General features: G+C 37.2%; 53 protein-coding genes and 1 pseudogene. 13 read left to right on the top strand and 41 right to left on the bottom strand.

Annotation, left to right across the window (positions count from 1 at the left end):
- Positions 1-485 precede the first annotated feature (485 nt).
- Positions 486-641, bottom strand: coding sequence for a YvrJ family protein (locus GLV97_RS18785; protein WP_160890330.1), 156 nt, complete (start codon positions 639-641; stop codon positions 486-488).
- A gap of 249 nt (positions 642-890) precedes the next feature.
- Between GLV97_RS18785 and GLV97_RS18780 the strand changes: the two genes are divergently transcribed.
- From GLV97_RS18780 to GLV97_RS18750, 4 genes are all read left to right on the top strand, one after another.
- The gene (locus tag GLV97_RS18780; protein ID WP_160890324.1) at positions 891-1,508 is read left to right on the top strand and encodes a sigma-70 family RNA polymerase sigma factor; all 618 of its coding nucleotides are present in this window, start codon (positions 891-893) and stop codon (positions 1,506-1,508) included.
- Entirely contained in the window at positions 1,505-1,735 is a 231-nt protein-coding gene (locus GLV97_RS18775; protein ID WP_160890323.1) for a helix-turn-helix domain-containing protein, read from the top strand. Before GLV97_RS18780 ends, GLV97_RS18775 begins: the two co-directional genes overlap by 4 nt.
- Before the next feature lie 149 nt (positions 1,736-1,884).
- Positions 1,885-4,464: a peptidoglycan recognition protein family protein gene (locus GLV97_RS20085; RefSeq protein ID WP_423784980.1), complete on the top strand. Its 2,580-nt coding sequence runs from the start codon at positions 1,885-1,887 to the stop codon at positions 4,462-4,464.
- 95 nt (positions 4,465-4,559) lie between these two features.
- Positions 4,560-5,168, top strand: coding sequence for a hypothetical protein (locus GLV97_RS18750; RefSeq protein WP_160890322.1), 609 nt, complete (start codon positions 4,560-4,562; stop codon positions 5,166-5,168).
- A 1,006-nt stretch (positions 5,169-6,174) separates the two neighbouring features.
- On the opposite strand, the gene GLV97_RS18745 is transcribed toward GLV97_RS18750, so the two are convergent.
- From GLV97_RS18745 to GLV97_RS18630, 24 genes are all read right to left on the bottom strand, one after another.
- A complete protein-coding gene (locus GLV97_RS18745) occupies positions 6,175-7,119 on the bottom strand; it encodes a DUF3991 domain-containing protein (RefSeq protein WP_160890321.1) in 945 nt (314 codons plus the stop codon).
- 12 nt (positions 7,120-7,131) lie between these two features.
- Positions 7,132-9,228, bottom strand: a complete 2,097-nt coding sequence (locus GLV97_RS18740) for an LPD25 domain-containing protein (RefSeq protein WP_160890320.1) — start codon at positions 9,226-9,228, stop codon at positions 7,132-7,134.
- A 13-nt stretch (positions 9,229-9,241) separates the two neighbouring features.
- Positions 9,242-9,526 (bottom strand): hypothetical protein, encoded by a 285-nt coding sequence (locus tag GLV97_RS18735; RefSeq protein ID WP_160890319.1) that lies wholly within the window; start codon positions 9,524-9,526, stop codon positions 9,242-9,244.
- Between the two features lie 5 nt (positions 9,527-9,531).
- On the bottom strand, positions 9,532-9,957 hold the full coding sequence (locus tag GLV97_RS18730) for a hypothetical protein (protein WP_160839938.1): 426 nt from the start codon (positions 9,955-9,957) through the stop codon (positions 9,532-9,534).
- Positions 9,954-11,117 (bottom strand): MobP2 family relaxase, encoded by a 1,164-nt coding sequence (mobP2, locus tag GLV97_RS18725; protein ID WP_160890318.1) that lies wholly within the window; start codon positions 11,115-11,117, stop codon positions 9,954-9,956. Before mobP2 ends, GLV97_RS18730 begins: the two co-directional genes overlap by 4 nt.
- The gene (locus GLV97_RS18720) at positions 11,117-11,374 is read right to left on the bottom strand and encodes a hypothetical protein (protein WP_160839936.1); all 258 of its coding nucleotides are present in this window, start codon (positions 11,372-11,374) and stop codon (positions 11,117-11,119) included. Before GLV97_RS18720 ends, mobP2 begins: the two co-directional genes overlap by 1 nt.
- A 253-nt stretch (positions 11,375-11,627) precedes the next feature.
- Positions 11,628-12,458, bottom strand: a complete 831-nt coding sequence (locus GLV97_RS18715) for a hypothetical protein (RefSeq protein WP_160890317.1) — start codon at positions 12,456-12,458, stop codon at positions 11,628-11,630.
- A gap of 14 nt (positions 12,459-12,472) precedes the next feature.
- The gene (locus tag GLV97_RS18710; RefSeq protein WP_160890316.1) at positions 12,473-13,078 is read right to left on the bottom strand and encodes a hypothetical protein; all 606 of its coding nucleotides are present in this window, start codon (positions 13,076-13,078) and stop codon (positions 12,473-12,475) included.
- Between the two features lie 18 nt (positions 13,079-13,096).
- Positions 13,097-14,212, bottom strand: a complete 1,116-nt coding sequence (locus GLV97_RS18705) for a lysozyme family protein (protein ID WP_237418655.1) — start codon at positions 14,210-14,212, stop codon at positions 13,097-13,099.
- Between the two features lie 4 nt (positions 14,213-14,216).
- Positions 14,217-16,175, bottom strand: coding sequence for a VirB4 family type IV secretion system protein (locus tag GLV97_RS18700; protein WP_202410680.1), 1,959 nt, complete (start codon positions 16,173-16,175; stop codon positions 14,217-14,219).
- Between the two features lies 1 nt (position 16,176).
- Positions 16,177-16,833 (bottom strand): hypothetical protein, encoded by a 657-nt coding sequence (locus GLV97_RS18695; RefSeq protein WP_160890315.1) that lies wholly within the window; start codon positions 16,831-16,833, stop codon positions 16,177-16,179.
- Positions 16,833-17,159 (bottom strand): DUF5592 family protein, encoded by a 327-nt coding sequence (locus GLV97_RS18690; RefSeq protein WP_160839932.1) that lies wholly within the window; start codon positions 17,157-17,159, stop codon positions 16,833-16,835. Before GLV97_RS18690 ends, GLV97_RS18695 begins: the two co-directional genes overlap by 1 nt.
- 12 nt (positions 17,160-17,171) lie before the next feature.
- On the bottom strand, positions 17,172-19,979 hold the full coding sequence (locus GLV97_RS18685; RefSeq protein ID WP_160890314.1) for a pLS20_p028 family conjugation system transmembrane protein: 2,808 nt from the start codon (positions 19,977-19,979) through the stop codon (positions 17,172-17,174).
- Between the two features lie 207 nt (positions 19,980-20,186).
- The gene (locus GLV97_RS18680; RefSeq protein WP_160890313.1) at positions 20,187-22,427 is read right to left on the bottom strand and encodes a VirD4-like conjugal transfer protein, CD1115 family; all 2,241 of its coding nucleotides are present in this window, start codon (positions 22,425-22,427) and stop codon (positions 20,187-20,189) included.
- A gap of 297 nt (positions 22,428-22,724) precedes the next feature.
- On the bottom strand, positions 22,725-23,828 hold the full coding sequence (locus GLV97_RS18675; protein WP_160890312.1) for a hypothetical protein: 1,104 nt from the start codon (positions 23,826-23,828) through the stop codon (positions 22,725-22,727).
- A 66-nt stretch (positions 23,829-23,894) separates the two neighbouring features.
- On the bottom strand, positions 23,895-24,164 hold the full coding sequence (locus GLV97_RS18670; RefSeq protein ID WP_160890311.1) for a hypothetical protein: 270 nt from the start codon (positions 24,162-24,164) through the stop codon (positions 23,895-23,897).
- A gap of 20 nt (positions 24,165-24,184) precedes the next feature.
- Positions 24,185-24,406, bottom strand: a complete 222-nt coding sequence (locus GLV97_RS18665; RefSeq protein ID WP_160890310.1) for a hypothetical protein — start codon at positions 24,404-24,406, stop codon at positions 24,185-24,187.
- Positions 24,407-24,420: 14 nt separating this feature from the next.
- A complete protein-coding gene (locus GLV97_RS18660; protein ID WP_160890309.1) occupies positions 24,421-24,846 on the bottom strand; it encodes a hypothetical protein in 426 nt (141 codons plus the stop codon).
- A gap of 294 nt (positions 24,847-25,140) precedes the next feature.
- Positions 25,141-25,386 carry a hypothetical protein gene (locus GLV97_RS18655; RefSeq protein ID WP_337194118.1) on the bottom strand — a complete coding sequence of 82 codons (246 nt, stop codon included), beginning with the start codon at positions 25,384-25,386 and terminating at the stop codon, positions 25,141-25,143.
- A 26-nt stretch (positions 25,387-25,412) separates the two neighbouring features.
- Positions 25,413-25,664: a hypothetical protein gene (locus GLV97_RS18650; protein WP_160890308.1), complete on the bottom strand. Its 252-nt coding sequence runs from the start codon at positions 25,662-25,664 to the stop codon at positions 25,413-25,415.
- Positions 25,665-25,797: 133 nt separating this feature from the next.
- Entirely contained in the window at positions 25,798-26,739 is a 942-nt protein-coding gene (locus GLV97_RS18645; protein ID WP_160890307.1) for a helix-turn-helix domain-containing protein, read from the bottom strand.
- A gap of 346 nt (positions 26,740-27,085) precedes the next feature.
- Positions 27,086-27,355 (bottom strand): hypothetical protein, encoded by a 270-nt coding sequence (locus GLV97_RS18640; protein WP_160890306.1) that lies wholly within the window; start codon positions 27,353-27,355, stop codon positions 27,086-27,088.
- An 11-nt stretch (positions 27,356-27,366) separates the two neighbouring features.
- Positions 27,367-27,612, bottom strand: a complete 246-nt coding sequence (locus GLV97_RS18635) for a hypothetical protein (protein WP_160890305.1) — start codon at positions 27,610-27,612, stop codon at positions 27,367-27,369.
- The gene (locus tag GLV97_RS18630; protein ID WP_160890304.1) at positions 27,609-28,409 is read right to left on the bottom strand and encodes a ParA family protein; all 801 of its coding nucleotides are present in this window, start codon (positions 28,407-28,409) and stop codon (positions 27,609-27,611) included. Before GLV97_RS18630 ends, GLV97_RS18635 begins: the two co-directional genes overlap by 4 nt.
- A gap of 501 nt (positions 28,410-28,910) precedes the next feature.
- Here GLV97_RS18630 and GLV97_RS20225 point away from each other — a divergent pair.
- The 3 genes from GLV97_RS20225 to GLV97_RS18620 are packed head-to-tail and all read left to right on the top strand — an operon-like array spanning position 28,911 to position 30,231.
- Positions 28,911-29,036: a hypothetical protein gene (locus GLV97_RS20225; protein ID WP_272917365.1), complete on the top strand. Its 126-nt coding sequence runs from the start codon at positions 28,911-28,913 to the stop codon at positions 29,034-29,036.
- Entirely contained in the window at positions 29,033-29,614 is a 582-nt protein-coding gene (locus GLV97_RS18625) for a hypothetical protein (protein WP_160890303.1), read from the top strand. Before GLV97_RS20225 ends, GLV97_RS18625 begins: the two co-directional genes overlap by 4 nt.
- Positions 29,615-29,655: 41 nt before the next feature.
- Positions 29,656-30,231 (top strand): Crp/Fnr family transcriptional regulator, encoded by a 576-nt coding sequence (locus GLV97_RS18620; protein ID WP_160890302.1) that lies wholly within the window; start codon positions 29,656-29,658, stop codon positions 30,229-30,231.
- A 60-nt stretch (positions 30,232-30,291) separates the two neighbouring features.
- Here the strand turns inward: GLV97_RS18620 and GLV97_RS18615 are convergent, their stop codons facing one another.
- The 10 genes from GLV97_RS18615 to GLV97_RS18595 all read right to left on the bottom strand — a co-directional run bounded on the left by GLV97_RS18615 (position 30,292) and on the right by GLV97_RS18595 (position 39,535).
- Positions 30,292-31,578 (bottom strand): helix-turn-helix transcriptional regulator, encoded by a 1,287-nt coding sequence (locus GLV97_RS18615; RefSeq protein WP_160890301.1) that lies wholly within the window; start codon positions 31,576-31,578, stop codon positions 30,292-30,294.
- A 641-nt stretch (positions 31,579-32,219) separates the two neighbouring features.
- Entirely contained in the window at positions 32,220-33,191 is a 972-nt protein-coding gene (locus tag GLV97_RS18610; RefSeq protein WP_160890300.1) for a hypothetical protein, read from the bottom strand.
- Positions 33,192-33,196: 5 nt separating this feature from the next.
- Complete coding sequence (locus tag GLV97_RS18605; RefSeq protein ID WP_160890299.1) at positions 33,197-36,058, bottom strand: thiopeptide-type bacteriocin biosynthesis protein; 2,862 nt, start codon at positions 36,056-36,058, stop codon at positions 33,197-33,199.
- Between the two features lie 391 nt (positions 36,059-36,449).
- Positions 36,450-36,581 carry a hypothetical protein gene (locus GLV97_RS20220; protein ID WP_272917364.1) on the bottom strand — a complete coding sequence of 44 codons (132 nt, stop codon included), beginning with the start codon at positions 36,579-36,581 and terminating at the stop codon, positions 36,450-36,452.
- A 24-nt stretch (positions 36,582-36,605) separates the two neighbouring features.
- On the bottom strand, positions 36,606-36,737 hold the full coding sequence (locus GLV97_RS20215) for a hypothetical protein (RefSeq protein WP_272917363.1): 132 nt from the start codon (positions 36,735-36,737) through the stop codon (positions 36,606-36,608).
- A 66-nt stretch (positions 36,738-36,803) separates the two neighbouring features.
- Positions 36,804-36,935: a hypothetical protein gene (locus tag GLV97_RS20210; protein WP_272917362.1), complete on the bottom strand. Its 132-nt coding sequence runs from the start codon at positions 36,933-36,935 to the stop codon at positions 36,804-36,806.
- Positions 36,936-37,001: 66 nt separating this feature from the next.
- Complete coding sequence (locus tag GLV97_RS20205) at positions 37,002-37,133, bottom strand: hypothetical protein (protein WP_272917362.1); 132 nt, start codon at positions 37,131-37,133, stop codon at positions 37,002-37,004.
- Positions 37,134-37,199: 66 nt separating this feature from the next.
- Positions 37,200-37,331, bottom strand: a complete 132-nt coding sequence (locus GLV97_RS20200) for a hypothetical protein (protein ID WP_272917362.1) — start codon at positions 37,329-37,331, stop codon at positions 37,200-37,202.
- A gap of 453 nt (positions 37,332-37,784) precedes the next feature.
- Positions 37,785-39,047, bottom strand: coding sequence for an MFS transporter (locus GLV97_RS18600; protein WP_160890298.1), 1,263 nt, complete (start codon positions 39,045-39,047; stop codon positions 37,785-37,787).
- A complete protein-coding gene (locus tag GLV97_RS18595; protein WP_160890297.1) occupies positions 39,044-39,535 on the bottom strand; it encodes an ArsR/SmtB family transcription factor in 492 nt (163 codons plus the stop codon). The genes GLV97_RS18600 and GLV97_RS18595 overlap by 4 nt, the downstream gene beginning before the upstream one ends.
- 861 nt (positions 39,536-40,396) lie before the next feature.
- Here GLV97_RS18595 and GLV97_RS18590 point away from each other — a divergent pair.
- Together GLV97_RS18590 and GLV97_RS18585 are read left to right on the top strand one after the other, a co-directional pair.
- A complete protein-coding gene (locus GLV97_RS18590) occupies positions 40,397-40,597 on the top strand; it encodes a hypothetical protein (RefSeq protein WP_160890296.1) in 201 nt (66 codons plus the stop codon).
- A gap of 36 nt (positions 40,598-40,633) precedes the next feature.
- Entirely contained in the window at positions 40,634-41,008 is a 375-nt protein-coding gene (locus GLV97_RS18585; RefSeq protein WP_160890295.1) for a type II toxin-antitoxin system PemK/MazF family toxin, read from the top strand.
- A 33-nt stretch (positions 41,009-41,041) separates the two neighbouring features.
- On the opposite strand, the gene GLV97_RS18580 is transcribed toward GLV97_RS18585, so the two are convergent.
- The 6 genes and pseudogenes from GLV97_RS18580 to GLV97_RS18555 all read right to left on the bottom strand — a co-directional run.
- Positions 41,042-41,515 (bottom strand): hypothetical protein, encoded by a 474-nt coding sequence (locus GLV97_RS18580; protein WP_160890294.1) that lies wholly within the window; start codon positions 41,513-41,515, stop codon positions 41,042-41,044.
- Between the two features lie 644 nt (positions 41,516-42,159).
- Positions 42,160-43,608, bottom strand: coding sequence for a toll/interleukin-1 receptor domain-containing protein (locus tag GLV97_RS18575; RefSeq protein WP_160890293.1), 1,449 nt, complete (start codon positions 43,606-43,608; stop codon positions 42,160-42,162).
- A gap of 458 nt (positions 43,609-44,066) precedes the next feature.
- Positions 44,067-44,642, bottom strand: a complete 576-nt coding sequence (locus GLV97_RS18570; RefSeq protein ID WP_160890292.1) for a recombinase family protein — start codon at positions 44,640-44,642, stop codon at positions 44,067-44,069.
- A gap of 356 nt (positions 44,643-44,998) precedes the next feature.
- Positions 44,999-45,982, bottom strand: a complete 984-nt coding sequence (locus GLV97_RS18565) for a DNA/RNA non-specific endonuclease (RefSeq protein ID WP_202410679.1) — start codon at positions 45,980-45,982, stop codon at positions 44,999-45,001.
- Between the two features lie 255 nt (positions 45,983-46,237).
- Positions 46,238-46,753 carry a hypothetical protein gene (locus GLV97_RS18560; protein WP_160890291.1) on the bottom strand — a complete coding sequence of 172 codons (516 nt, stop codon included), beginning with the start codon at positions 46,751-46,753 and terminating at the stop codon, positions 46,238-46,240.
- A gap of 73 nt (positions 46,754-46,826) precedes the next feature.
- Positions 46,827-47,111, bottom strand: a pseudogene (locus GLV97_RS18555) (transposase); the annotation flags it as partial.
- Between the two features lie 420 nt (positions 47,112-47,531).
- On the opposite strand from GLV97_RS18555, the gene GLV97_RS18550 reads away from it, so the two are divergent.
- From GLV97_RS18550 to GLV97_RS18535, 4 genes are all read left to right on the top strand, one after another.
- Positions 47,532-48,170, top strand: a complete 639-nt coding sequence (locus GLV97_RS18550) for a hypothetical protein (protein ID WP_160890290.1) — start codon at positions 47,532-47,534, stop codon at positions 48,168-48,170.
- 411 nt (positions 48,171-48,581) lie between these two features.
- On the top strand, positions 48,582-49,190 hold the full coding sequence (locus GLV97_RS18545; RefSeq protein WP_160890289.1) for a transglutaminase-like domain-containing protein: 609 nt from the start codon (positions 48,582-48,584) through the stop codon (positions 49,188-49,190).
- Between the two features lie 81 nt (positions 49,191-49,271).
- Positions 49,272-49,724, top strand: coding sequence for a GNAT family N-acetyltransferase (locus GLV97_RS18540; protein ID WP_160890288.1), 453 nt, complete (start codon positions 49,272-49,274; stop codon positions 49,722-49,724).
- 130 nt (positions 49,725-49,854) lie between these two features.
- Complete coding sequence (locus GLV97_RS18535) at positions 49,855-50,187, top strand: hypothetical protein (protein ID WP_160890287.1); 333 nt, start codon at positions 49,855-49,857, stop codon at positions 50,185-50,187.
- Positions 50,188-50,394 lie beyond the last annotated feature (207 nt).

Here is a 50,394-nt window from a genome sequence, read left to right as displayed (position 1 = left end):
TAACGAGTAACTTATCATCACAGTACATATCGTTAGATGGAGCGCCGGATGCTGGGAAACTAGCACGTCCTTGGTGTGGAGCAGGGGAAAAGCTGGAGATAACGTCAAAGGCTTACCTATTGCTAACTTTAGGTTAATAAACTAAATCAGAAAATCGGTTCCTGAACGTTGTAAAGGAACCGATTTTTCATGCTCTAATTTGCTTAACGTTGTATATCTGCATTTTCCTGACGCTACCCAATTATTGATTAGACCTTATGATTGGAACAATTATTTGCCAGACAGGAAATAGTCTCTTTCTAAGGGTTCCGTTTCAGATTCATCATACGTACCATCTGAAATAAGCCAAAAGCTAATATATTCTAACAGGAGGTTTTTCGTCGGATCCATAAGACATATCCTTTATGTTAGTACTCTCCTTTTAAATATGCTCAGTTTAAACAATAACACCAAAAAAACCCTCATATGAGATATGAGGGTTTCGTTCATTTTTTGTTAAACTCATTCTCTGAATCTAACTCGTTTATCGCTTTTGTTAAAGTATCTAATTTCTTCTCAAACCTAGTTAGAAGATAAATAGCTAAGACTATCGGGAATCCCAAGTTTCCCGTAATCATTGCCCACTCAGGAAATTCTGTCATCACAATCACTCCTCCGTATACTTTTCTTCGATGCCCTGAAACATCTGTAATTTTCTCAAGTAAAAAGTTTGACTACATAGTACACCTCTCTTTGCACATATCCCAAAGATATTTCACGGGAATTTCCACAACCACGCTTGTATATTTTGTCGAAAAAAAATAAAATAAGAACATATGTTCCTATTTTGGTTGTTGTTTTTATCCTATAGGTACCTTTTATCTATAAATAATATTTCTAGGAGGTACTTTATGTTTAAGGAGTACACAGACAAATTATCTAAATTCGAGAAACTCCTTTTCCTCCAATTCCAAAAGGACCACGAAAAACTAATCAAAAATCCATTGGTAAAAAAATTCCTTGAACAAGAAGAGCATTTTAACTTATTAATACAAAATCTCAAAGATCCCAGTGACGAGAATAGGAATATGTTGGATTCGTCTTTTCGTGAATATTATACAGGGGTAAAAGTGATTAATTATCTATCTAAAACAATCCATTGGGGGGCGGTTAACTTTGATAAGAAACAACGAAGAGAAAAAAATCGTTTCCCCTTAGTTATGGATGGAACTGTCGATGACGATGAAAGTAGCTTAGTTGAAGGGATTCCGAGCTCCGAGCCCCTTGTTGATATCCAAGTCATTGAAAATGTGCATAATTCGTTGGAAAACAAGATAGAAAATGAAAGATTAAAAATTGCTTTTTCAAAATTGACTGAACGTCAGAAGAAAGTCCTTGAGTTTGTTTATGGAAATAACCTTACATTAACAAAAACAGCTCATGAGCTAGGTATTACACAACAAGGTGCTTCAAAAATACAAAAGAAAGCCTTGGAACGATTGAGGAGAGAAATGGAGGGTGCGCAATGAAAGAATGGAAGACCTTAATTGAGAAATCCCAAAACGGTGATGAGTATAGTACGGTGAAGATTATAAAGAGAATTGAACCGAAAATAAAAAAGTCACTCAAACAAACAACTTATCAAGATAGAGAAAACCTGGAACAGGAATTGATATCAAAAACCTTAAAAGTAACACATTCTTTTGATACTAATAATGTTCCAGGGTTTTGGGAGTTTCTATCAACAAATAATTAGAGATTTTTTCGATTGATTTTAAAAGAGGTTGTGATTTTTCATTTTTAAACGCTTTACCTAATATACGAAACAGATATCTGGTTTGTGGGGTGTACAAACCGATGTCTTACACCCTTTCGTAATCAATAATATATGGAAGGATGAGAATATTGAGTATTTCAGTTGGAATAGCGTTAAGTCGAGGCGATTCAGGAGAAGACGTGAGAGAACTGCAACAAGCATTAGTAGATAACAACTTTTACCCGGATAAAGATGCTTCTAATTATGGGATCGATGGAAGCTATGGCCCGGCTACTGAAGATGCGGTACGAAGATTTCAAATTGTGCGAGGTCTTACTGTTGATGGGAAGGCTGGTCCAGAAACAATCAGCGCCCTTAAGTTGTATGAAGATGATCTTGTTAAAAATAGCATCACCGCATTAGTACCTGGAAATAACGGAGAATCAGTTCGTTTCTTACAAGAGACTCTCAAAAGTGAAGGGTTTTATACAGATGTATTAGATGGAAATTACGGTCCTAATACTGAATATGCAGTTAGACGGTACCAAACCATGCATGGTTTGACAGTAGACGGTATGGCAGGCCCAGAAACGCTCTCTTCCCTTGGAATTTATTCTGGAATTTCGGTGGGGGTACAGACTACTGGAGCTTTGCAACCTGGCGACTCAGGTGATGAAGTGAGATTCTTACAACAAATTTTATCCAATCGAGGTTATTATGATAATTCTATTGATGGTAGTTACGGACCAGCTACTGAGAATTCAGTACGTACCTATCAAACAGATAATGGTTTGACCATTGACGGTATGGCAGGCCCAGGGACCCTAACATCTCTCGGAATCTATGAGGGTAAATCCGGTGCGATCGGGGCTATGCAACCAGGTGACACCGGAGAAGAAGTGAAAATCCTCCAACGACATCTGGCCAATAATGGTTTTTACTCTGGAAGTATTGATGGTAGTTATGGCCCGGGTACCAAAAGTGCTGTACGCAATTTCCAGTCTGCTAATGGTTTGACCATTGATGGTATGGCAGGTCCGGAAACACTTTCTTCCCTTGGAATTTATAACGGTAGCTTCAGTTCTGAATTGATTAATGCTGTGCAACGAGGCGATTCAGGAGGAGATGTAAGGATTCTTCAGCAAGCGCTCGTAGATAATAACTTTTATCCAGATGTAAATGCTGCTAACTTTGGTGTTGATGGCTATTTTGGATCAAAAACGGAAGATGCCGTACGGCGTTATCAGCTCATGAAGGGATTAAGTGTTGATGGTTCGGCAGGACCAGAAACGCTCTCATCTCTTGGAATTTATGGATCCGGTTCAGGTTCTTCCCGCGGTTCAGGTTTTTATGGTGATGCTTTGTTACCTGGTGATGTAGGAGATGCTGTAAGGATTCTTCAGGAAACACTGGCTGATTTAGGGTATTATTCTGACAGTATAGATGGAAGTTATGGTCCGGCTACTGAAAGAGCCGTTCGCAGCTATCAATCTTCTAATGGATTAACTGTTGATGGTAATTCTGGGCCTAAGACACTTAGTTCCCTAGGGTTAAAAGGAAGTAATGCTGATGATATCGATATAAGCGATACTATTACAGGTGGCAACTTCGCAGATGTTTCTATAGTTGAAAAAATTATTCCCTTTTACAATTCGAACCGACCAGGAACCAAAATGAATCCCACTTATATTACTATTCATGAAACAGCTAATACGAATTCTGCAGCTACTGCAGCTATGCACGCTGAATATGTAAAACGGCACGATACACCAACATCATGGCATTATACAGTAGACTCATGGCCTGTTATTTACCAGCATTTACCTCTGGACGAGATTGGATACCACGCTGGAGATACTTATGGTAATTATAATAGTATCGGCATTGAGCTTTGTGTAAATGATATGGACAATTTTCATATAACTAGAAAGAATGCGGCTGCGTTAGTAAGTTATCTTATGAATGAATTTGATATTCCACTTTCCAATGTTGTTCCACACAATTATTGGAGTGGGAAGAACTGTCCTACTAACTTATTACCAGTATTCGAAAATTTTAAAATGCAGGTAATGGAATCATTGTCTTACATTTATGAACCTGATCCAAACCTCCGTGTCATAAAATCACCTTTTTCAGATAATATCAAAGAATATTATGACTCTGATCAAATTGGAACCATCAGCTACTCAAAAGGATATACTGTTGAACTTGGACGTATCAGTGGGGAATTAACCGGGACTATATTGCTAGGCGACCCTGATAAAGCTGAATGGGATTTAGAAGCTAACAAGGCTATAGAAGGCGCTGTAATCAGCGGGGTTATTAACCAAGCTCTAAACAAAATGTTGCAAGAGGGTTTCTTGCCTGGATTTAGGGAAGTCGCTGAAGCACGAGCAGAACTTGATAGCATTGTAGGAGATAACCTTAAAGAAATTGTGGAGCTTCGAGTAAGTGAAATGGATCTAAAAACATTAGACGAAGCTCCTTTTTTCAAAATGGATTATCTCACTATTGAAGCAATGTTCGAACAGTCTACAAATGTACATTACAAAGAAAAGCTTGTATTAGATGATGTCGACTGGGACAGGAAACAACTTCAAAAAGATGCTACAGTACTTGTCTTAGTGTGCTTGTTAGCTTTCTTCTTCTCTGTTGGGTTATCAGGAGCAGCCCTGTTTAATTTATTTAGAACAGTATCTCAGACTGTATTTCGCCAAGTATTAACGTAAAGAAAACTAAATAACTAAAAACAAAGACTCTTGTACCTCCCTAATATAATTGATATTGTGTTCTGTGAATATATTCGGGGAGGTACAAGACTATCATGAATAAAATATTGTCATTTTTCTTTACAATATCCATTATCACCTTAGTTGCTTGTAGTGAAGAGGGAAAGCAAGTAGAAGAGGAACAATCTCAACAGGAGAAGACCTCTGAGGAAGGGGAAAAAACTGAGGAACAAGATACGGGGACGCCCGGAGGGGAGTTTCAGTCTGTAGCCCATAAAGAAGATATAGATACAGTAGAAGTAGGACCTTTAACTTTAACTATTGTATCTTCAAACCTAGTAACTGGTACAGTAACAGATCCTTTCATCCTCGATAAAATTGGTGAAGAGAACATTGATTATATCAATATAGGAATGGAAATCAGTACTACAGATGAAGATATCAATTTCTCTAGTGATCATTTGAAGTTAACAACCGATACAGGGGAAAGCTTTGAATCTCCTCATGATTTTATGAGTGATAAAGTGGAAATGCAATACATTAAAGAAGATTTCACAAGATCACGTATGATTGTTTATTTATTTGATAATTCAAAAGTAGAGGATATTAAATCCGCAAATCTCCTTATAAAAGCACCTACAGACCAAGACGGACAGCCATTAGGCGAAGACGCAAATGTTGAAATCGATTTTGAGGAGAAATAAATCTTCCTAGATGGGTTGTATTACATTTTACTTATTATTGTTCTAGTTGTAGGAATAGGGTACGCTAGAAAACTAGCCGTAAAACAAACCTCTTCTGTAGTGGAGACGAACAATAAACACAATGAAATTTTTGATGAACGAATTAAAGATATGAAAATTCAACAAGAGACACTTATAGAGTAGTTAAAGGAAATAAAAGAAATAATAGAAAAATAATACAAATAACAGAAGATTATAAAGCATTTTAAATCCAATTCCAATAAAACTGGTGCCTAAACAACTAAAGGTACCAGTTTTTTGGTTTGTTTAGACACAGGTGTGTTTTTTAAATGTAAAGTAATATAGCCGACTTCTCATTGTGGTATTAATCTAGGTCTAAATTAGGAAGTAGTTTCATACCTTTTGTTAAGGTCTGCACTTTACGATCTTATCAGACCTTAACATTGCAGTATGAACAAATACTTTCTTTTTCCTTTTGATCAGCAATTCGCAACATTGATTATTAGTAAAGAATTGACGCAATTCCACTATGAAGTGAAGCATTTCAATCGAAAGCATAAAAAATCGGTCCCTTCATAACGTTTAGGAACCGATAGAAACATTCAATTATACAATAATTCATTAACACAATTACTCAGTAATACATAATAGCAATCCCCTGCTAATAGAAAGATCTAATTTCACCTGATATTCAATGCTTTGACTGACTCTCACTTCCTATTCTATAGAACAGCAATTCTTTAATTACAAGACTCCATTCATGTATCTCAAAAATCTCTAGCCTTCTTAATTACATAACCGTTTTTAAATTGATTATTTACACTATAACTAATTGTCTAAAAAAATAAAATAGTGTTAATGTTTTTTTCGATTCCAAAGCTCCTATATCTTCAAACTGTAAAATCCGGATAGAGCGTTTATATAACACCCCTTTGTATTATTGTGTTTTTGATGTATTGCGTTATTGAGCAAGCGTTCTGAATTACATATCCAAAGGGGGATTGAATTACCTTCCGTAGGATTGTTTCTTAGATGAAACCTGGACTTTATTTATAATGTTGTTCAATTCGTCATTCCAATCCTTTGTGTGAGAAGGTCTGTGGTCTTCAAAAATGTTCTTATTCAGAACCCCCTTTAGTTTATTATGAAACCTTGATGCAGCATCATCCCTGTCTACGCATGACATAATCTTATTTATTGGTTGACCACCTTGCTTCATATCCTTCATCGTTTGTACCAATGTTTTTAGTTTTAAACCACTCATACTAATCATGCGAGTTCCTTGAACTTTCTCTTTCTTAATCGACCAGTACGAAAGCATATCTATAGGGGATTCAAATAAGGCAATCTTATCCGGATTCCTCCCCACATCAATCGTAAATCCTTTGTCTTCTGCAGAGTTAGGCATGATTTGCTTAAACGTCCCGCGTTTACTATCAATATGTTTGGTTCCCTGCCGATCGCCACCGATGACCTTTCCTGATCGATCTTTCCACTTAAACACGGCATTCTCTTTCTTGTCTTGAACTAACAAATCCTTTTTGATGCACCAATCAACTACGCGACCGTCGATTCCACGTTCGTTCGTTAAATAATCCTTAATGACAGCTGTTTCATTGACCTCATAATAGTCAGGATATTGAAAGGGCTTCTTCTCTACACTCTGAGTGTTCGTTAATGAACCATATTCATGACCATTAACCCGATTCACAGCTTCCGGAAAGGACAACTCATAATACGTCATGGCGAAACTAATGGATCCAAAACCACCTTCTGAACGGCTGTTCCAATAGAACTTGTTTCCCTTAATGACTAAACTATCGTGTTCCATCACACGATAGTAAGGCTCACTGCTGTTTCCTTCCTGCTGCACGTCTATGCCATTCGCATTTATGAAGTCAATTAAAGGGATCTCTTTGGCTTGGTTGATTTCATCAGAAGTTACTCTCACACCTTCTCCCCCTTACATCGTTAACCCGGAGCTTTTATGGCTGGTTTTTCTCCCTTCTTTGCTGAACGGATTATCATGGTCTACGGCTTTTCCTTGCTGCTTTTGTGCCTCCCTCGTTATATCCTTTTCCATCTTTAAAACGCTCTCCTCTGACACGTATCCTTCCTGTATGGCTTGCTTTTTCGATTCAGCGTATTGATTTTCAGCTGCCATACGGCCTACGATCTTTTCTTCTGTGAGTTCACCTGTATTCTCTTTCTGAACTAAAGATTGAAACCTTTCATATTGGCCTTTTAGATTTAACATTTGGTTTTTCAATGTCGTGTGTTGGTGTTCTTCTTGGAAAGAATCGGCTGCCTTAGATCGGATTTCGTTCAAATCATCTTCAGACAGGAGATTATGGGTTACAGCGAAGTTTTCTGCATCGTGTACTTTGTGGTTAGAAACGGACAATTGGTGATCATCAAGGTTATGCCGATGTTGGAGGTGTAGGTTTTCCTTATAAATGTGTGCAAAGGCTTGTGATACTTCTTCTTTAGAGTAAACATCATCTAAGTAGCCCTTATCTGCAGGGAAGTACTCACAAAGATGCGCCTGCGATTGTCTTAAGTGATCATACATGTTCCCATAGGTTCCATCTCCTAAATCAATTCGATTTAAGGCGTGAACCGAAACACCATGATTTTTGGGAATGAGAACGTTGATTTTTGTCTTATCGTAGCCATCCTCTTTTAAGGATTCCAGGTTAGCTGCAGCCAATTGTTTGTCCATGTCTTCTACAGTCATTAAGCTTTGATCCAGGGTGGATTCACTCCATACGACATAAACAGCCGGATCATTCAATTTAGGATCGATCATCTTCACATTTGGCTTATCTCCATGCCAATTCTCTTTAAGGTTGTTGAATGATTGAATCATCGATGGTACATCCAATCCCTTTAAATCAGGCTGGTTCAAAATGTTCCTATCGTGTTCATCATGGAAGACCTCCTGGAACTCACTTAAGGAAAGGCCCTCCACCTTTTTGATTTGGCCATCTGTTACCACTCGAATGGATCCATATGCTTTATGCAGGTCCATATCGGCTTTCTCAGGCGTTTTATTGGTTTGATGACCTAAATCCCTTTCTTTCAACAAATCCTTCTCCAGATGGGTTATAAACTCATATGACGTGCTTTTCACCTCTTCCATTAAAGTCAGTTTGTCATTTATGGATTGATGGTTTCTGGTGTAATGATGGAGATAGTTCAAGCTTGTATCACTGGTATCTAAATGGAAGTAGGAACAAACGGTAAAGGCCGTCAATTCTGCTTGGAATTCCTTCTCATTTTTGTTTAGCGTTTTGGAGTTATCTGTACTGGTATTGTGAAGTTTGGCATGAGCCAGCTCATGAATAAGAGTCTTAACGTTATTCAATTCACTGTTTCTTGGATTTAATTCGATGGCTTTCCTCAGGTCATAGCTTCCATCCCTATTCGGCTGTTGGTACTCGACATACACGCCTTTCGCAGCACCAAGCTCTCCCCTGGGATGATCCATCACTTTGACGTCCATTTGCTCGGCAATCCCTTTAAGAGAATGAACCATTTCCTTATAGTTCTCGACGTCACCTTCAAGCCATTTGTTTGGAAATATCTCAGGTAAATCCTCTGCAGTAGCGCTGGTCTGTGACACATCAAAGACATGACCGGTGGTATACGCAAGCTTTTCTTTAACGGGAATGTTGCCTTGGGTCATTCCTTCCTTCTCTTTCTTGGTTGCGTATTTCACGGGTGTTTTCACTGTCCCGGATCCGTTCGTCCTTTCCCGTTCAAAGACCTTGTATTTATAAGGAACAAGAACCTTGATTCCCTTTTCTCCTTTTTGAACAGGAAAGCCTTTATCTTTCCAGAACTTAAAGCTCCCTACAGCTTCAGCTCCAAGAAACTGCTTTTGAATTAAAATCGTGTTCCTGGCTGAGTAATTATAGAACTTGCTCATGAAAGTAAGGTAAGCTTTCATCTGTTCATCTGATTCAAAGAACTTTTCAACTTCTTTGTTCCGATCTTCAGTGAGCTTTTCAATTTCCTGCTTTTTATCTTTGGTTGACTTGGTTCGTTTCTTAACCATCATTTCACTCCTTTCATTCAGCTACGCCATCATCATTAACCCCTTCATGAATATCAGCCAGAGCTTCCTCATCTAATTCGGTCATGTTAAACACATCTTCGAAGACGACCTTCTCTGCTTCTGTATCAAACGCTACATATTCAAAGTTTTCTTCCAGAAGGAGAGTCTCTACTGTTTCTGCTTCTTCTTCCGAAAGCAAAACGTGGTATTCCATCCCATTGACCAGGACGATAACCTCTTGATCTCCGTACTCCTTAATTACGCCGAATTCGTATCGAGCTGTTTCTTTTTCCTTCATGTCGTTCACCCCCTTTGTTGGTAATAATCAGCCCTTTTCTGCTGCTGATGTTTGATTCTTTCCTGTACAAAGGTTTTCGCTGTATGGACCGGTTTTGATTCCATATCATCCGTTGTCAGGATATCGCTGACGTTATTTTCAATGAACAGTCCATTAAGTAATTCGATAATGACCTGTGTATTTCGATCTGTATTGTTTGTTCCAAGCAGCACACGCTTAACTTCCTTCTTCACTTCTTTCGACACATTTTCACTGATCGACTGAATCATCTCTTGCTGCATCTGTGTTTGATCCTTAATCTGTTTGTGTTCCTCAATGATTAAGTTTATCGTTCGGTTATCGTAAGGAATGTTGTTCTTTTCTGCATAATCCTCAAGGTAATCACAGGATTCTTTCGTCAGCCTTAATCTTCTTACTACATCATCACTCATAACGATCCCTCTCTTTCTATATCTTTTTGCAAACGCTCATAAGCAGCTTGGTTCTTATTGTTATTAAGTTCACTGTATATCAAGCGACCAACGCCATATTTCATCTGATGAAAAGCGTAATTCTTCTTCACTTGCTTCATTTTTGGTGTGTACTTTTGATTGCCCTTACCAAATTCCGTAACCTTCTTATCGTAGTCGATCATTTCTTTCAAGAATGCGTTGCCCATTCTCTTATAAAGATCATCGATTTTATTCTGCTTATAGTCCTTATAACGATGATGATCACCTTCCCCATAAGCTTTCCTTATTACCTCGACTTCTTTATCAAGCCTGTCTTCAAAGTTCTGGTATTCCACCTTATAATTCTTCTCCATATAGTCCTTGATGAGTTGGTTCAACTTAGGCTTGATATGATTGATTTTTTCGTATCCATAGTTCCAGTACCTTCGGTTTTCCGGGAGAGCACGATAAATCTCCAAAAAGTCCTTTTTGAACGTACGATTAAAAGTCCCGAAGGTCTTGTGCTGCTTTTTGTCATTCACGATTTTATTTCTAATAATATCGTTGATTTGCTCATGCTCCTTTGATCTATCCATGATCTTATTCACAAACACAGATTTCATATTTTCTAATGTTTTAAGCTTACGTTTTCCCCTCGCATTTCCATCTGGTGATAATTCCACAGTGGCTAAATGAATGTGGACGTTGTCCGTATTGTAATGAATAGCACCAGACCATACAGGGTTATTATTGATGTTTCCCTTATGGAGCATATCCTTCATTGCGAGCCTAGTTATATCTTTCAATCGGTTTTCATCTAATGAGCCTGTTCTTCGATCCAACATCCCGTGATCTTCCAGCCATTGATTATCAAAAGATACAACGTCCTGCCATAAAATACTTCCTCGTTCTTGAGATAACTTAAAAGCCTCCTTCAGCCTGTCCTTTTTATCCTCACTAAGTTCGCTGTTTTCAGAAGTAAATAACGAGGTGGCCTTTCGCTCATCACTCATATAATTGTTGTACATGGAAAAGTCCGTAGGGTCCTTGGCCTCATCACGATCCATGTAATTCACGTAGTCATTAAAACGCTTTTGGTTCCCCTTAATGAATCTGGACTTAATAATCACGGAGGCTTTTTCATAAGTGGACAGAGACATTACTCTTCCTCCTCTTCCAACAACGTGTTTAACACGACAGTACTCTTATCTAATTGCTGACCGACCATACGAAGGATTTCTGTGTTTTTTTCTAACGTATTTTTTAACTCCATTTCCCTGCTGTTCAGTTCACGTATGAGAACATGATTTTCTAAAAGATCTTTCAAATATTGCTGCCTGGAAAGTTTACTTCTCTTCGCTTTTTCATCGATTTCTTTAACCAGAGATGGGTTTAGATCTCTTATCTTCACTTCCATAAGACTCCTCCTCTCACAAAACGCAACACAAAATATGGAAAATACCCACTAAACCTAGAAAGAGCATAAGGAAAACATGACCCCACTTGGCGTGTGGTGTTAGGCAGAGCCTAACGTTTGGATGGGTACATAAAATCTGAAGTATTGCACAGTTTGTGCATAGTGTATTTTCTAAGATTGCATAGTTTGTGCATGCCTTAAATCAAAGAAAGCAGCTAATTTTGAATAAAAATTAGCTGCTTTCCTCTTTATTTTAGTTGGTCATTTCCAGTATTTTCTCTCGTTCTTTTTGCTTGGCTTTCTCGATTTTTTCTTGATACATATCCAGGTCCATTTCCAGATTACTGTTCTCTTTTTCCAGCTCTCCAATGTTGATTTCAAGTGAATTTATATCGTTATCTGTATCAAGTTTTTCTTCATCCGTTTGGTACACTTTTTCCTCTTTTAGGGTGCGTATTCTTTGATTTAACTCATTAATTTTAGTTTCATTTTCTTCGATGATTTCTTTAGTTTCAGATACGCTTTTCTCAATATTATCGATGATCAAATGGGTGGTATAAGTGATGTATTCACTGTCTTCTTTTTCAACAATATCCTCTTTATTGATTTCCCTATGATCAGCATAAAGAGTCTTAAGAAGCTCTTCCTCACCTTTATCACCTTCACTATATCCTGTCCCGATTAAATCCAAAGCCACTTGCGTATATTCTTTAGATAATCCATTGATCCGTACGACATAATGATCTTCAAATTGGAAAATGGTCTCGGTTTTCAGTTCGCTTTCATCACTTCGTTGAAAGGAGGTAAACTTCAGATTTTCATAATCAGAATCTAGGTTTTTTGTATCAATGACAATTTCCATTCTGTTCTTGTCTTTATCGTAAATCCACTTGATGATTTCAATATTTTGAGTGGATGATACTTCGATGTTTTCATTTACGGGGGAAGATAAGACCTCCACTTTCTCCTTCATGATAAAACCTGACGTTAGGAAGAAAGCCAAACCGGCGAAGACAAAGGTAATGACTGTCACATAGATCCGGCTGGATTTTCTCCTCAAGTTCACTTTATCTTTATTGAACATCTTTTCACCTCCCTTTACACACTATTGTCTTCTTCTTCCTGAAGAGCTTCTGTATCTGCGAACAAATCCTCAATATTGGTTGCGATCCATTGCTCATCCTGACGCTCGAAAGTCACGCGGAGAAACATGTGGGACTCATCTTTTTTACCACTTTCTACGTAGTTGATTTCATGCTTAATTTCCATAAGGACATCAACTTCCTGTTGATTCATATCCATATTTTCGATGTAATATTTATCGCTGAGAATCCGAGATTCCATACTGGTTTGGTTGTATTCATCTGATGGAAAGTATCGTTCCTGCAGCTCTTCATCCATTACATTCTTAGCTTCGTCTTTTCTCTCCTGATATCCGTCTACTTTTTGAACATAAACCAAATCTACAAACAAGTTCGCTTGATTCAGAAGATCTTCAAAAGTCTGTTCCCTTGCCGTATTAGATATGTTTTTCTCGTTTTCCTTCAGGATCTCGTTCTCTTCAACGAGCCTTTCATTTTCATCTACGATGGCTTCATACTTCTCTTCGTTCTGTCCATTTGCATAAAAAAAGTACCCGTTCATGGCTAGTAAAAAGACCAGCACGACAATGGATACATTCTTAAACAATTTTGAGCTGTTCATAGCCATTTCCCCTTGTGATCAGAATCCTAATACGTCCTTAGGGTTTTGATGTCCTCCCCATGTTTCCGTCTTCGTTTCCAAGTGCAGATGAGGACCTGTAGAACGTCCTGTTGTGCCACAAACTCCTACTCTTTCCCCGGCCTGGATCCTCGCGCCTTCAGAAACATCGATACTGGATAGATGGGCATAATGAGAGTACAAATTCTCTTCATGTTTCACGATTACCACATTTCCGTACGTGCCTGCACTTTGGTTATAAACCACCAACCCGTCACCCACTGTATGTATAGGTGTCACACCACCTATACAGTCAAAATCAATCCCATTGTGCATGGAATATTCGCCGGTCGTTGGATGATATCTCATGCCGTAATCACTGGTTATTTCAGCACTCCCTTGAATGGGTTTAACGAATTCCCCATTAAAGGATGGTGATATGTCGGCAATCGCATCACTGGACACTGGATGATAATACTTCAAGACAGCGTCCACGTATTGAACATCCCCATAACAGGCCCCCGAAGGAACGGAATCTCCACGAATACAACTGTAGTTCCCGGTATGCTTTAACTCTTCATACATCATTTGTGAAAATGACACGGCTAGCTTCTTCGTATATTCACCACCACGGTCCATCACATAACCGATAAACCCTCCTCCAAAGTTGTAAGATTGGAGGGTTAATTTGATGTCCCCATCAGCTTGATTCAACACGCTTTTGTAATACTTAACGCCTTGTTTTATTGACTCATTCGGGTTCGTTATGCATCCAATATAGCCACATTTACTTTCGCTCGCCTGGAAAGGATCATCCCCTTTCCCTCCGGATTCCTGCATCATCATAGCGAGCAGTATATCGACGTGGCTTTCTATTCCATAGTCTTCTGCGTACATTTCAACTTCATCACGGTAGCCCTCTACGGTATCATTCAAAGGATAAGTGCCTGGAGGGAGAGAAACATATTGTCCGGAATCATCCGTTTCTCCACCACCTCCGATGATACTTTGGAAAACTCCGGCCACAAATATGAACAAGACGAAGCCTCCGACAACCACCAACAGAATGATTAATCTTGTTTTGAGTGTTGCTAGATTGGCCCCCATTCTTACAGCATTTTTTGCAAAGTTCCCCAAGGTGTCACGCACCCCCTCCAAACAAATTCAGCTCTTCTTGTGAGACATCAACGTTCATTTTGATGTTCTTCACAGACGATATGGAGAGTAAGACTTGTCCTGTCTGCAGGAAAGGGATTTGATTCAGTTCACTTTCGTTCAGCTGGCCTACAAAAACCTCTTTCAGCTTGTTTAAAGACTCACTGTCCTGTTCTCCGATGAATTTGTACTGCGTTAAGCTGAACAGCTTCTTCACTTCTTCAGCACTGCTCTGATCTGCATTTTCAGGTACGAAGTCCGTAATCAGATGACTTGCAAAGAAGATTCCACCGAAATACTTCCTGGCTTCACGCATGAAGCGCTGAAGGTACTGAACACCATGTTCCGAACCTTTCCTTGTATTGATGATGTGGTGAGCTTCATCAATCAGAATCAGGTACCTCACAGCATCTTCAAAGTCCAACCGATGCTTGTTGAAGGCCTGAAATTGAGGTTGTCCATTGTTCAGCATTCCGTCCCACAGCATGTTCATGACGTTAAACAATTGCGCCTGAAAGATTTCCGGCTTGAGTTCAGACAGGTTTCTTAAAGGGAAAGAAACGAAATACTCATTATCAAAGTTCTCAATGCTGGAGTGGCCATCAAAAAGGTGCGCGTAGTTCTGTACCAAGTTGGATATATTCAGCTCAATATGCTCCAGCCGTTCCCTTTTGACACTTCCCAGATTTTCATAGACTCGTTGGCTCTCTACGTCTTCATACAGTTGAGATCGAAGGTACGATAGAAAATCACTGAAGGTTGGATATTCCTCTGCTTTTCGATCAGTGATGTGATTCGTTTCATTGGCGTCGGTCCAAAGGCCATGTTCAACGTACAGATTCCTCAAAAGGTTCTCATACTCCTTAATTTCTGCGTTTGTCGTGTCCGGATTAAGGAAACGGTAAAACACACTCATCTTACTTAGGTGCTGGGTAAAGGACAATCTCTCATTGGCCGTCCCGTCATCATTAGAAGCTGTTTTATATACTTGCAAAGGATTGATGATCCCATGTGACCCATCCAGGGCGATGACTTTACCACCTAAAACACGAGTGAGCTCTTCAAACTCCCCAGTGATATCTAAAATCCTTACCTTATGGCCTTTCACAGCGTTATCCAAAGCTACTTTCTTCAACAGCGTGGATTTACCAGACCCCATTTTCCCGATCATAAGAGCGTTGTAGAACTTTCTTTTCTGGTCTTTATGAAATAAGTCGAAGATTACGTTGCCGTTCGTATCCGTGGTCCCGTAATGCGTACCAAAAGGGTCATTCAAGGCTGTGAAGTGGAAAGGAAACCCTGCAGCTAAAGATAAAGAAGGGATTTCCACACCTTTCCGTTTGTTCGGATACTTCTGTTGGGTTGTATAACTGGTGAACATACCTTCCCATTCATACTCCTGTTCATTCAGAAAAACACTGCCCCTGAAGTTCAAGGATTCCAACGTATCGATGACTTCCTTCACCGATCGTTCCAGCTCATCAATCGTTTTTGCGCTGACAAACAAACGCAGGATGATGCGTTTCAGCACTTCCCCCTGACGTACCTCGTTATATATATCCTGCAGCTCATCATAGCTTTGAGAGGCTTCAATCAAGTCGGAAGTATCTTTAGCATTCTCCCCCCTCACTTTTTGCTCTGCCATGCTTTTATTGATGTTATCCATGACTTCTTTACGATTCGGAGTGCTGATATCCAGACTTGCTACTACGTTTGGCATGTTCATAATTTGCTCTAGCCAGAAGTCCGTCACAATGGTTTGAAAGTCGTATACATGGATACTAGTTTCATAGCCATCTCCTTTACGGATATAGGCTTCATCGAACTTGATTCCACCTTGACTTTGAATCTCAGACAATAGATATGGGTTGTAACCATACACCTCTTTTTCGTCTTTTTCTTCAACATTAGACGGTTTGATTTTGTTTATAATCGCCTGCAGCATGTTACATCTCCCCTCCTGCCGTCTTGTTCTTAGAGTTCAAATTAAACAGCTTATAAAGGATGTTGATCTTCTTCTCATCACTCAGTTTAACGACTGGTAACACCATGTTGACCAGGCGATCGATATTGTTGATCCGTGAGTGTAAAGTGTACTCATCATCAGCATAGATGAACATGTAGTACTCCCGATTCGTCCGTTCCTTTTCTATAAATTGAAGTTCTTTAAGCTTTTGTTCGAGAAAGAATCTGTATTCCTTCTTCGTTGTTTTATCAAGCTTTTGTAATATATGGCGCTGCTGAGTGCTCGTATCTACCGGGAAATTCAACGGGATGATTTTGATGTCGTTCAAATACCACTGATAGAAATAAGCCAGTGTGTAGATGTTCTTCTCTTTATCAGCGTTATTCAGAGCATAAATGTCCTTTGAGGTCAGCTGTACGATATCAAAATATCCTTCTTCATGATTGAGTTGGAAGTACCCATTAGCTGTAATATCAATTAATGGCGACAGCTCTGCAAAACTGGACTTAATTTTCACTTTTCTACTCTTTTTATCCTTTTGCTCCTGGATATTCGATTCATCAAAAACGGTTGTCCTTTTCTGTTTAGGTGAACGATCCAGTCGGTTTTTGGTTTGTTTTTCATCAAATAAAGCCATCAATCTTCACCTACAATCTCGTTATTTTCATCAGTCTCATCCACTTCGTAATCGATTGCTACATAGGTGTCTTTTCTTCTCCTTAACGAAAGGTATATCGCTTCATACATTCTCTTTTTAGGGTTGGTTGCAGGCCGGACAATCATCAAACCTGCAACAATGATCATGAAACCGTAAAACAACCAAGTGAAGGAAGAGTGAACAACGTTGCTTAATACAAATGTTAGAAGGAGTAACCCAACTAATATCGCAAGATCAGTCAGGTACAAGGCTTTATTAATCTTAAGCTCACTGGTAACGTTTTTCGGGATCCTGTAGTTAGCCACATTCACACTCCCTTATTCCTTGAATTTTTTCACTTGTTTTTTGAAGTTCCGTCTTACAGCTTTTCCGGTATTTCTTCCGATTTGATAGCTTTGTTTCGTGTTTTGAACGGTTTGACTGTCGTTTACTCTTCGATGCACCTTATCTCTTACGACTTGCCCTATGTGCCTTTCTTCAACGACTTCATGATTGTTATCATTAATCACTTCGCCTTGACCTGAATCAGAACTTATATCCTTCGTAACGTGTGTAGTATTGTTTCTTGACTGCTCTATAGTGGATGAGCCACTACCACTAGATGAACCACCTCTGTTTGGTGTAGAACCTCCAGCCCCTCTATCTGAAGAATTTAGAGTTTGAGGAGAAGGTGAAGTTCCTTTTCTTTCAGTGGTGTTTGTAGATGATCTTTGTTGTGATACAGGACCTGTTTTAGCTGTCTCACCGTTCGTATAGCTTTCAGATGCCGGAGACGGCCCTTGTGAAGATCCTCCACCGGTTGTCGTTCCTCTTGTGGCCGGACGTGGCGCTGTCTGATCTACTTGAGATCCTCCGGACACATTTGGTGTCGAGGACGGTCCTTCCTGGGCTGCTGGACCTTGTGAAGATTCCCCACCGGTTGTCGTTCCTCCTGTGGCCGGACGTGGCGCTGTCTGATCCACTTGAGATCCTCCAGACACGTTTGGTGTCGAGGACGGTCCTTCCTGGGCTGCTGGACCTTGTGAAGATTCCCCACCGGTTGTCGTTCCTCCTGTGGCCGGACGTGGTGCTGTCTGATCAACTTGAGATCCTCCGGACACATTTGGTGTCGAGGACGGTCCTTCCTGGGCTGCTGGACCTTGTGAAGATTCCCCACCGGTTGTCGTTCCTTCTGTGGCCGGACGTGGTGCTGTCTGATCAACTTGAGATCCTCCGGACACGTTTGGTATCGAGGACGGTCCTTCCTGGGCTGCTGGACCTTGTGAAGATTCCCCACCGGTTGTCGTTCCTTCTGTGGCCGGACGTGGTGCTGTCTGATCAACTTGAGATCCTCCCGACACATTTGATGCCGAGGACGTTGCATGGCCCGTAGCACCATTTGAACTAATAGAAGAAGCTGATTCTGTTTCACTTGCGTCACGTCTGTCACCAGGTGCACTTGCTACTTGTTGTCCTTCTGAATCACTTACTGAAGATAAGTTTTCGTTACTGGTCCCACCAACTTTAGAAGAAGGTTTATTGCCTTGTTGAGCTGATTGGCCATCGGAATTCTTACCCTTTGCTTTATTGGATTGTCCACCTGCATAACCTTTTTGTTTCATCTCATCATGAAGGGAGGTTGGAGAATTACTTCCTTTACCTCCGTTCCCCTCTTCGCTTTCACTTTCATTCATTTCATCATGAATGGATGGAGCATGTTCACCAGTTTGACTACTCTCTTCCATTCCAGCAGCCACTTCGTTCTCTGAACCTGTAGTGCTTTGCTCATTCATACCTTGATGCTCCTGACCATTTTCATTGTTAGATTGATTGGATTGGGACGTTGATTGATTGGTTTCAGATTCATTGCTTGGCGAGTCTTTGCTCATCAACCCTCCGACAACACCACTTGCTCCTCCGGCAGCCACGGCTGATTTACTCCCAACCGATCCAATAGCATTCTTAGTCTTATTCGCAACATTTCCAGCACTCATAGCAGCACCCCCGGCACCCTTGGCTAACGCATATGTTCCTGCCAAGGCTCCCCATCCAGACTTGAGTCCTGCATCAATTCCAAAGAGCCTTTCAACTATGTTAGGCCCATCCACAACTGCAGCTGCAAATCCAATCATGGCAATCAAGTACACAAACCCATCAAACGTTTCTCCAATCCATTCTGTTCCGATGATGTAGACTTTCATGCTTAAGAAAACCATGATGGTAACCAGGAATATATTTAAGATGTTTTGAATAACCTGCTTCATTTTCTGCCCACTGTGCATATCCGTTGGTGCTACAAAACCTGCAAGTACATAATTAAACGCCAACTCAAAGAAGAGCTTGGCAAGCTTTACAGCGATTGTTACTAATACAAAGCCCATAACTAAAAGTGTTCCGATCATATTGATCCAATCCACCGTGTAACGGTAGTAATACTCTTGAGTAATGTCTGAAATCCAGTTCCCGTCCTCCAGTTCAATCACTTTCCTTGAACCATCACCAAGAGTCTCGATTTTATTACCTAGTATTTTTTCACCTTTAGATGTTAGCTCTTTTTCGGCATTAATTTGACTCCCACTCGTCAGATAAGAGTTGATATTAATATCCGTAGCGTATTCAGATTGAATATTGTTATTATTTTCAAGGTCAGGAGATTCCCAGCCATCTAAATCATAAAGAGAGATATCAATGATGTTATCTGTAATTACTTTAGAAGCAATTTGCCCTCCATCGCTACCCGAATAATTAATGGCGTTAATGGCTTCATTAGTAAATCGATCAGCCTTCTGCATTCCAGACCCTAAAAGTACAATAATAATCAAAGCCATAACTAAATTCGTAAACACACCTTCTCGATTAAATTTCTTCTGAAAAATCATCAAGTAACCGATGTATAAAATGTTAAAGGCAAATAAGATAACTAGGACCGGTTGAAACCGATCTATAAACTCCACAAATTCAGGATGGTTATAAAATAGTTTCAACCCTAATATGGTGTCTGTAATATTCTCTAAAGCTTCTACAATCCACGCTAAACCTTTAACACACATCCACAATATCCAACGAAACATGTCCTGCATGATTGTTCCTTTTGTAAGATATTCGCCAAATTCTAATAGCTTTTCCAGAACCTCCTCATCACTCATTTCACTCCCCCTTTCTCTTAGTTTTCGTAAAGGAAGTCGTCTATTGAGGAACTAACGGTTTCATCGAATTGATCGACAAGGATCTGATACTTCCTGGTTCCAGGGTCCAAATGTATCTTGCAGTACCCATCATCTAGTTGAACAACCAACTCGTTTTCCTCTAAGTGTTCTTCATGTTTCTCAATGACATCCAATACGTTTATTTCTTTATGAAGTCGATATAGGTTGTTTTTCAACGGCTTCAGCTCCTTCTTCGCTGTCCATCTCCCTTAGTTTCTCAACCTTGTCGAAGATGACATTATAAGTATTAGCTGCTAACTTATTCGAATCTTTAAGTTCTTCTAGGAGATTCAAAAATCGGGATACATCCATGTTAAACAGGTCATCTTCAGTAATATCTGTCTCAGTAAGAACGTTGTTCTTCATAAACGGGAAGATATTGTCTTGACCCATCAGTTGGCCGATACTTTTCTCTTGTGACTTTGTAGTCATTAAATCGTCCCCATTACCTTCCGAATCATCTAAGGAGTCGTCTTCAACTCCTTGAACATCCTCACGCTCTTTATGGAATAAATAAAGCACTTTACGAAGATCTAAATCATCATGCTTACAAGGGATGTTGAGATCATTGATAGAAATTGACGTGTCGAAATCATCAGAAAGGTATTGATATCGATACTTCATCTCCGTTTCTCCTGTATTGTAGATTGGATATGCGGTAATTTTATTACGTCTCTTATCCTGTCTCTTTATCCCTCGAACGACGACCATTTCTCCTTCTTCCAATTGAAAAAGTTCGGTTGCATTCAGTAATCTGCGCCCATCTGTTCCTTCAGTTTTATTCTTATCGAAAGATAAGGTGCTGCCACTTCTACTCTGTGAGGTAATCGTTTTTTCTCCCAGTTTTTTCGATATTTCTTCAGCTGTATCATTATTTGTAGTCAATATATAAATTGTATTGGCACAGTTTCCATCAATGGTTTCCCATTGCTTTTCATACTTCTGTTTTAGTTGAGAATAAGCTTGAATGACTAAGTTGAACTTGATGTTTCTTCCAAGACAAACCGTAATCATGGATCCCATATCATCAATGGTTGGCATGTTACCAAATTCATCGAGTATAAAGACTACATCTCGGATACACTTTCCACCTTTAGTGTTACTGGCTGTACGAGCTAGCTCGGTATAGAGCTGTTTAACATAAAGAGAAGCAATAACGTGCAGTGACGAATCATAATCAGGTGTAATCATGAATAAAGCTGTCGGTTTTTCAAACTGTTCTAACCGTTTAAGTACTATCCTGTCTTTTCCTTCACCGTTATCTTCTATGGTCCTATAAGTGACTAGGCCGTCACCTCCGTCAATGTCCATCACTTCAACCTTCAAATTGATGGAACTTCCTTCAACTTCAAGGTGAACATGATCTCCTATCTTAAGTTGTTCATCATGGTTAATCGAGAACAACCCTTTATCATTGGTCCGAATAGATGACTTTCCATTCGGAAAGTGGATATTTACTCGGCTTAGAGGTCTGGTTACTCCCGAAACAATCTTTCCGAATCCAATCTTCTTCATCTCAAAGCTGTTCATAGAGGTCATTTTTGCAATCGGAGTTAACGTGAAGATACTCATTTTGTCGAAAGCATTGGCAAATATACCGGCTACTGTCTGGCCAGCTCCACTCGCAAATTTAACGGTGGCATACTGCAATCTTGCCGGATGTTGTTCTGGAAGACTCTCAAAAAATTTATCAAGACCTGTTTTTATGTCACCTGTAATCTCATTAACTTCCTTCTCACTAGCAAGGGTGTTCAGCGTGCTTGCCACCGTGTACATTGTGACCTTTTCTTTATTGTGAGGAATGTTCTTCTCACATAACCCAAGGATTAAGGCCGTACATAAGGCACTTGCACTATCCTGCCAGAATTTATCTTTAGCACTAGGATCACTGTAAAGCATATTACTTATCGTTTTGGTGTACTGCTCAGCCTTAGTCATATCTCCTTCTTCGTAAGCATCAATGACTAGTTGAAGCAGCTGATATGACATGGATTGAAGAGGATTATCCAAGTTAAGGACCTCTACGTGATAACCTCTTCTCTCTAACGTTTCTTTAGAGCTTGCAAAAAGCTCTCCCTTTGGATCATTAAACACCATAGAAGCTTTTTTCTCAGCTCTTGAATAGATATCAATCATGGGGAAAATACCCATTTCACCTTTACCTGAACGAGTGGTACCAATCCAAAGATTATTGACTGGTGAATCATCAATGAAGACTTTATCCTTGTACCTGGAAATAGGAACTCCACCTTTACCCTCATAAGTCTTTTTCTTTTCAGGTACGGTTCGATATTGTTCTTTCAACTCCTTTAGAGTTGTAAACCTGCTTGTTCCCTTGGTCCCACTAGTTTCTAAATCCTTAAAATTTGTTCGCAGCTTATAATACATCGTGCCTCCTAAGATGAGCGCTATGGATACTAAACCGAAGTATATGTTTGTCGGTAATATACTAAAATTAAGGATTAAAGCACTTATTGAAAACTCCAGTTCAGACACTTTCAAAAATGAGTCACTGCTTAAAACGTCCTGTACATTGATAACAATTAAATTAAGTACTGTATTGGCTAGAAAAAACATGCAGGCTACGCCGATGACAGCAATGGATATGTGAACACTTCGCTTCTTCACTGTTGGATCACCCCTAACTCAACAAAATAAAAAGACACTCAGGTTGAGTGTCTAACGTCAAATTTGATCTATTTCAGTTTGTAATTCTTCCTTCTCCTCTTCCAGATCATCTTTTTTGTCATCTTTTGCTTCATCCATTTCTTTGTTGATGTCAGCAATCGCTTGATTCAACTGTTCGTATTGAGCAATCTTTTCACTCAATTCATCACTGTTGTTATTTTCTAATTCAGCTTTAGCTTCCTCCACGTTTCCGGTTTTCAGAAAAGCATAGGTTTTTTTCTCACTTCTTTGGGTCGTCATTTCTACATTTTGAATGGATAAGACCTTATTAAAGTCTTCTTCAGCATAAGCGATATCAAATTTCGCTTCATTGGTTGGATAATCTTCATTAAACTCTTTTAATACATCAACACTTTTATTATTGGAAAGGAATGTAGCAGCTAATTTAGGATCCCCACCATAGAGATCTACTAACTCACTAAACTTCTTTTCATCAGCTAAGTACCCTGCGTATATACGCTTTTCATTCGACTTTAAATTGCTTAACTTCTTCGCAGATAAATACTCGTTTAAGGTTTTTTCCTCCCCTAAAAGGGCATTTTGATACTTATCAATAACATCTGTTTGCTTTTCCTTCTCAGCCGATAATGCTTGGTATTCGTTATTGAATGCAGAAATCTGAATAAAGAAAAATGCCAAAATCCCTATAGAGGACAACGCAAAAAGTGCTCCAAGGCCGTAGATTGTCCGCCTCTGCCACCTCTTAAGACGAGACACCTTGGATTTATCTAATTTACCAAAAATCTCACTGTCCAAGTCCTCTTCTTTCTTAAGATCTTCTTCCACTAACTCCTCAAGTTCGGCCATTAAAGCTAAGCGTTTCTTTTCCTTTTCTTTACTAGTCTTTATTACCGGAAGCTTTTTCTTAATATGGACAAATAGGTTGGGAGCAAAATAAGAACCGAACTTAAAAGTTCCAGAGTATATAGCTTCACCATTGTTTTCTTCTTCAAGTAAATAAAATTCTCCATTAACCTCTTGTTTCTTCTCACGCATTTCCATTTCCAGCTCTTGCGAGAGCTTAACAGCTTGTGGAAAGGGTATTTTTTCAAATTTAACGATCTTAGAGTTTTCCAATTGAGTAAACACTACATATAGCATTCCATCAACCTCCACAAACATAATAAAGCCACACTGTTTAAAGTGTGGCTTTCATGTATTTAGATATTAATTGCTGAATTTTATATTGCTGTCAATTCCGGTGGCGATACCATAAGCCCCCATGACTACAATGAGTCCTACGGCTCCCCCTAGGAACCATCCTACCGAGCGACCACGGCCTCTGTCACCACCGAACATTAAGAAATACCCACCGATACAAAATGCTATAGCTGCACCAATTAGACCTAACCTCTGCGCCCATCCAAGGATCGATTCTCCTGTTGAAATAAGGCCGTTCATACCATCGGCAGCCATCAACATAAAATTATTGAACATGATCTTCTCTCCCTTGTATGTTATTTTTCAGTCTCTGAAGCGATAAGTGGACCATCTTCATTTGAAGGATACTCTTGGGACTTCTTATCGCCTTGCATCTTCATGTAATCCATTAAATTTTCATCAATATACTCAGCATGCTTGTCATGTAACCATTCGTTGTAGCTCTCTCCGTATGCTTCCATGATTTGCTTTGCAATATCTTTCTTTTCTTTTCGTTCTTTAGTCGATACTTTGGCCATATCACGATTCTCCTTTATTTATGATCTTGAATGAATTGTTTTAGAGTTTCATGATTTCCTTCTTTCATAAGTTCTTCTGTTACCTCTAACTCACTGACCGGTTGGCCGTCTTCAATATATGCAACCTTCTCATCTGGAAGATACAATTCTATTAGACCACTATCCTCATTAAACTGTTCATGGACTTCATCAGGTGAATCTAAATCGTTATAGTAAATCAATGTTTCTCCCTCTTCTTGAAAAACCTCTTCAATTACGGAAATGTAATTACGTTCTTCAGCGTGGAAGTCACTTAATATATAAGCAAAGCCTGTAAAATCATCCTGAGTAATTGTCTCTTTAAAGTCCGCATACTCCATTTTGTTTAAAGGTTCACTTCCGCAGCCAGCAAGAATAACTGCTGTCATTAGTAGGAGAAACAAGCTTTTGGTTATTTTCATAGTAAGCACCACCCTTTTTTGGGTTATTTTAACACAAGGAGAGTGGCTTCTCCGTTTACTTTATGGCTGGAAGTAAGAACCCTAGGGCAACGTGTCAGTTGAATAACTGCTTGCCAATGCACGACGTTTTTGGCTATGTACGAAGAACCAGTATGACAGCGCTTCACTTTTTAAGTGACAAGTTTTTGGAATCGAACCTTGCTAACCCCTTCATTGTTGACTCCCCCATACACGCTGGATATGTGGAAGCACCCATATGTAATTTTCTATATATTGAAAGGCTAAAAAGCCTGTTCAATCAGCTTTTTTCTTAACATAAGTATATAACTCATCATTTGTATGCTTTCTTTTGGCTATTACGTTTTTATGATGGTTTACAGCTGTACGCACACGATAATATATATCTGCTACAGGTTGTATGTTTCCATTTTCCTTGTTAATGGCAAGTGAGCCCTTTAATTCGTATATTTCATTGTCAAAGGTTTTTACTGAATTAGCTTTACATGACAGATCAACATGTGAAAGTCTTTTCTTACTCACTATTCATCACCTCGGAAATTTTTACTCTATGTGATAATTTCACTCTTATCTACATATTGGAATCCTTTAATGTGTTTAAATTGGATTTTCCTTGTATCATTTTCCTCTTCTCTCAAAATAAGGAAATAATTCTTAAAAATAAACAAACGTTTCGCCTGTATTTTTCTACTAGAATCATAGACCACAAAAACAATCGGTTTCGATAATCTACCGGTTTCTTCGTCATACTTAATATCCAATTTATTCAAAGCTTGATAAAATTTGGTAACTACATCCATCAACAACTACCCCCATTGTACATGTTAAATACTGGAAACTCAATCCATTTTACAGAAAAGTATTTCAAATTTCAGTAAATTAGACTGTGCTTCTAGGTTATCACACATACAATGGAGGCATAAGGGTTGATATTTACTGCATATCCTCATTTAACCAGTCGTAGTAAAGTGATGAGTTTTCTTTTGCGTTTGATCTTTCTAATTTAGAAAAGTATTTTCCAAGATTGTCTGCAATCGTAATAAACAGATAGTTTTCAAGGTTTTTTATACTAGAATCCGTTTTAATCCTTCTAATAGCAGCCATTAAGCTCTCGTGGAATATTTCTTCATGATCCTCGATAAGAATTAGCTGATCAGTCTCTTTAGCGACTTTATCTTTAGCTCTTAACAGAACTCCATACCAATCATACATTTCTTGAAAGGTATTGGTGAATGTCGAAAGTATTTCATGAATGGAATCGGGAATTTTTCCTCTTAAGCTATTTTTAAGCAGCTCATCCCGTTTTTTCTGTTTACTAGATTCAGCATTCTTACTTTCCGTATCTTGTAATGTATCTTTATATGTATTGTTAAAACTATTACTGTTAAAACTATTACTGTTAGTACCCTTATTTTCCGTGCTTGGATTTTCCGTACTCGAATTTTTAGGGTATGGATTTTCCGTACTCGAATTTTTAGGGTATGGATTTTCCGTACCCGAATTTTTAGGGTATGGCTCTTTTTCCTTGTTTCCTTGGGGATCTGGCTTTACCGGAACAGCTAGTATCGAGTAGATGTTTTTATCAAACCTGGATCCTTCTTGCCTTTGCCTCTTAATTGTGATGTATCCACCATCAACTAAATACTTTCTCCACTTATAATAAGTATCTTGGGTCATACCTAATTCTGCACACTGTAAACTAATGGACGGGAAGGCCGTTCTTTCTCCATTTTTATCTACAGCTGCAAATGAACACATATATGCATAGATAAGTTTGGATTGTTTCGGAAGCTTTTTATCCCTCATTACTTTCTGTGCTATCATGCCATAACCATTTTCGTAAATTGTACCTTCAAATTGGATTACTGAATCCATAAAAATAACCTCCCAAACCCTGCAAAAAGGCACAGGGGGACTGAGAGGTTTTATATATGGAAAATAGCATATAGGTAAGCAGATTTACATGGATTTCATTGTAAATCAGTTTACTTTCCAAATATTATCCTATATAATCAAAGATAGAAAAATACTCTCAAGCCCCTGTGGTTTATATAATTGCTGTCTGTTTGGCGATGGAAAGCAATTATATAGATCGCAGGGCATTTTTTTGTAATTTAAAATTCATTTGTGTAAAGCATATTATGTTGATAGTTTACCATAGATTAGAAAAAATTGTAACGTTGTGAAAGGAATAAAGAGCCAACAGGGAAGGCTCCCCTCCTTACCCAAACCAGTGTATAACCCATCCAGTGAGGGATAAAAAGACGACTATTCCAGCTAATAGAAGTAGTATGGAAAAAAGGAAATAAGCAATCTTGATAACTACTGTGCCTACTAGGACTATTCCGACCAAGGCAAGAATTATCAACAGTATGCTTTTGATATTCGTTACGATTAAGTATAGTGCCAAGCCTAATAATCCTAAAAGAACAGTTTTCATTATCAAGGACATCACTTTATTAGAAGTGGTGTCTTTTTTTGCTACATCCATTCCTCACACTCCTAATTGTCTGTTTCCTCACTTTCACCTTCATACTTCTGTTTGTACAGCTTCAAGGACTCAGAGATCACTTCTACAATGGTTTTCTCCTGATGGAAGGCCAGACGCCTGTATTCTTTAAAGTCTTCCGGATAGATACGGACAGACTTATATTGCTGCTTTTGAGCTTTCTGCTTTGTGAACGGGTTTTCTTTTTTCGGCTTATTGTCATTGTCACCGAAGATATCCTTAAATCCTTTGTTTGTCATTTCTCATCCATCCTTTTTAGAAATTCTTTAACGACTTTTTCATACATCTTCAGCGTCTTCTTATCATGAAAATCACGGTTATTACTAGAAGTGATGCCGTTAATACGGAACCTTTTCACTCGTTCCCTTTCGTATATATGAGACTTGAATACAAGGTCCTTTATATTCAAATCTTCAGACAGGGACTTTTCAAGAATGTATTCGTCGATTTTACTTCTTTTGTTTACGAGGTATGGGAGAACCCCTAAGACTTCAAGATCTGGATTGAATTGCTTCATTCCTTTGATGTAATCGTTGAAGTCTATGGCACCAGCAAGAGAATCGGGTTCTGATTGCATGATGATTAAGGAATAGTTGGACGCTACTAAAGCGTTGTTTGTATTTTCTGAGATGGTTGGTGGAACATCTATAATCACAAAATCGTAATTATCTTTCAACTCACCTAACAGATAATCAAAGTAGTAATGCTTGTTTCCTGCATGGCCTTTGTTCTTTTGATTCAGTAAGTCACCGAACTTAACCAGGTCCACTGCACTTGGTAGAAGATCGAGGTTCGCACTCATGGATAGGACAGCTTTGCTTAAGTCTTCCATTTCCATAGCTTCATAAATACTCACAAAATTATTTAATGATACTTCAAACGTATTGGCTAAAAAGCTGGTACTATTCGCTTGAGGATCCAAGTCCACCAAGAGGGTTTTATAACCTTGTTCTTGGAGGATGTAGGCAAACATTACCGAGGAGGTAGTCTTCCCTACGCCTCCTTTGAAGTTGCCAAAAGTAATTACCTGCGCCATTATAACGTTCCTCCTCCACATGCAAATGAATGCAATAACACAATAATTCATTAATGCAAAATAGTGTAGAATTAAGGGATCTAACTAATGAATTTAAAATATTCGTCTAATTTAAGTATTCGAAACATAAACATGTTAATCCTGTTCTAAATTCTAGCCTTATCAGATCTGCTACAAGAGCAAAATCCTTCATTAATCTACTACGTAAGTAATTGGTTAGCTTGTCTTCATGATACCATTGAGAAACCGATTTTACAATAACACAATTTCACAATAACTCATTTGTAGATGTCGAATTGTACTATGTTGCACAGTTTGAGTATGGTTTGCTGTTTGTAGGGTTATATCTTTGTCGTTTGAATGGAATACATATTTTTTAGTTAAAAAAGTGGTGGGATATATCATTTGAAGTGTATTTACTTTTAACTAAATTAACCTCTTCTGTTTAATCGTTAATTGTAAGTACAATTATCTTAAGAACTAAGTAAAGGAGATGTACAAATGAAAAAGCTCACTCTAATTGTATTGCTTTGTTTATTTTGTCTAGGAGGGGTAGATAGAGAGTTTACAGCTGATGAATTGCAACCAGGACCATATGGTGATGTTCCTGAAGAAGAAACTGCATGAGGGATTTAAAGTCTCAACTAAATTTGAATGTATTGATTACGCAAGCAGCGAATAACTATCCCGTTTCAATCCCCTGTCCAATTCTTAAACATACCGATTGTTATTATGTGGATTTGCAGAAACCTGCTTATATTGTTGATAAAGATGTATTAGGTCAAATCATATATGAATTATTAAATAAGCTTGATTTAACTCAATGTTGTACTCCTATCGTTATTGCTCTTAGAGACAGTACAGTTAATCGAATGGAAAGTAAAGGGGTATATGTTTTAGACAGTACTAATAATCAATTTATTTACTTATTTGGGGCAAAAGATCAAGAGAAATTTTTTGAAGAGATTAATCAAATTAGAATGGATTTACAAATAGATACCCCTTTACTTCTTAGTTATATAAGTGATTTTGTAGATGAAACAGATTTTAAACGAAGGTACACAACTGAATTAGATTGTTTATTAGACCTTCATGGAAATCTTTATGGAAAGCATACATTTTTAGATGGTTCTCAAGAAGTCGAATTAACGCTACTAGATAAAACGTTTAGACTTAACTTACTTCACTGGATTACTAAGAAATGATGTGATGAAAAATGATAAGTAACTATAGGGAAACTGCTCTAATGAAAAGTAAAATCATTAACGTAGAACCAGAGTATATTTATTATTTGAGTGAAGGGACTGCTCAGTTATGGGAACTACATAGTGATGGTACAGAAATATTAATCAGTGTACTGAAGGCTGATGACGCTATAAGGTTAAAGAACGTTAATTTTAATAGTGTATATGAGTTTAGGGCAGTCAAAGAAGATGCATTTTTCTTAGTTTACAAATGGGATCCGGTTAACTCTCTAGAAGAAAAATACTTTTTACTTAATAAAGTAACAACGACATTAATGAGAACGGAATTATTGAACCTTATTAAGCGAAAAAAGTTTGTAAGAGATCGTTTAATTTCTTTGCTCCAATACTTAGTTTATGAGCATGGTGAAGGATGGAAAAATAACTACTCTGTGATTCAGCTTTTGTTGACTCATGAGGAAATTGCTAGTCTGATTCTTTCAACGCGTACCACTGTAACTAGGATTTTAAATGAGCTTAAGAAAGAAAACCTAATAACATATCTTCACGGACATATCTGTTTAAGGGAAGACTTCATTGAAAATTCTGATAATTATGAAAGTTCTGGCGTTGTTTAACGAACCATTTCTTCTCTATCAACCGACATGGATTGGATTGATCACTTTCGTACTTCTATTTCATGAATTATTGAGTGCCAGCAAATAATATTCTGAAGATTTTTTATAAAACCTCAATTCATGATAATAACCAGCTAATTCTTTAGACATTTTTTTTATCAAAGGGGGATATTTTTCTATCTCAGCACATTTTATAGCATATTTCATGCACTTTTCATAATTTAAATAATCCCCCCTCTTTTTATAAACCATAGCCTTTATTGCATGTAATTCAATTTCTATATGAGGTAATTTGTGTTTTTCTACTATAGCGAAAGCCTCATTTAAAAGGTTTTTAACAGATAGCCATTCCTTTTTGTGTAGTTTGATTTCTATTAGACCTTTAAAGATATAGGCCTTGTGAACATCATTATCTGTATTGTTAGAGCTCATAGTATAATATGTAATTGCTTTATCAAATTCTTCCATTTTTTGGTAGACTCTTCCTGCGTTATATGTAATCATAGTGGATAAAGCAAGCTTATTTGTTGATTGTAATCTATCTAAATAACTTTCTGCTTCATTGAGCATTTCAAGAGAAACATCATATTTTGAAAGCATATGATATTGTACCCCCATGGATACTAGTACGTTAACCAAGTTTTCTAAATCATTTTCCCTTTGAAATATGTCGTAAGCTTTTTTGCAGTAGTAGAGAGCTGCTGTTGTATCTTCATATATCCGTTGTTTAACTAGACTGATGTTATAAAATAATTTGGCGCTGTCTATACTTTTTTTATCAGGTATTAAAGTTTCAGAAATTGAATAATGGTAGTCCGATTTATTGAAGTCTTGTTTAGTGTAGAAATACTTACCTAAAGCGCTGTGTAGTCGATAATAAATTGCCTGTTCTTTTGGATCTGTTAATTCTAGAGCGTTTGTAGCATCGATTAATTTGAAGTACGAACCATAAATCGTATCTGCTTCATTCATTGCTTTTTTTCTTACTGAGTTTTCTAACAACGAGGTGAAGACTCTAATAAGTAACTGAGGAGGAATGAACTCTATCAATGCCATCTTTAGTAAAGCTTCCTCGTTTTTAGAAAGGCTACTATTTTCTTCTTCAATTTTAGACAGAATTGTTTTTATTTCTTTTTGAAAATTATCATTATTTTGATTATTGAACATTTCAAAATTCACATTAAGTTTAAGCGATACTTTTTTTAAAAATTGATTAGATGGGTTTGTTTTTCCATTTTCTATTCTACTCAAGTATGGGACTGAACATATTCCTTCAACTAGTTCAGACTGTGACATTTGTCTATGTATTCTCAAATGTCTTATCCTTTCTCCTACACTAATACTCATAGTCCTCCCCCCTTTTTTTGGAAACTGAATATTCTGTCTTTTTTTAAGGTAACTATGGATAGTTGTATAAACAACAATATACTTAAGGACTTGTGTTGTGATTTGAAAGTAATGGTTCTTATTTAATGCATTATAGCATACCTAGATAATTATCACCTCCATTAGTACGACGGGTAATAAGATTTCCAAGTGGAATAGTACTCCTTTTCTAAACATAAAGAAACCGAAGAATGCATGCGATATCATGTAATTCAAATCATTGTTCGTTAATTAATATTCTACGAGCGAATGCCATGAATGAAAAAGGTGTGAATAAGCTCCACATTTTGGTCTTGTTGGAATGAACATCCCATTAGATGGTTGTAGGAGCTCGTGAGGTATTAGAAAGTCATCTTTTATAAACTAACAAAGCGATCACCAAATGGTGATCGCTTTGTTAGTTTGGTATTTCGACGATTGAAGGAACCAATTTAGGGTGTTTTTCATTTGTTGATGATATCCATCAAGGGTCCTTCTATCGATAGGATTTCAACAAGGCATGAGACACAATACTACATTGATGCATTCCGCAAAAAAGACAGGCTGCTCAGCCTGCCCTCCTCGTATCTTAATAAGGTTATTCAATTCAAATTTCTAACTTCTTATTGCATTGCATAGTCGTTCAATTCTCTTTCTGGATAAGTTAGCCTTGAAATTACATAATTCATATAAAACCTATCTAAATTACTTAAACCTAGAAGTAGGAGTTTTTTGTATAACGCATTAGTTACCCATCTATTTGCAATTACAACATCATTGTAAAGGAAATAGTGGGTATTATCTTCAGAGAACGTCGCTTTATGTCTTTGGGATGCAGATTCTAACTTTTGGTTGAGTTGTTCTCGTCTAAAAGGCATATAGAAGTTCAGTTCCTTTTTTCTAACAAGAGGTCTGATTTGATGGAAGAATTCCATTAGATCCTTAGTTAAAGGAGTTTGTCCTAAATTGAAATTTAATAATCCCTCTTCAAAATCCTTCTCATATTTACGTCTGAATTCTCGCTCAACCCTTTCTTTTTCTTTCGTATTTAAGCGATTAATAAAGGCGATATAATGGGAAAGATGGCAATTATAAGCTAGGCCATCTAGGTATCCTCTTTCTTCATACTCTTCTAACGAACTATGAAATTTCATGACTTCTTCGATGACTTGGTATAATGAATTTTCCTTGAAATATTCGTTGCAATAATACGAATCAAAAATATGATTGGTTTGTCTAAATAAATTATCCTCCAAATCCTTAGAAAAAATGGAATTCTCTATATTAACGATAACTTTATCTTTGTGTATCGGATTGAATGGCTTCGAACTATCCAGTATACGGGCGGTAGACTCATATTTATGGATAAATTCTGAGTCATCATAATTTGTTAATGATTCAGAAACGCCTTTCTCTAATTCACTGACGAATGGTTGTAAAGTGGTAACGTCAAGTTCACCTCTCAGATGTAGGTGATAACCATTTTCCCAGCCTTTATCGACTATGAAGTTGTGGTTAGTTATGAGTTTTGTGATTGTACTTCTTAATCCTTCTGAAGGATCTACTACAAAACATTTAATGCTATAATTTTCCATAACAGTTAAACAACCCCTCTTAGGTAATAGCTTATGTTAGAAAATGCAAACCGCATATATTGACTAGCTTCTTCTTCTAAGTCTCTCTTAAAAGGAAAGTGTCTATTCATTGACATGTGAATGATGCTTCGAATCAGATAGAAGAGTTCTTCTTTACTTATGCCAGCTTTATTGATTGATCTAAGAACCTCCTTCGATAAACTCTTATGTTTAGATGAGAGTTCATCGAATTCCTTTTCGTAATCCTGCAATGATTGTAATACTATCTTTCGAAATTCATTGCGACGTTTAGAAAAAGGCTTAACGTACTTCGGATTTTTTGAGATGCTGTTTTCAAGATACTCATAAAGTAAATCTGTATCGTCACCCAGCAACCCGTACAAAGCATAACTAGAAAGATAGAGTGCGCGTTCGATTTCATTATAATTTGAATAAAGAGACTTGATTTTTCCAATGGATGTTGTGTCAACGGAGAATAGTTTATAAACCTTTTCATAAACATCTTTTCCTCCATATCTGTTGATCTCAGGATGAAATAGTGTTTTTTTATAATCGTAAAGATCTCCAGAGGTAATCAAATCTACTAACCTCTTTTCTAGCTCAATATCGTTCTTATAGTCCTTTTTGTATCGTAATCGAATATGTTCTCTGTTGTTCTCATCAATGAAATTTACTATGAACAAATTTTCTAAGTTCACACCATCTTCGTTAAGTTTTAAAATAAACTGTTCAATCTTCTCTCTCTTTCCATTCCTATAGTATAAATAATAAGAACTAACGTTAGGATCCGTCTCATCCAAAAAGGGTCTAGATACTTCAAGTGCTTTTTTTAAATGTTTGTGTTCATGTTCTTCGTTTGTACAAAGATCGCTGCTAGAAGAATAAATCCAGTCACATACATCATTATTTTCGGCGTTTTCTAGTTCTGGAGCCTCCATTAGTACTAATTCATAGCTTTCTCCTACATTACGTTTGCAGCTTTCCAAAAAACTAATAGCTGGATTGTTGTTATTAGGTACAGGCAAGGAACGGTCTCCTTCTAGAAGGTATATATACTTAAGTTTGTTTAGTTCATACTTGTCGATTATTTGGTTTATCTTGTTGAGGCGTTCTTCTTCAGTACTGTCTAGGTTGAATTTGATGTTTACTCTTGCTGGAGATAAAATGAAATCTTCGTATTCTATTCGTGGAATGAATTCTAAATAAGAGAAACTGTCAACTGGGAAGTCACTAGGGTATTCAAAGCAATACCTATAGAACTCATTTAGAAAGACCGCAGCAGGATGCTCATTAAAGTTTCTATAGCCAAATAGGTGAGTTGATACCGGGTAAACGGTCTCATCTTTATATGTTAAGTAGAAACGATTATTGTGTGCTGTTACGTTTATTTCATTTAAGGGGATTCGATTAACTGTATTATCAGTTCTTCCTGTGCAATCAATAAAGGTACTAGACTCACTTTTATGTGTTAATCCTAGGTCTTTAAAGTAGTTACTGACATAATTCACTTCAGAAAAGTTAGGTTGGCTAATTGGTGTTTCTTTTTCCGATAATGAAAAACGACCGGTGAATGAATGACGTGGAAATGAGAAAGCGTTTGGTGGTAAAAGTAATTGATCTTCACATGATACTAATTTACAATCATATGAAGTTGGAATTCGATCTTCCCCTTCATCTCCGTAAATTCTTTTAAGACTTGAAAAGTCATTTGATGATAGCTTTAGTTTATCTCCGTCCAGAAAATTGGATTGCATAATTCTGTTTAAAAGGTACTCTTCGATTTTTTTGTTCGTATTGTTTACTGGTGAATATTTAGGTAAGCCAATTCCTATATCCCTATCTATCATCTGGAGTAAAGGAACTTTGGTAAAAGAGCCATACTTACCTACGAAGATGTTATGATATTCCTTCCAATCAAAAGCTTGATGTTTATTGAAAAATTGCATAATCTTTAATGACTCATCTACATTAACATTATTTGTAACTTCTTTTTTCTCGTTCATTGTGTCATAAATGTAAAGATCTACAATTAAATAGGAAGAACTCTTACATAGTGATGCCATTTTTTTCGTTAAATCTTTGTATATTTCAATTCCTTCGCCAATCTCAGCAGCTCTATACCTTTCTAAACCAACCTGTATATCATCTAATTTTGATATAAGTACTTCATCTTCATTACAACACTGCTTTAATTTTCGGATGAAGGCTTCAGAATCCCTATTAATTGAGTAGCTGGACAATTCCGTTTTGATAACATCCTTTTTGATAAGGTCTTCCACCACACCTAATACCAATTTCTTGTGAGCTTCTTCGTTGTACTCCTCTAAAATGCTTTTTAAAGAAGTAGGGTTTTTCAAAGATTCAAATAAAATGTCCAAAAAATCTGAATCATTAACATAAACGTATGATTTGTTGCCTTTCATAGACTTTTCCAAAATGTATTGTCGGTCTTTCTTGTATAATGTAGGGTTTAATACGACTTTAATATCGGAATTCATGGTCAATGAATTCTCTAATTTTTGCATGAGTTTGTATTCCCATTCTAAAGAGATCTCAGCTTTTTTAAATTGGTTCTTATCATTAAATGCGTCTGCTTGATCTAAGCAAATTCCAGAATTCAGACGATTAGGTTGTGGCCTTGCTGCCATTCTTAACAAGTACTTTACTAGGGACTTTCTGGTCTTATCATCTATTTTTTTGTTGTTAGTTACTATCTTTTTCAACTTATTATACAAAGATTCACTATTGAGTAGAATTCTTTCTAAAAAAACAGTATCTTGTATTATTTCATACAAGTAGGAATCTTCGTTTTCAGTAAATAAATGCTTTGTAACATTAAATTCCATAGCAGTTTTACGTTTAATCATCTTTATCCCTCCGTATTATGCTTTTGAGAATTTTAAGTCGTTAATATGTACTGGGGGTTTATTTTAAGAATAAACTGCTCTCCTAATCAGTGTTGTATTTTATAATACAATGAAGAAGATATATACATTAGACAAACAGGATCTTAAGGTGTGCAGGCGTGGAATTTAGCAATCGAGAGGTGCTTTCTAGTAGTGATAATGGCTGGCGCGCTTCGAGAGGAGTGCTACGTTTCTGCCTGAATATGTGATAGGTCAGTTCATAACAGAGATGAAAGAAATAGACGTTAAGTAAAGAAGCAAAAAAGCTCTACCATCTGAAGGAGATAGTCGAGCTTTTTTGCCAATATTGCAGCGAATGCTGCTATTAGTTTTCTAAGTAAAGTCACGGCCCTTATTTAGTAACGATGATGACAGAACCAACGTAAGAAGCTTCCATCTCTTGCATAACTGGAGATGCATCAACGTTGTAGTCCTCTAGTTCAACTTTGATATCGTATGCTGCGACACTCTTTTTGTTTTCCATGAGACAACCTCCTCTTAAAGTAGCTTATCGGTCAATTGTAATAACAGAACCCACCCAAGAAGCCTCCATCTCTTGCATAACTGGAGATGCATCAACGTTGTAGTCCTCTAGTTCAACTTTGATATCGTGTGCTGCGACACTCTTTTTGTTTTCCATGAGTATAGCCTCCTCTCGGAGTAGTGTAGCGATCAACTCTACAGCCATTCTGTAGAGTCATGTTCCTTACTTAGTAACGATGATGACAGAACCAACGTAGGAAGCCTCCATCTCTTGCATAACTGGAGATGCATCAACGTTGTAGTCCTCTAGTTCAACTTTGATATCGTGTGCTGCGACACTCTTTTTGTTTTCCATGAGTATAGCCTCCTCTCGAAGTAGTGTAGCGATCAACTCTACAGCCATTCTGTAGAGTCATGTTCCTTACTTAGTAACGATGATGACAGAACCAACGTAGGAAGCTTCCATCTCTTGCATAACTGGAGATGCATCAACGTTGTAGTCTTCTAGTTCAACTTTGATATCGTGTGCTGCGACACTCTTTTTGTTTTCCATGAGTATAGCCTCCTCTCGAAGTAGTGTAGCGATCAACTCTACAGCCATTCTGTAGAGTCATGTTCCTTACTTAGTAACGATGATGACAGAACCAACGTAGGAAGCTTCCATCTCTTGCATAACTGGAGATGCATCAACGTTGTAGTCCTCTAGTTCAACTTTGATATCGTGTGCTGCGACACTCTTTTTGTTTTCCATGAGAAAACCCCCTTTCTAACTCCCTCGAGTTTTTCTAATCAAAATGATATAGGGTTTCTTTAGTGTGGGGTGTATTTTAAAATACATTGAAGTTTGAATTTTCAATCTTATGAACGGGTGCCTTGTATCGCAAGAAAGAAGACTTATTTTAAAAGAGGCAGAAAAGAAGGTATTAAGTTTAATTTTGAATAACTCAAAATTTCAGGAGAACCTTCAGGATATTTTTGTAAAAAAAAGACTCTGACCATCAATTTTAGATGATCAGAGTCTTTTTTATGGATAACCCGTATAGGATTTGAACCTATGTCTTCGCCTATAAAGGGCGACGTCTTAAACCACTTGACTAACGGGTCAATAACTATAATAACGGAATCGTATTTATTTATCAAGTCTGATATTTCAGAAAAATTAAAAATTTAATTCGTATAAGCCCGTCGAAGTAATCATTGAGTATCAGGCTTTAGCTTTATAATCAGTAAATAGATTTATATGGTCTATACTAGGGAGTTTACGTAAAACCGAACTGCTCAACCAAAAAATGCTGAAAAGGACCATTGAAATACCGCAAACCATTATAGATACTGAAGGGGCGAATGTCTCACCTAGAAAACCGCCGATTAAAGAGCCTACAGGCATCCCTAAAGAAGCTGCACTAGTTATGACAGTAATGACTCTCCCTACATACGCTGTTTCTACTTGCTGCTGTATAGATGAGAAGACGAGTATATTTATAATCCCAATAGATATTGCTCCTAAGCAGAATAAAATCATCGATGCCATCAATGGTAATGTTGAAGCTCCCATCCACATAATACCTGTCCCAATAAAAGTAAAGATAATTAGCTTGCCAAAGTTGATTTTCTTTACTCTTGGAGAAAGGATCGCACCTATCATTATACCTAGAGACATTGCAGCTAAATAAAACCCATATACAGCTTCTAGACCATCGCCTTTTTCAAGTGAAAATGCTGGTAAATTAGTTGTCATAATCACCATAGCGATATTGATAAATACTAAAGAAGCAAGCATTTTAGTCACTAATGAATTTTTTATGTAGTTGAATCCTGCTCTAAGGTCTACAAAGTAGAAGTTAACTGCAGACCCAATAGACTGAGGCTTTTCATTCTGAAAGTCAGGCTGTTGGAAAGTGAACAATGAATATATTATAGATACTAATACTAGGCAGGTAGCAGTAATGATAATGGCCGGAATCGTGCCAACCAATGTAATGATAATGCCTGCTCCCGCGATAAAAGCAATATCCATGGATTCACGAATTGTTTGCAGATAAGAGTTTGCCTCAACAACATTATCTTTACCTACAATGATTGGTAAAATCGTTGATTCAATTGGATAAGTATATTGTGTGAATAAAGCAGTGATAAATAATAAACCAATTACATACCAAACATTTAAGCCAGTTGTGTAATGTAATAAAGGTATTGTGAATAGAATGAGCGCTTTAATAAAGTTGCTATATACTAAGCCATTTTTGTATTTGGCGTAATTGGCTAAGGGGGCAATTAAAAAAGCCAATACATTTGCTGATGATATTGCAAAAAATGCAAATCCTGAATATAGGACGCTTCCACTCAATTCCAAAACTAGCAACATCCCTGCAACTGAGTAAATACCACTTCCAAGTCCATTTATAAAGACTCCTGATATCAATATTAAGAAGTTTCTTTCCATTACGAAGGGCTTTATTTTTTTCATTCTTCCTTCTCCTCCTCATTGAACTCTTTAATGGTGTATTCTACAGAATAAGGTGATTGTTCTTCAGTATCCTTTTCGTGATAAGATAAGTTACCAAACTTCAAGAAAAGATTTTCAAGTTCTTCATTTAATTGATTTAAAAGCTTGTCTGATAGATAAATGTTTGCAGATTTACCATCAATAAGCCCTGGAGTATCTACTTTTTCAGGGTTTTTAAATGAGACAGCCTTAGACCTGTAAAATTTCTCCACTACCCCCTTGTCAGTGTTTATGCTTTCCACTTTTATGATTTCATACTTTAAAAGTTGTTGAATGTGATAGTAAACAGTTCCAGGATTTTTCCCCACTAGGTCAGCTACTTGTTTAGGTGTCATAGCTTTTTCGTAAAGAAGAGCTACTATTCTAGAACGCAACGGATTAGATAATACTTTTTGTTGGTTCCAATTAATTTCCATGATATCTGGGTTTCTTTTAGTTTCTTGCATCATTCTTAGACCCCTTTGTTATTCGTTTGGATTCGCAATTTAATTTGTAATTATAATACGATTTGTAAATCCAAATGTCAATGTATGGGACGAAAATAAAAAAAACGGGACCCTCAGAAAACGAAGATAGCGTAAGTAAAGAATTAAAAACTTTCCCTACGCTTCTTCTTTGCCTTAAGTTTTCGCCGTTAATAATACTCTTACGCAACATAATTTTTAATGTGCGTATTCTACGTTTTACTGTCTGGATCTCGGTAGTATTTACTTCAATACTACATAAGCATTATTATGTTATTGCGTAATTCAATATCATAATGATGATCTTTTTTATTTTTAATGTATATCGGAGTTGCTACTAAGTAATTAGTCAAATGCATGTTGGAAACATACTTGAAAGAAACGTATCTACATTAACCAAAATGGCCCCATTAACAAATGCGGTTCTAGTCATTTATCAGTAGTAATGAGGTAACTAGTACAATACTACATGTGGAATGTAGCTCAATGATACAAAAAGTAATTAAACCAAACGATGATATCAGTTATAAGCGCCCGTAATTGATAGAGCCTTTTGCTAGTTCTTTTTATTTGAGAATTGTTCTTATGCAATCATGAATTGTTTATTCGAGCAGACTAATGTATCAAAGTTTTCGCTTTAATTTAAAAATATACGCACAGTAAACAGATTCAGCATTTACCTAACGCTCTCCCTGGATGAAGTAGTTCCTATGTTTCAAACTTACCTTAACTCAGAATGTAGCTACTATGTAGTAATGAGTTAATGAATTATATAATACATTAACTCATTACTACTCGTTTAACATGTGTTACAATGCATATAATTACAACTATGGAGGGATTCATGTGAGTAATGATTATTTGACTGAAGAAGAAATGTGGAAAGAAATTCAACGATTGCGTGAGGTAGAGAAAAAGCAAAGTGAACTCCTAAAGAAAATGACCGGTAAAGGTTTATATGAAACACGGATTAAACCTAATGAGGATGGAGTAGTCATTGTGGATCCAGATGATCCAGATCAAAAGAAATTATGGGATCTGGACTAAAAGATGAATGATATAAACCCAAAGGATGTATACGGGGTGGAGATCGCTTTCTATGATAAAAAAACGGGACAACTTAGCCTGAAGGCAAAGCGTCCTGCTTTAGTTGTCGATGTAGATGACAATGTAGCGATGCTAAGAACTCTGACATCTCAGATTGATAAATTTCCACCCACACGATTTAGCGTAGGCGTGGAAAAGAATGAGACAAATGGGTTAAAAAAGGATTCGGCAATAATGTGTACACAAGACAATACCTTCAATATGCCTGTCGAAGAGCTTAAAAAACTTGAAAAATACGGTACTGTCACAACCAGACAACTCTTGGAAACGATACAAATGTCTAATGCTTGTAACCGTAACGGAATTCAGCTAAGGAAAAGTGTCCAACTCGGAAGACAACAAGGTCTATAAGGACCGTGCTACATAAGTACAATCATGCTCATATTACATACTTAAATCATGGTTTCTAGAATGCATAGATTGTCTTACATGACTCTCCATTTTAGCAATGGCTTGAGAAGGGACTTCTTGATTCCTGATCATATCGTTTTTTGTGTCTCGATAGTTATTTTCGGCCGTCAGACAATCCACGAGCTTTTCTTCAGTTAACTTTCCTGTATTTTCTGTTTTCACTAACTGCTGCAGGGTTTGATATTGAGACTTTAAATCTTGAAGTGAATCCTGCTTTTCCTTAATACTTTCAATGTTATTCGTTTTATTTAAGTTCAAATCCTGCGTTTTTGTTAGCTCTGCTGGAGATAACATCAAGGACGTATTGTACCCCTTTTGTTTTGCTTCTTCGATTTCATTGGCGTTCTCTTTTGAGAGAATGTCTTTAGATAACGAAATGTTGCGTCCCTTATGGTTGATGATGTCAGTACTGTTTAAAGGATACTCCCAATTTTCGTTGTTTCTCAATTTGAATCAGTCTCCCTACAAGAGATATTATGACTAATATACACATTTTAAAATAAAGGTAAAATAAACCATTTAAGTGTGTATTTAATACAAAAATACAATACTACAATAATTCAACACACCAATACTACATGTAGTACTTTATTCTATCGTAGTTATATCATCATAGGATGAACGCTGAAAAGCTGTTGAGGTAAAATATTGATTTGCTCACAAAAAGGGGGGGGGCAGGAAAGTGCGGATTTAAAACGCTAAGCATCAAATTCGCTTTAGGTGAGTCAGGTGAAAGTACAGCTTTGGACACTAAATTTACATATGAATTAAATTTACAGCACCATCATTCATTTACTATTCCTCGAAACCGTGTCTTTCGCTAAAAAGCAGGTTATTTGAATATTTGAATTCGAGATTATATGAATTTACCGCCCATACTATTATCACTTTATCCATCAAAGACAAATGGGTGAAGAACAACGTTAACTCCTATTCAGTATTACTACTTGCAGCTAATGAAATATAATAAACTTTAGGACTTCCCATTAAGGAAAGCCCTTGTTTACTTCCAAGGTAAAGCACATATTGCGCTGATTTTCTTAAAATTTATCAAGCACAATTGGCAGGTAAAACAGAGAGAGCTCCCCTGTTTAAAATCGAGCAACATCGTCCTCGTCAATGATGGCCTCCCGAATAAACATTGTCCTTCCACCTGGGGTTTGTTCTTTGATGTGTTCCTTAAATTCTTGAATAACAGATTTCATCTCAGGTATATTTCTAGCACCAAAGAGTTCTTTTGTCATTTCAAAGAAACGTCGGCTTTTCAGTTTGCGCATAAATCCAATGTTGTTGCTATTGAAGTAAGGATAGGTTTTTGGTGACCAAGAATCAAAGCTAACTTGTTTATTATGAATGAAGCTCACAAAGTAGATAAGAAAATCCATCTCGACTATTTGTTCTGAACTCAATGATGGGTGGCTCGCCCGGCGCCTTAGTAATTCTCCAGACGTCGAAATATAATTCTGTCCAGCTGAAAGCTGCATTTGCTCGATAAATCTAGGATAGGAGGCAAATAGACCAATATACCCTTCTATGTCGCGTTTGAGATGGTCTGTGACAAAATAATAGTTCTTTATGATCTCCTTAATAGCAGAACGCTCATTGTAATTATAAAGCACACCTACTATGTAAATCACCAGTTCATTCACAAATAGCTTCATGTGATCAAACTGAGCCTCATAAAATGTGTCTTGGTTGTCCCGTGTGTATATGATTGGATATAGGGACTCTAGAAATTCAATGAGAACATCAGTTTCAACATGGTCCGCTTTCCTTACATACGTTTCAAGGGCCTCTATGAAAACATCACGTAAAGCGGTGGTGGATTCAAGTTTTTCAAGAATAAGCTCTGGTAATTTATCACCTGAGACATGCGATTCCGTGCTGATTGAAAAGGAAGAGAAGTCTCGCTTGAATTTTTCTAAAAAGTCTCGAAAATAGACGTCTACTTTTGAGCCATTCTTATCCGCTCTGTGCTTGAAGCTTCTCAATTCAAAGCGACTCTCTAATGGTGACTCCTCTTCCTCATCGGTCAAAAAAGAAGGAGCGGTCCCTCGTTTAGGTCTTTTGTATTCGGGTTTTCCGTAAAGATTACGAAGAAGTTTTTCATATCCTGCTTCATATGCTTGTTGTGAAGACATGTCGATGTAATGCTTTCCTTTTAAATACGTTGGCAACGGAGCGCTTCCGTCGGATTTTCTCTCAGCAATGATAGGGACAAATTTAGTCTGCTCTGCATCATCGTATACTTCCGGAGATATAATTAGAGTTTCTGTACCGACCCCTCCTTTACGTCCATTAGCTTTCTCTTCATAAGCTATATTGCATATGACCAATACTTTTTTAATAGATATATCATTTACGGTGCTTTCCATAAACTTATTAAGGTCCTGTCCTTCTTTATTGTCCCACTTATCATAGACCACAGGAACACCATTACCTTCTAATCTGTGAGCTAATTCGTCTACCCATTCTTCATGTTCCGGACTAGACCAAGTATAGGACAAAAACACTTTATCGGGAGTCGTTTCTTCAGCCATATATTCACCCTCCTCTGAAAATCTGAAACAAATCAATAATAATTATTCCAGAAAATTAATAGACTTACAAATGAAAAAGCGAGTGCTGTTGCCCAGCACTCTCCTTTCCCATTTGTAAGTCTATTGTATTGCCTCGAAATTGAGTCTTACTGAAACGGGTGCTTTAGCTTAATAAGTCAAAGCAAAAATCGGATCCTTTACAAAGTTTAGGAACCGGTTTTTCTATGCTCTAATTTGTTTAGCATTGTAAATGCTCATTTCCTGACGCTTTCCCTTAAAAGAAGAACGAATACATATTTAAAAGTACCTCTTAACAGTTCACATACATAAAACATACATATTGGAAGAATTGGTGTCTCTCACGTGTTCTGTGTTGCATCGAAATATAATTTAACGAACTATCCCCTGTTTCAATGCAACTGAGAACACATGAAGTAACAGGATTAGCAGGGTATAGTTTATCTTTCTTTTAACTTAGCGTATAGAGTCGACCGTGGAATTCCTGTTGCTCTTACAATGTCAGCAACACTCATTCCAGTGACCTCACGCTGATCGTACATCATAAGAGCACGGTTGATATTTTTTTGGTCATGGCCGGGCCGGCCCATGTGCTTCCCTTGTTTCTTCGCCCGTTCTCGCCCCTCAGTCGTTCTTTCTACAATTAAATCCCTTTCGAACTGCGCAAATGAACCAAGGATGTTGAACATGAGTGTCTGCATACTATTCACTTCGGTTCCGGCTTCAAAATACATGTTGTCTTTAATGAAGTGGACACTTACGTTTTCAGCTGCTAATGATTTGATGATTTTGTTCAGGTCCATTATCGACCTTGCCAGCCGATCAATTTTAGTGACGACGAGCACATCTCCTTCTCGGACAAATTCCATAGCTTCTTTCAACTGATTTCGTTGTGCTGTACTCGTCCCTGTTACCTTCTCGACAAAAATCTTTTCGCAACCTGCTTCCTGCAGAAATTCCTCTTGAGTTTCAATATCCTGTCCAACAGTCGAAACTCGGGCATAACCTATTTTCATTTTCAGACCCCCATGTCTAAAAGATGCTATATTATGTACACATTATTATAGACTAAGTTTTAGATAGAAACCAATGGATTTTCAGGGTGTTTTTCCTGTATGAAAAAGATATGTCCAGAAGTTGAAAGTTTTGGATGAATTAAATAGCCTTCTCTTGTATAAGCAATTACAGAAAACAATAACTCATTAACACAATTGCACAACAGGTGCTTCAATATATGACCTAAACTTTACGCTTAGTATGAATTCTAAGTTAGGAGGCCATTTTGAACTGACTAATAATTCCTATAAGAAGAGGGACTTCCAACTATTGCAGAAGTCCCTCTTTTAACACTCAATCGTATATATCTATTGGATTACTCTCCAACCATCCCATCACCATCATTATCTCGCATATAAGGATATAACCAATGATCGTCTGTTATAGGCATACTGAACCCCGCATCTTTCGCTTCTTGTATGGTTACTTGCCCATTACCATTAGTATCAATGCTGGAAACATCACCTTGTTCTTCAGAATTAGAGACATCTGGCTCAGTTGATTCGTCACTATCTGTTAAACCTAAAGACTCATTCACTTCATCGGGATTTACATTTTCAAAAGTATCTATAACCTCATTACCGTTTATCGTATAAGAGTACTGATACTTAGAAGGTATTTGGGTGTTCGTATCTGAGTAAGAAATGACTGCTTCAAAATTAGTTGCTCCGTCTGCTTTACTTATTGCGTTTTCCATGTATGATTGGTCACCATGACGGTTTAAAGCACTTTCTTGAGGAGTAATATTATAAGCGTTTGATACCCCTCCTAATGAGTCAGCAATAACATGTCCTTCATCTAATACATCACTTTCTACACCTGGAACTTTAGCTTCGTCAGAGAAGTATCTTCCACTCGATAGGACAGGTTCATTGCTATCATTTTGTAGAATAATCTCGTCAGCTACGACTCTCACTAATTGACCATGATCATTAGTAAATGCCCAGTACTCTCGATCCCCAAATCCTATGTCCACTACAACGTTCGATTCTCGATCACCACTTAGATCACCGCCGTCCACCTCAATGAGTTCATAACCCTCAAACTGGTCATCATTCGTTTCTGGGGATGTTTCCTCTATTGACGGCTCATCCTCCGTATTTATTGATGTATCTTCTTCTAGATCATCACCGGCTGTAGAATCAGCTTCTTCCTTTTCAGCATCTTGATTTGTATCAGTTGCAGCTTCTTCTTGTGGATACGCTTCCTCATCTATCATGGATGCATCTTCAACGTCGGTACATCCAACGATAAAGATGGTTATTAAGAGCAAGACAAAAACCTTTATTTTCTTTCGCATTTAGGACCTCCACTTTGATTTTCTTTATGTATCCTTTCTACTATATCATCTTCTAACATGTGAAACAGATCCTTCATATAGTTATCTTCAATTTAAGGCTTTACTTAACAGAAAGGCTCTGTTTAAGTTCGTTGTTGATATTTATAGAAAAAAATAGGACTACCTTATAAGGTAGTCCTATGCAGAATGATTGTCTTATTTAAATAGCCCACAGAGAGCGCTAATTATGGGATAGTATATTTTCCTAAAAAACCTTTAAGCTACGATTATAATGGAATAAGCAAAAACAAGGATGTTAATTGACATTAACATTAACCTCTTCCAACCTCTTCCTCCTATGGCGCTAATGAATCCTAATAAAGGTAACACAAAGAGCCCTATGAACATCATTTCCCCTGGTATTGTAATGAAAGACTGATTTATAAAAACGGTTAATAAAATCAACCCATAGACAATAACGAAGAAGGAAGATATTTTGTGGTTGCTGCTATATAAATCACCAACCCACTGTTTAGCCACCTGAAGGTAAAAATCATCTTCATTACGATAATAACGCAGAGATTCAAATGCAGAAACTAAACTGTCAATAATTGAATACTTGGGTGTTTCAGGTCCTTTTGACAAGTCATCGTTCAAGTATCCTTTACTAATAAAACGCTCTCGGAACTTCTCTATTACTTTAATAGGTTCTTTGTACATATTCCTTTTTAACATTAGTCTCATTAAGAAACGAAGAAACATTAGCTGTGTGACATCAAAAACACTTCGCATTATAAAAACCTTCCTTTGCATACTATCTCACACTTTTTCTTATTTAACTATTGTGGGTAACGTTCCCAATCTACTCCGCTGATTTGCGGAGCGAATCACCCTCTATCATACATTCAATAAAATTCATCCAGGTATGGAGGTGGCGCATTCGGTATAGCGCGGTATTGGTGAGGTCGGTGAACGTTTTACGGCAAGCTTTACAACGGTAACGCTGTTTCTTCACCGTCCACCATCGTGGAGTATTTTCCAAATCGCACAATGATTACGAAGTGAGAGCATCAATTAAGTATCCTCGTAAGCGATGCTTTTCAACTGGATTCAACGTTTGAATGGCTTTAAAGATATCGGTTGCTCTCACAATCGTCCCTCCCCCACTTATATTTGATAAACTCATTATAGAACCCTTGTTTGAATTGTACAAATATCAACAAAGTTTTAATAGAGCCAACAGAAAAAAAGCACCCCAAAAACACTGTCCTCTGAGGATAGTGTTTTTGGGTGCTTTTTTCATGTTTCTAAAAGGTGGAACTATTTTGCTTTTCGCTTGTTTTTCATTGGGATTCCATATTTCTTGCCATTATCTATTGCTTTCTTCGCTAAGTTTCGAGCTTCGCTTTTCTTCATTTAATGACACCTCTTCTCTTTGTTTTCTTACAATACATCATTACCAATGTTCTGAATATTATACATACTCCCCTCTCGTCCCCCATATATATGAAATTAAAGTTAGGACAGACAGACAGTGTCCCAGACTTAATTCCAGAAAAGAGGTGCTCCTATGAGTGGGGTAGAGGTTAGAGAAAGGAAGAATAGGAAAGCGCGATCAGACAAAAAGAGAGATATCAAACCGACAGTAAATACAGAATTGAAAAGCTGTGTGTATCGTCTTTCATTTGTCACGGATACACCTGTTAAGGATGTTATAGAAATTTTGTGTATGAAGGGATTGAACAACAGAATGGTAATCGAACACCTTTCTCAGTATTTCCGGAGAGATTATCAATTTAAAAGCACCTTTTACATAGGTTCTTTGGAGAACGAATCCCTACAGAGTAAGATTCAAACAGGTAAGAATGAAAGGATCACTACTCGTTTTAACCAGAAAGATTATGAAAGAATATACCTTCTATCTATGGCACTCGACGTAACTCCATCCAAGGCTACGGCTTTACTTCTTGATGCAAGCATCAGTAACAGCAACTTGCTGAATTCCTTTGTGAAATCCTATTTGCATACTCAATTGGACAAGCAACAAATGAAGGATTTGAAGTATGTCCTGAAATATATAAATAAGAACAATCCATACAATGAAGAAGTGTCCTGGTTCACTCTGGTATCCATGATTGTTGATGATTTGAAGGAAAACACGTCCAACGTGAAACAACGTATTAGCAGATGGATAGAAAGAAACAAGTAAGAAGTTATTTAGCAATTTATACTGACCTTACTTAATTACACGCTTTTAAATCCCCAGTATGATATAAAACAAAATTACAATAACTCATTAACACATTAACACATTTTTTATCTTGCATAGTCTAACCAATAATGAGCATTAGTCCATTATTTGGGGATTGTCAGGAAAATGCGGATTTACAACGCTAAGATACAGTGTTGCAACACTATAATTTATTTGCTTTATCTCGAAACTGAGTCTTTCGCAAAAGGGCAGGTTAGTTGAAGACTCAGTTTCGAGATAAATCCCTAAATTTGCCTCAAATTAAACGAATCAATTGCTCTATCCTTCTATATTTCATTTGGTTTTTAATGTATAATGATAACTATTTATCGAATATTTATGCAATTGTATTGAAGGAGTTTGAATATAATGGAATTGGTTTGTGAGTCTAATAAACTGGAGGATTATTTACTCGATTTAGATGAGGTGAATTATTCTAACTCATTAATAAAAGGGAAAATTCAAGAATTATTCAACCCATCTCAAACAGAGATAGAAAAAGCAAAAGTAGCTTTTGAATACGTACGTGATGAGATTTCTCATTCCTGGGATATTCAAGGGAAAAGAGTGACATGTAAGGCTTCAGATGTATTAAAATATAAACAGGGAATTTGCTATGCAAAATCACATTTATTAGCTTCCTTATTACGTTCTCAAGGAATTCCCACAGGTTTTTGTTACCAACGCTTAATGTTATTTGATAAGCCAGAAAAAGGATATTGCATTCATGCACTAAATGCTATCTACTTTAAATCTCTGGATAAATGGGTAAGGGTAGATGCTCGTGGGAATAAAGAAGGGATTAACTCCCAGTTTTCGATTATTCAAGAACAATTAGCGTTTACAACAGAAGAAAAATTTGACGAGAAAGACTATCCTGTTATTTATGCTAAGCCTCATTCAAAAACTTTGGAAGTATTAAAAGAACATACAGATGCCGTTGAGATGTATAAATCATATTTACCACAGTTTTTGTAACAGCCACCTGAATACATGATTTATGTATAAATCATAATTGTTTTGTTTGAGTGAAGAAGTACATAAGAAGAGGGTATAGAAATGCAATTATCAATTAAAAAGGCCAATCTTAAGGATTATTACCATGTTGCAGAAATGGCAGCTAAGCTTTTTTCAGAGTTGGGCGAAAGAACTATTCTTATAAAAGAATTATCTGATGTTTGTAAGGATTTACTCAGGAAAGATAATTACACTGTATTTTTGGCATTTTGGGAAGAAGAATGTATCGGAATGATTACCATATATGAAGTAACATCAATGTACGCACGCGGATTGATGGGAGTTATTCAAGAACTATATGTTCTACCTGCTATGAGGTCTGACGGAATAGGTGCCAAACTAATTGGAGAAGCAAAGGAACACGGATCTAAAATAGGGTGGAAATTCATAGAAGTCGGTGCCCCAAGTCCAAAAAAGTGGGGAAGGACCATCTCTTTCTATAAAGGATTGGGTTTTGAAGAAAAAGGCCCACGCCTTAGATTGAAATTTAATTAATTTCACTCAAGTTCAGCTTATATTGTCTCTATTTCAAATCTTCAACAATCGGGGGCGATTGTTCAATATAGACGATCGTCCTTTTAACTAACAGAGCAGTGTACTTTAATAAATGGAGGGGGGGAACAATATGAGATGTGAATGTAAACAACAAAAAACAAATGAATTAAAAGTTGAGGGAGATGTAGGTGCAGACCCTATTTGGTGTAATCACTGTAATTGCAACCTTGACATAGAAGAGATTCCAATTGAACTCGATTTGAAGTTGGAGTTAATGAAATGGATTGGGAAGTATGGTGAATGGATTGATTGGGATAAAGATGAAATAGTTCCTAATGGTGTAGAACTTGAAGCAGAACATAATAAAGAGGGATTGAAAATAACAGAAAAAGTACAGAAAGAACTTGAAGGTAAATACAAAGTTTCCTTTTCACCATCGACATTTGCAAAGGCATATAAATAGAATACATTCATCCTTCTGGTCTCAAGGCGTACTTTAGTTAAAGATATGCTTCAATATCTTGAATACAAGTCTTACGCTAGCGGGGGCGCGCGACAAGTTCTGCTATAAACGCATTTTAGCGTGAAAAGCAGGAAGTTTATTTAACTAAATTTTAACTGTACAACGGAGGATGGGAATGAAGGATCCATGTTTCCCGAAACCATCCCG

Origin of the sequence: Halobacillus litoralis (assembly GCF_009856355.1) — a bacterium.
GTDB classification, from domain to species: Bacteria; Bacillota; Bacilli; order Bacillales; family Halobacillaceae; genus Halobacillus; species Halobacillus litoralis_B.
The sequence above is the reverse complement of the archived record's forward strand: the minus strand, read 5'-3'. Positions and strand labels throughout refer to the sequence as shown.

Excerpts from the sequence above, each read along its gene's own strand:
- GLV97_RS18535 (WP_160890287.1), top strand. The coding sequence starts at position 49,855 with ATGAGATGTGAATGTAAACAACAAAAAACAAATGAATTAAAAGTTGAG.
- GLV97_RS18565 (WP_202410679.1), bottom strand. The coding sequence starts at position 45,982 with ATGCGAAAGAAAATAAAGGTTTTTGTCTTGCTCTTAATAACCATCTTT.
- GLV97_RS20210 (WP_272917362.1), bottom strand. The coding sequence starts at position 36,935 with ATGGAAAACAAAAAGAGTGTCGCAGCACACGATATCAAAGTTGAACTA.
- GLV97_RS18640 (WP_160890306.1), bottom strand. The coding sequence starts at position 27,355 with ATGGATGTAGCAAAAAAAGACACCACTTCTAATAAAGTGATGTCCTTG.
- GLV97_RS18615 (WP_160890301.1), bottom strand. The coding sequence starts at position 31,578 with ATGAGTATTAGTGTAGGAGAAAGGATAAGACATTTGAGAATACATAGA.
- GLV97_RS18735 (WP_160890319.1), bottom strand. The coding sequence starts at position 9,526 with ATGAAGGAAAAAGAAACAGCTCGATACGAATTCGGCGTAATTAAGGAG.
- GLV97_RS18665 (WP_160890310.1), bottom strand. The coding sequence starts at position 24,406 with ATGGCCAAAGTATCGACTAAAGAACGAAAAGAAAAGAAAGATATTGCA.
- GLV97_RS20205 (WP_272917362.1), bottom strand. The coding sequence starts at position 37,133 with ATGGAAAACAAAAAGAGTGTCGCAGCACACGATATCAAAGTTGAACTA.
- GLV97_RS18700 (WP_202410680.1), bottom strand. The coding sequence starts at position 16,175 with ATGCTGCAGGCGATTATAAACAAAATCAAACCGTCTAATGTTGAAGAA.
- GLV97_RS18545 (WP_160890289.1), top strand. The coding sequence starts at position 48,582 with ATGGAATTGGTTTGTGAGTCTAATAAACTGGAGGATTATTTACTCGAT.
- GLV97_RS18660 (WP_160890309.1), bottom strand. The coding sequence starts at position 24,846 with ATGAAAATAACCAAAAGCTTGTTTCTCCTACTAATGACAGCAGTTATT.
- GLV97_RS18740 (WP_160890320.1), bottom strand. The coding sequence starts at position 9,228 with ATGGTTAAGAAACGAACCAAGTCAACCAAAGATAAAAAGCAGGAAATT.
- GLV97_RS18560 (WP_160890291.1), bottom strand. The coding sequence starts at position 46,753 with ATGCGAAGTGTTTTTGATGTCACACAGCTAATGTTTCTTCGTTTCTTA.
- GLV97_RS20225 (WP_272917365.1), top strand. The coding sequence starts at position 28,911 with ATGAAAAAGCTCACTCTAATTGTATTGCTTTGTTTATTTTGTCTAGGA.
- GLV97_RS18620 (WP_160890302.1), top strand. The coding sequence starts at position 29,656 with ATGAAAAGTAAAATCATTAACGTAGAACCAGAGTATATTTATTATTTG.
- GLV97_RS18605 (WP_160890299.1), bottom strand. The coding sequence starts at position 36,058 with ATGATTAAACGTAAAACTGCTATGGAATTTAATGTTACAAAGCATTTA.
- GLV97_RS18710 (WP_160890316.1), bottom strand. The coding sequence starts at position 13,078 with ATGAACAGCTCAAAATTGTTTAAGAATGTATCCATTGTCGTGCTGGTC.
- GLV97_RS18695 (WP_160890315.1), bottom strand. The coding sequence starts at position 16,833 with ATGGCTTTATTTGATGAAAAACAAACCAAAAACCGACTGGATCGTTCA.
- GLV97_RS18680 (WP_160890313.1), bottom strand. The coding sequence starts at position 22,427 with ATGTATTATAAGCTGCGAACAAATTTTAAGGATTTAGAAACTAGTGGG.
- GLV97_RS18550 (WP_160890290.1), top strand. The coding sequence starts at position 47,532 with ATGAGTGGGGTAGAGGTTAGAGAAAGGAAGAATAGGAAAGCGCGATCA.
- GLV97_RS20215 (WP_272917363.1), bottom strand. The coding sequence starts at position 36,737 with ATGGAAAACAAAAAGAGTGTCGCAGCACACGATATCAAAGTTGAACTA.
- GLV97_RS20220 (WP_272917364.1), bottom strand. The coding sequence starts at position 36,581 with ATGGAAAACAAAAAGAGTGTCGCAGCATACGATATCAAAGTTGAACTA.
- GLV97_RS18730 (WP_160839938.1), bottom strand. The coding sequence starts at position 9,957 with ATGAGTGATGATGTAGTAAGAAGATTAAGGCTGACGAAAGAATCCTGT.
- GLV97_RS18595 (WP_160890297.1), bottom strand. The coding sequence starts at position 39,535 with ATGATGCAAGAAACTAAAAGAAACCCAGATATCATGGAAATTAATTGG.
- GLV97_RS18685 (WP_160890314.1), bottom strand. The coding sequence starts at position 19,979 with ATGAGTGATGAGGAGGTTCTGGAAAAGCTATTAGAATTTGGCGAATAT.
- GLV97_RS18785 (WP_160890330.1), bottom strand. The coding sequence starts at position 641 with ATGACAGAATTTCCTGAGTGGGCAATGATTACGGGAAACTTGGGATTC.
- GLV97_RS18600 (WP_160890298.1), bottom strand. The coding sequence starts at position 39,047 with ATGAAAAAAATAAAGCCCTTCGTAATGGAAAGAAACTTCTTAATATTG.
- GLV97_RS18635 (WP_160890305.1), bottom strand. The coding sequence starts at position 27,612 with ATGACAAACAAAGGATTTAAGGATATCTTCGGTGACAATGACAATAAG.
- GLV97_RS18775 (WP_160890323.1), top strand. The coding sequence starts at position 1,505 with ATGAAAGAATGGAAGACCTTAATTGAGAAATCCCAAAACGGTGATGAG.
- GLV97_RS20200 (WP_272917362.1), bottom strand. The coding sequence starts at position 37,331 with ATGGAAAACAAAAAGAGTGTCGCAGCACACGATATCAAAGTTGAACTA.
- GLV97_RS18575 (WP_160890293.1), bottom strand. The coding sequence starts at position 43,608 with ATGGCTGAAGAAACGACTCCCGATAAAGTGTTTTTGTCCTATACTTGG.
- GLV97_RS18540 (WP_160890288.1), top strand. The coding sequence starts at position 49,272 with ATGCAATTATCAATTAAAAAGGCCAATCTTAAGGATTATTACCATGTT.
- GLV97_RS18650 (WP_160890308.1), bottom strand. The coding sequence starts at position 25,664 with ATGGATGTAGTTACCAAATTTTATCAAGCTTTGAATAAATTGGATATT.
- GLV97_RS18720 (WP_160839936.1), bottom strand. The coding sequence starts at position 11,374 with ATGGAAGTGAAGATAAGAGATCTAAACCCATCTCTGGTTAAAGAAATC.
- mobP2 (WP_160890318.1), bottom strand. The coding sequence starts at position 11,117 with ATGTCTCTGTCCACTTATGAAAAAGCCTCCGTGATTATTAAGTCCAGA.
- GLV97_RS18780 (WP_160890324.1), top strand. The coding sequence starts at position 891 with ATGTTTAAGGAGTACACAGACAAATTATCTAAATTCGAGAAACTCCTT.
- GLV97_RS18570 (WP_160890292.1), bottom strand. The coding sequence starts at position 44,642 with ATGAAAATAGGTTATGCCCGAGTTTCGACTGTTGGACAGGATATTGAA.
- GLV97_RS18625 (WP_160890303.1), top strand. The coding sequence starts at position 29,033 with ATGAGGGATTTAAAGTCTCAACTAAATTTGAATGTATTGATTACGCAA.
- GLV97_RS18670 (WP_160890311.1), bottom strand. The coding sequence starts at position 24,164 with ATGTTCAATAATTTTATGTTGATGGCTGCCGATGGTATGAACGGCCTT.
- GLV97_RS18675 (WP_160890312.1), bottom strand. The coding sequence starts at position 23,828 with ATGCTATATGTAGTGTTTACTCAATTGGAAAACTCTAAGATCGTTAAA.
- GLV97_RS18750 (WP_160890322.1), top strand. The coding sequence starts at position 4,560 with ATGAATAAAATATTGTCATTTTTCTTTACAATATCCATTATCACCTTA.
- GLV97_RS18630 (WP_160890304.1), bottom strand. The coding sequence starts at position 28,409 with ATGGCGCAGGTAATTACTTTTGGCAACTTCAAAGGAGGCGTAGGGAAG.
- GLV97_RS18715 (WP_160890317.1), bottom strand. The coding sequence starts at position 12,458 with ATGTTCAATAAAGATAAAGTGAACTTGAGGAGAAAATCCAGCCGGATC.
- GLV97_RS18645 (WP_160890307.1), bottom strand. The coding sequence starts at position 26,739 with ATGGATTCAGTAATCCAATTTGAAGGTACAATTTACGAAAATGGTTAT.
- GLV97_RS18610 (WP_160890300.1), bottom strand. The coding sequence starts at position 33,191 with ATGGAAAATTATAGCATTAAATGTTTTGTAGTAGATCCTTCAGAAGGA.